Below are 57,310 nucleotides of genomic sequence, written 5' to 3'. Positions count from 1 at the left end.
GACTCCTTCAGCCACGGCACCGGCGTACTGGGCGTCAACCAGAGCGCGGGCGCCAGCAACCAGCAAGCCAATGCCCTGCGGATAAGCATCGGTACACAGCCGCAAAGCATCGACGACAGCGTCCTCAGGCAACAGAACGTGACGCTGATCACCAACTCCGATCCAACTGACTCTGCACCAGGCTATCGCCAGGTCGCTACCAGCGATCAGGCCTTCACCGGTAGCCGTGGGGTGATCCAGTTGAATCAGAGCGCCGGGGTGGGAAACCGAACGGCCAATACCCTGAGCGTACGGGTCACGGATTGACCCAAACAGGTAGGTACAACACTTAACCTAAAATAAGTACGGAGAACCACCATGAAACCTTCGATGGCAATAAAACCTCTGGTTTTTGCAATCGCTGCGGTCTTGGCTGTTGCTGCACAAGCTGGACAGAACGATCGGCGTGATCACCATGGTCATCACAACAATCACCACACCCCTCCTCCAACAGTGATCCATACCGACGCGACCGCCACTGCGCACGATAAGCAGACCAGTACCGGCAACCGCGTCTACAACGAAGGGACTGAGAACTCCGCCGAGATGAGCAGCTCTGCCTCAGGCGCGAGCGGCAACGTCGGCGTCAACGTGGCAGCAGGCGCCGGCAACCAACAAGACAACGCGGCCGCCATCGCAAACGCGGGTTCCACCTCCAGCCTCGATAACAGCTTCGTGTTCGGCAATGCCGACGCCAGCGCTCGAGTCACGCAATACGGCAACAACAACAAGGTCTGGAACTACGGCACCCAAAACTCTGCTGTGATGAGCGGATCGGCCGATGGCAGCAGCGGCAATATGGGGGTCAACATTGCTGGTGGCGACCTCAACCAGCAGAAAAACACCATGGCAATTGCCAACTCCAATGCCCCACTGGGTAACGCATCAGCCAGCGCCTCTGCCGATCAAAGCAGTCCTGGTCTGACCGTGAATAACAACGCTGATCGGACCTACCGCGTGGATACTATTACGGTAACCAAAACGGCCAGCGGTAGTTTCTCTAAAGATAAGTCGTTCGATGTTAGCGGCAGTCAAAGCGCTTCTTCGAGCTGGGCTGCGGCCGGGGCCAGGAGCTCTGATTCCAGCGGCTCCCTTAGCATTGATGTAAGCGGTTCGAAGAGCAGCAATGCGAGCGGTTCCAACAGCAGTTCTGCGAGCGGTTCTAACAGCAGTTCTGCGAGCGGTTCCAACAGCAGTAGTGCAAGCGGTTCTTCGAGTGCATCCTTGGATGCTTCCTTGAGCGCTACTTTGGACGCTGCTGCGGCGGCTTCCCATTCCACTACCGTCAATAATGGCCGTGGCGATCGCACCCGCAGCAGCAGTTCCGACGCATCGCTTACCGCATCGCTTGACGCATCGCTTAACGTAGCGGTAAACAAATCGTTCGATAAATCGCGTGATTCCTCGTTCGACAGATCTCGTGACTCCTCGTACGACAGATCTCACGACTCCTCGTACGACAAATCGCGCGATTCCTCGTTCGAAAAATCGTTCGATAAGTCGTTCGAGAAATCGAACGCCTCCTCGTTCGAAAAATCGGGCAGCAAATCGTCTGAATCCGAGTTCGCAAAAGCGGGAAGCTTCAGTGAGAGCAGTTCATTTGATTTGAGCAACACCTACTCCTATCAAGTGCTGACTCCAACTGGCTGGGCCAACCCTGTGACCAACACTGCAACCCTGAGCGGTTCGGTGAATGGCGGCAGTGGCAACCTGGGCGTCAACGTGGCTGCCGGTGTGGGTAACCAACAAAGCAACTCGCTGTCCATTGCCAACCAGTCGTTCTAATTGTTGTCTCTTGAGGCCCCCTTATGGGGGCCTTTTTCAACACAACCAGAAGGCGTCCCACTATGCGCATTATCGCCTTGGCATTTTTGCTTTGCGTGGCCAGTGTGATCGAGGCTGCACAACTGCCGCTTTCCGTCCTGCCGGGCGGCGCGGTGGTGTATAAGCCGATCCAGAGCATACGCGAGCGTAAATTTGCCAACCTGGTGCAACAGAAAACCGACTTCAGTTGCGGCGCAGCTGCGCTGGCTACCGTATTGCGCCAGGCCTATTGGCTGGACGTGAACGAAGAACAAATCATCGAAGGCATGCTGGCAAACTCCGATCAGGATCTTGTCCGCGTCCAGGGCTTTTCCATGCTCGACATGAAGCGCTACGTGGAAAGTCTCGGCATGCGGGCCCGTGGTTACCGGGTAGCGACGGAAACGTTGAGCGAGATCAGAATTCCGGTTGTGGTACTCATGGATATCCGTGGCTACAAACATTTTGTGGTCATGCAAAGAGTCCATCAGGGCTGGGTCTATATCGGCGATCCGGTACTCGGTCATAAACGTTACAAAGTCGAAGACTTTGTAAAAGGCTGGAACGGCATCATCTTTGCCGTGATCGGCCAGGGCTACGACAAAGCCAATGTGTTGCTCGACCCACCCCTGCCACTGACCGCCAAGAACCGCATCAACACCTTCAGCCCGGTGCAAGACGCAGAGTTGATGGATTTCGGATTCATCCAAAGCGACTTCTTCTAATAACAAGGGAGCACGACGCTCCGGGAGCATTCCAATGAAGACTCCAATCTGGCTGGCCGTGGTTTGCCTGGCCGCCAGCCTGCCGACCCAGGCACAGATATTCAAACCCATTGAACTTAACGACCAGGAATTGGCAACCCTGCGAGGCCGCTATGTCATGCCGGGGCGGATCGTCAGTTTCGGCATTGTCATGACCAGCACTTGGCAAAATGCCAACGGTGAAGTGATCGGGGCAACTTCCTCGATGCAAATTCAACAATCGACCATCACGCCACAGTTCTATGTGTCGATCATCAACGAAAAAGGTAATGGCTCAGCGAGTTCGCAAGGCACCGGTACCATCACTGGTGGCAGCGGCCTCAACACCACAGAAGGCGTCACTCAAGTCGTGCGTGCTGCCGGTGACCAAAACACTGCCTACAACAACGTTGATATCAACGTCACAAAAGCTAACCAGGCGCCAACAACGCAACAGCAGGGCCAGGCACTGGCCGCAGGCTCGACGTTGGTCGGCGCCAATGACGCGGGCTCGCTGAGCATTTCCTCGGCCGGTACGGGTGTGCAACTCAACATCGTGGCCAACAACAACCAGGGCAGTACCGTACAACGCCTGGGCCAGGGTGGGCTGATGCAGAACACGACGTTGCTCGGCGGTGGCAACCAGGTCCGCAACTTCACGTCCCTCAATATCGTGCTGCGTGACAACGCAGCGACAGGCGGGTCGCTGAACGGCAACCTGGACCAGCTCAAAGGTCTTCGCACTCAAGGATTCTGATCTACGCTCAGTCTCATCAGATGAAGTCAGAAGGGACGGCTAACCCATGCACCGATCGTTAACGTTCAGAGCTATCGTTTGTTTGAGTAGCCTGGCCCCGGCGACACTGCTATACGCAGCACCGGACCCCCAGGTCGAGATACTAAAACAAGAACTCATGGAGTTGAAACAGCGTTACGAAGCACAACAGAACGCGCTGATGGTACTCGAGCAACGCGTTCGCCAAGTCGAAGAAACACCTGCGACACCGGCTCCCAAACGCCTGACCAAATCCCCCGCTGAAGCGCCCAAGGGTGGCCAGACGGTGGCCGCCGGTGCGCCGGGAACCACAGGCAGTTCATACGGCCAATCGCTCAAGGATGATTCGGAGCCTGCGCAAAGTGTTTCCAACCTGTATGACGAAGCCAGCGGCTTCTTCGGTGGCGGCAAGTTCAGCTTCGAAACCGGCGTGACCTACACGCACTACGATACCCGTGCGCTGACGCTCAATGGCTTTCTGGCACTGGACTCGATTTTTCTTGGCAACATCGATATCGACCGTATCAAGGCGGATAACTGGACACTGGACCTGACCGGCCGCTACAACGTGGCACAACGCTGGCAGTTCGACATTAACGTCCCCGTGGTTTATCGCGAATCAACGTATTCCTCCGGTGGCGCCGGTGGCGCTGGCCCGGTGACGTCGGACTCAACCGTTACCCGCGACCCGACCATCGGCGATGTGAACTTTGGCGTTGCTTACAAATTTCTGGATGAGTCGGCCAGCCTGCCCGACGCGGTCGCTACACTGCGCGTCAAGGCGCCAACCGGTAAGGATCCATACGGCATCAAGCTGATCAAGGACCCGAACAACGATAACCTCTCGGTACCCGAGGACTTGCCTACCGGCAATGGTATCTGGTCGATCACCCCGGGTATTTCGCTGGTCAAGACCTTCGACCCGGCCGTGCTGTTCGGCAGCCTGGCCTACACCTACAACATGCAAGACTCTTTCAGCGACATCAGCCCTCAGGTCAACTCCAAGGTGCGCGGGGACGTGAAACTGGGCGATTCCTGGCAGGTCGGCGCCGGCATTGCATTCGCCTTGAACGAGAAGATGAGTATGTCGTTCTCGTTCACCGATCAGTTCGCCCGCAAGAGCAAGATCAAGCCAGACGGTGGCGATTGGCAATCGATTACCAACAGCGATTACAACTCGGCCAACTTCAACATCGGCATGACCCTGGCAGCAACCAATAACCTGACGATCGTTCCCAACCTGTCCATCGGACTGACCGACGACTCGCCAGACTTTTCCTTCAGCCTGAAATTCCCGTACTACTTCTAATCCGGCACCCACAAAAAACCCGCTTTTCCGGCGGGTTTTTTGTTGTTGATAGCTCCAGGTTTTCAGAGCTTTTACTTGCAGCTCAACGTATCTGATGCTTGTGCAACAAACGGTAGAAGGTAGGCCTGGATATCCCCAGCACCTTGGCGGCGATGCTCAAATTATCGCTGTGGCGGTTAAGTACATCGCACAAGGCCTGGCGCTCTGCCCGGTGCTTGTAATTTTCCAGCGTGCCCATCGGCGCGGCAACGGCCTGCTGGCTGATCAGCCCCAGGTCTCGCGCTTCGATCTGCCGGCCTTCGGCCAGTACCAACCCGCGACGTACCCGGTTGGCCAGCTCGCGCACATTGCCCGGCCAGTCATGCTTGCCCATGGCAATCAAGGCGTCTTCACTGAAGCTGCGCGGACGGCGGCCGGTTTCATGGCTGTAGAAATGGGAAAAGTGGTTGGCCAGCATCGACAGATCGCCATTGCGCTCACGCAGGGGCGCGGTCGCGACCTGCAACACGTTCAGGCGGTAATACAGATCTTCACGAAAGCGTTTCTTCTCGATCGCGGCCTCAAGATCGACATGGGTCGCGGCCAACACCCGCACATCCACGGGAATCGGCTGACTGCCGCCCACCCGCTCGATGTGCTTTTCCTGGAGGAAACGCAACAGGTTCGCCTGCAGCTCCAGGGGCAGATCACCGATTTCGTCGAGAAACAGCGTGCCGCCGTTAGCCGCTTCGATCCGCCCGACCTTGCGTTGATGGGCGCCAGTAAAGGCCCCCTTCTCGTGGCCAAACAGTTCGGACTGGATCAAGTGTTCGGGAATTGCGCCGCAATTGATCGCGACAAAGGGTTTGCTGTGACGTTGGGATTGTCGATGGAGGGTGCGGGCGACCAGTTCTTTACCGGTACCGCTTTCACCACGGATCAATACCGGAGACTCGGTGGGCGCCAGCTTGCTCAGCAACTTGCGCAGTTCACGAATGGGTTTGCTGTCGCCAAGCAGCTCGTGCTCAGGCTGATCAATGTGAACCGTGCCCTGCCCACGCAGACGTGCCATCCCGAATGCCCGGCCCAGCGTCACCTGAACCCGGGACACATCGAATGGCAAGGTATGGAAATCAAAAAACCATTCGCAGACAAAGTCCCCGACATTCTGCAATCGCAGGACTTCCTGGTTGAGTACGGCGATCCACTCGGTACCGCTACGGCTGATCAGCTCTTTGACGGCTTCCGGGCGTTCGAGGTGAAAAGGCTGCAAACGCAACAGGCCGATATCGCAGGTTTTGTCCCCTGCGTTTTCCAGGCTGCAGCTGTCAACATCCCAACCCACAGAGCGCAAAACCGGCAGCAGACGATGACAGTCGTCGCAAGGGTCCACTACTAACAGACGTCGTAAGGCAGGCGCTTCGATCATGACTGTTCCTTGGCGCCAAAGTTATGAAATATTATTAAAAACAGTCGTTTGGCGGACCTGGCTGTAACGTTAGCAATAATTTGACGTGACCTTGTACCGTTTGACTATAGAGCGGTTGCGTTATTAGTTATAAGAAGCGACTTAGTTAGTTACCTAACGACTCCTTCCTTTCATTCAGCTTTCAAAGCCTGTCCAAATCTTGAGCCAATGAAAGAAAGTTGATATTTCTTTTAATTGTATGTGACCCGCCCCCCGGTTGCGGGCATCAGTACAAGTAACCAGCCGAACGGTAAGCCCAACCGACGGCACATCACTTGATTGGGCATACAGAGAGAAAACCCCATGAACGCCCCGCTCCGCATCAACGAAGCTCTTTTGATTGCCGACCGCGCATTCCAACCGTTCCAATGCGTGGCCTGGGCCCCACAAGACGGCAATGGCGAACTCAGCCTGACCGTTATCGATCGCACCAACACCCGCAGCATCGGCCGTAAGCAGATCCCAAGCAGTGCCTATACCGATCCTGCGCAACTTGAATGCCTGCTTGAAGCGGCACGTGCGGAATTGAGCGAGGAGGGTTACAAACTCCAATCGTGGTCGATGCCACACTAAGCGTTTTGCGGGTTACCCAACGGTAACCCGCGCCCTCCCCCGATTATTATTCGAACTTGCACGCGCCCAACTACTTGGCAGGCTTGTCAGTGGTTCGAAAAGACACTGTTCTGGCACACAACGACCCTCCGCCTGTTAGTTATGACAGTTGTGCATCCAGCCGTTCAGGGATTGAATGTTTCCTTATACAGTCGCCACCCAAACTCCCGGTTCAGGACGACTCGCAAGGAGCTGCGTGCATGTCAATCCAGACCGCGTTTGCATTACCGGCAACACTGAGTGACGCCGGGAAACTTGATACAACCTTTGCCTCGTCTGGCAAAACCCAGGTGTATTTCGCTGGCAGCCTCTCAAGCATGGCCAACGGGGTCGCGATTGATTCACGTGGCAGGTTGCTCGTGGCGGCCAAGGTCGGAACGCCAGGCGGCAGTCGCTTCGGCCTGGCTCGCTTGCTCGAGGACGGCTCGGCGGATCTGGCATTCGGCAATCAAGGCAGCGTCATCGGGCAATTTCAACACGGCTTCGAGGCCATGGCCGGCAAAGTCCACGTGCTGCCCGATGGGTACATTCTGGTAGCCGGCCTGCACTACGAAAATGCTCACCGGACACTGCCCGCCCTCGCCCTGTTCGATCAGCATGGTCGGCCGGTTCAATGTTTTGGCGACAATGGCCGCTGCGTCGTGCGTCTGCCGGGCGGTCTTTCCCAAGGCGTGCGTGACACTTGGCTCCCCCCCGGCGTATCGGGCGCAGAAGGTTGTGATATCTGCGTGCAGGAGGATGGTCGAATCCTGCTGCAGGCCAATCATCACTTCGAACTGTCCGATCATGTCGGCATGCTGATACGCCTCAACACCGACGGCTCACTGGACGACACCTTCAACGGTCGTGGCTTCGTGATTGTCAGGCACTTGCTGATGAATACCTGGCTCAGCAGCCTGATGGTGCAACGAGACGGCCGGATCCTGGTGGGCGGGTCGATCAACTTCCCTGAAGAAGGTCTGCTGGCCCGCTATCACACCGACGGCAGGCTCGACGATTGTTTTGCCGTGGATGGTTTCATGACCTTCAAGGCACGTGGGTATAGCGCTCAGGTCAGCCGGATCGTCCAACAGGAAAATGGCGATGTGCAGTGTTTTGGCAGCAGCCGCGACCCGATGCATTGCCTGGCACTGAAAGTACACAGCAACGGCCGCCCGGACATTCATTGCAATGGAGGCCAGGCCCAACTGCTGGAAATCGGTCACAGTGGCTGCCAGTGGACCGACGCACAGGCGCTGCCGGACGGCTGCGTGGTGACGGTCGGGGCCACGATCGGCGGCGTCGAGGCGGATTTCATTCTGGCGCGGCATCTGCCCGACGGGCAACTCGATCGCAGCTTCGGCAATGGCTCCGGCTGGGTTCGCACCCGCCTGGGCCGCAGCCTGGATACCGCGACTTCCGTGGTCATGCAGGCCGATGGAAACATTGTCGTCGGAGGCTATTCACTGGACGGCAACTATCGGGCGATCGTCGCACGCTATCTGCGGTAGGCCTGCACAGCTTTCCTGCACTTGATCTTCCCTTCCGCTTACGGCAAGTTGCGCGCTTCTTAATACAAGGAGTAGCCGATGCCCGGTTCAATGGCTCAGGCGTTCGCGCACAATTTTCTCGGGCATTCACCCCGCTGGTACAAGGCAAGCATTGTCGGTTTCCTGATTCTCAACGCGCTGGCACTGTGGACCGTCGGCCCGGTGGCGGCTGGCTGGCTGCTGGTGCTGGAGTTCATCTTCACCCTGGCCATGGCGCTCAAGTGTTATCCGTTGATGCCCGGCGGCCTGCTGTTGATCGAAGCACTGTTGCTGAAGATGACCACGCCCCAGGCACTCTACGACGAGCTGGTGCACAACTTCCCGGTGATCCTGCTGCTGATGTTCATGGTGGCCGGCATCTACTTCATGAAAGACCTGCTGCTGTTTCTGTTCTCACGACTGCTGCTCGGGATTCGCTCCAAGGCGCTGCTGGCGTTGATGTTCTGCTTCCTGTCGGCGTTTCTGTCGGCGTTTCTTGATGCCTTGACCGTGACCGCCGTGATCATCAGTGCAGCCGTCGGGTTTTACTCGGTGTATCACCGCGTCGCCTCCGGCAACGATCCGCGTCAGGACAGCGAGTTTGGCGATGACCAGCACTTGCCCACACTCCATCACGCCGACCTCGAACAATTCCGCGCCTTTCTGCGCAGTCTGCTGATGCACGGCGCCGTGGGGACCGCACTGGGCGGTGTTTGCACATTGGTCGGTGAGCCGCAGAACCTGTTGATCGGCCACGAGATGGGCTGGCACTTCTCTGAGTTCTTTCTGAAAGTCGCCCCGGTTTCATTGCCGGTCCTGGTGGCAGGCCTGGTGACCTGCGTCCTGCTGGAGAAACTTCGCTGGTTCGGTTACGGCACGCTGTTGCCGGACAACGTGCGTGCGGTTCTGGCCAATTACGCCGCCGAAGACAATGCCGAACGCACCTCGCGCCAACGTGCAGCGCTCATCGTGCAGGGATTGGCAGCGCTGATTCTGATTGCGGGGCTGGCGTTCCACATTGCTGAGGTCGGCCTGATCGGCTTGATGGTGATCGTGCTGATCACCGCATTCACTGGCATCACCGACGAGCACCGTATCGGCAACGCGTTCAAGGACGCCATGCCGTTCACAGCGCTGCTGGTGGTGTTTTTCGCGGTGGTGGCGGTGATTCACGATCAGCAACTGTTCACGCCTTTGATCCAGTGGGTGCTGGCGCTGCCAGCGGATCAACAGCCGGGCATGCTGTTTATTGCCAACGGCTTGCTGTCGGCCATCAGCGATAACGTGTTCGTCGCGACCATTTACATCACCGAAGTCAAACAGGCCTTCATCTCTGGCCACATGAGCCGTGAGCATTTCGAGACGCTGGCGATTGCGATCAACACTGGAACCAACCTGCCGAGCGTGGCGACGCCCAATGGTCAGGCTGCGTTTCTGTTCCTGCTGACCTCAGCGATTGCACCGCTGATTCGCCTGTCGTACGGACGGATGGTGTGGATGGCGTTGCCGTACACCGTGGTGATGGGTGTTCTTGGCTGGTATGCAGTGAGTTTCTGGCTGTAAACCCGGAACAAAATGTGGGAGCGAGCTTGCTCGCGATGAGGTCGTGTCAGCCAACATAATTGTTGAATGACAGACCGCTATCGCGAGCAAGCTCGCTCCCACAGGGTTGTGTGTTGTTAGTGAGGGAGGATGTAGCGCTCGATTGCCTGGGCCGCGCCGTCCTCGGTGTTGGCGCCCGTCACCACGTTAGCCTGGCGCTTCACCGCCTCTTCCGACTGCCCCATGGCGATCGACAAGCCTGCGCGGTGAAACATCGCCGGGTCGTTGCCGCCATCGCCCAGCGCCGCGGTCTGCTCCAGCGGCACACCGAGAAATTCGGCCAGTGTCGCCAGCGCTGCACCCTTGTTGGCTTGCATCGCGGTCACATCCAGATAAATCGGCTGCGAACGGGAGACCTGTGCCTGGCCTTCCACTTTGGGCAGCAGGAGCGCTTCCAGCTCAATCAACAACTGCGTGTTGTTGCTGGTGGCGACGATCTTGTCGATGCGCTCCAGGTACGGCTCAAAACTCTCCACCACCACTGGCGGATAACCCAGGCCGTGCTGTTCACGAGGCACCATTGGGCCGTTCGGATCTTTCAGCAACCAGTCGCCACCACTGAACACCCAGATTTCGAGGTCCGGCCGGTCGGCAAACAGCGCCAACGCGGTCAGCGCCGCCGTTGCCGGCAAGTAATGCGCGACCAGCAAACTGCCATCCGGGTTGACGATGGTGCCGCCGTTGAACGCTGCCGTTGGCAAGTCGACGCCCAGGGCTTCAATCTGCTGCAACATGGCTTTGGGCGGACGGCCGGTGGCCAGGCTGAACAGCACGCCCGCCTCGCGCAACGAGCGGACCGCGTCGACGGTGCGTTGGCTGAGGCTGTGATCGGGCAGCAACAAGGTGCCATCCATGTCACTGAGCAGAAAACGGATGGGTTGCGACGTTGTATCACTCATCCGAGGCCGTGCCAGACGCGACCATCGCGAGTCAGCAGATCTTCTGCAGCCTGCGGGCCGTCTTCGCCAGCGGCATAGCTCTGCACGCTCGCGTCCTGCTGCCAGGCATCAAGGAAAGGCTGCACGGCGCGCCAGCCGTTCTCGATGTTGTCGGCGCGCTGGAACAGCGTCTGATCGCCAGTCAGGCAATCGTAGATCAGGGTTTCATAGCCGGTGGACGGCTGCATTTCAAAGAAATCCTTGTAGGCAAAGCCCAGTTCGATATTGGCCATTTTCAACGCCGGGCCGGGCCGTTTGGCCAGCAGGTCGAACCACATGCCTTCGTTAGGCTGAATCTGGATTCGCAGATAGGTCGGTTGCAGCTCATCGACCTCGGTATCGCGGAACTGCGCATACGGCGCCGGTTTGAAGCAGATGACAATCTCGGTGTCGCGCACGCTCATGCGCTTGCCGGTGCGCAGGTAAAACGGCACGCCGACCCAGCGCCAGTTGTCGATCATGACTTTCAGCGCGACGTAGGTTTCGGTATTGCTGTCGGGCGCCACGTTGTTTTCCTGGCGATAACCCGGCAACTCCTTGCCGTCGATTTCCCCAACGGTGTATTGGCCGCGCACCGAGTTGGCCAACGCTTCCTCGACCGACCAGGGGCGAATCGCACCGACCACCTTGGCTTTCTCGCCGCGTACCGCATCGGCGCCAAAGGCGGCCGGCGGCTCCATTGCAACCATCGCCAGCAACTGGAACAGGTGATTGGGCACCATGTCCCGCAAGGCGCCGGTGTGTTCATAAAAACTGCCACGGGTTTCCACGCCGACGGTTTCGGCGGCGGTGATTTGTACGTGGTCGATGTAGTGATTGTTCCAGAACGCTTCAAACAGGCTGTTGGAGAACCGGCTGATCAAAATGTTCTGCACAGTTTCCTTGCCCAGATAGTGATCGATCCGGTAGATCTGGTTTTCCGTCATCACCTTGAGCAAACAAGCGTTCAAGGCTTCGGCAGTATGCAGATCGGACCCGAAGGGTTTTTCGATGACCACCCTTCTAAACGCCTCTGGCGACTCTTGCAGCAAGCCGGCGGCGCCGAGACGACGCACCACCTCGCTGAAGAAACGTGGCGCGGTGGCCAGGTAGAAGACGGCGTTGCCGGTGCCGCTGGCGGCGATTTTCGCCGCCAGCGCTTGATAGGTGCTGTCGTCCAGGAAGTCGCCCTGGACGTAGCTGATGCCTTTGGCCAACTTGGCCCACAAGTCAGGGTCAAGGGCTTGATCGTCCTTGCCGACCTTGGCGGCCACTTCGGCCCGAATGAAGTCTTCGAGTTTTTTCGCAAAGGCTTCATCGGTGATGGCGTTGTGATCAACGCCGATGATCCGCAGTCCATCCCCAAGCAGACCGTCACGACTCAGGTTGTACAGCGCCGGCATCAGCAGACGCTTGACCAGATCACCATGGGCACCGAACAGAAACAGCGTGGTCGGTGGTGCGGGTTCTGCCTTGGATTTATTGCGGATCAGACGGGTCATTTTTTCGAAGTCTCCACGTGGCCGCCGAAGCCGAAGCGCTGGGCCGAGAGAATCTTGTCGCCAAAGGTGCCTTGCCCGCGCGAACGGTAGCGGGAGAACAGCGAGTTCGACAGCACCGGTACGGGCACCGATTGCTCCATGGCGGCTTCGATGGTCCAGCGACCTTCACCACTATCAGCGACCGACCCGGAGTAACCATCGAGTTTCGGATCGCTGGCCAGCGCGTCGGCGGTCAGGTCGAGCAACCAGGACGACACGACGCTGCCACGACGCCAGACTTCGGCGATGTCGCCGACGTTCAGGTCGAAACGCTGGTCTTCCGGCAGGTTGGTGCTGGCCTTGGTCTTGAGGATGTCGAAGCCTTCGGCGAAGGCCTGCATCATTCCGTATTCGATGCCGTTGTGGATCATTTTCACGAAATGCCCCGAACCGGCCGGGCCTGCGTGGATGTAACCGCGCTCGGCACGATCGTCTTCGGACTTGCGGTCCTTGGTCCGAGGGATGTCGCCCAGGCCCGGTGCAAGGCTCTCGAACAGCGGATCAAGGCGTTTAACCACCTCGGCTTCGCCGCCGATCATCATGCAATAACCACGCTCCAGCCCCCAGACGCCGCCGGAGGTGCCGACGTCGACGTAGTGCAGGCCTTTCTCCGACAGGGTTTTCGCCCGGCGGATGTCGTCCTTATAGAAGGTGTTGCCGCCGTCGATGATGGTATCGCCAGCTTCGAGCAAGGTGCTCAGGGTGTCGATGGTGTCTTCGGTCGGTGCGCCGGCCGGCAGCATGACCCACACCGCACGTGGCTTGGCCAGGCCAGCGACCAGCGCCGGCAGGTCGATGACGCCAGAGGCGCCTTCTGCGGCCAGGGTGTCGACAAAGGCGGTATTGCGGTCGTAAACAACGGTGGTATGACCGTTGAGCATCAGGCGCCGCGCAATATTGCCGCCCATGCGGCCCAGTCCAATAATCCCGAGTTGCATGTTCTGATGCTCCCTACTACAAATAATGTGTGTCAAAGGTTATAGCCCAACGCGACTAATGAGGGTTAGTCCAGAGCGTTGGCACATAGTTTCCGGGCATTGTGCCCGATCCAGATTGATAACGTCGGTAATCGCGCCGAAGACACAACGACCATGAAAAATAAAAAAGTTCCCTTCCGGGGCAAAAGAAATCAAAATCAGCGCCGATAGTAAGTCAGCACCCGATTTCGGGGCAGGTTTACAGTTGAGACAGCCATTTGCGAGGTGAGCAATGGGCACAGTACACGCAGCACTGCCAGCACAAACCCTTTACGTCACGATCCGTCGCGATGAATTGCGCCAGTTGAAAGACGAGCGCGACCAGTTGAAGCAGGAGCTCGCGCAATTGCGCTTGTTGACACAAAGCAATCAGGCCCAGCCTTTGCCCGTCACTCACCATGTGCCCCACGCCTGATCCCCTCGCTTGATTCGGAAGCAGCCCACTGCTGTTTCCGACCTGCCATCCCCCCCTTTTTGACAAGCCCGGCACTCACGAAGTTTTCACATTCGTTTCCTGATACTCCGCGCCCCCCGTCCGTCGGTGATATTGGTGTCCCGGCGGGGAAGTGATTTTTGGCTGGAGCGCTGAATGGCTTTGTTTAAACGCAGCAATACGTCTGCGAATGGTTTCGACTGGACAGGATTTCTCTGGCTGTTCCTGTTCTTCTGGTATTTTTCCGGCATTACCCAACTACTGATCCAACTGACAGGCACCTCCGGTTTTACCGGGTTCCGCCAGGCCTTTGTGATGAGTGCCATCTGGCTCGCGCCGATGCTGTTGTTCCCCAATCAAACACGAGTCATGGCCGCGCTGATCGGTGTGGTGCTGTGGGCCTGCTCAATGGCCAGCCTGGGTTATTTCTTCATCTATCAGCAGGAGTTTTCCCAAAGCGTTATCTTCATTATGTTCGAGTCGAACGTCTCTGAAGCGGGCGAGTACATGACTCAGTACTTTGCCTGGTGGATGGTGGCGGCGTTCCTCGCTCATACCGCTTTCGCTTACTTCCTCTGGACTCGCTTGCGCCCGGTGTACATGCCTCGCGGTCGGGCGCTGGTGGCCGCAACAGCCATTCTGGTCGCTGTCGTCGGTTACCCGCTGATCAAGCAAACCGCGCGTACCGGCAGCCTTGCCGGCGGTTTCGATAAATTCGAATCCCGCATCGAGCCCGCGGTGCCTTGGCAGATGGCCGTGGCCTATCACCGCTACCTCGAAACCCTGGCCGGCATGCAAGACATGCTCAATAGCGCCAGCAAGATTCCACCGCTGCACAATCTCAAGGATTCGGCGGCCAATCAGCCGGCGACCCTGGTGCTAGTGATCGGTGAGTCCACCAACCGTCAGCGCATGAGCCTCTACGGCTACCCTCGGGAAACCACCCCGGAGCTGGACAAGCTCAAGGATCAACTGGCGGTCTTCGATAACGTCATCACCCCGCGCCCCTACACCATCGAGGCGTTGCAGCAGGTTCTGACCTTCGCCGACGAAGAAAACCCGGACCTGTACCTGTCGACCCCGTCGCTGGTCAGCATGATGAAACAGGCAGGCTACAAGACCTTCTGGATCACCAACCAGCAGACCATGACCAAGCGCAACACCATGCTGACGACCTTCTCCGAGCAGGCCGACGAGCAGGTGTACCTGAACAACAACCGCAACCAGAATGCCGCCCAGTACGATGGCGACGTGATCGAGCCGTTCAACAAGGCCTTGGCCGACGCTGCGCCGCGCAAGCTGATCGTCGTGCATTTGCTCGGCACGCACATGAGCTACCAATACCGTTATCCGTCGTCCTTCGATAAGTTCAAGGACCGCAAAGGCGTTCCGGACGGTGTGCGCGACGATCAGGTGCCGACGTACAACAGCTATGACAACGCGGTGCTGTACAACGACTTCGTGGTCTCGAGCCTGATCAAGGACTACGCCAAGTCTGATCCGAACGGGTTCCTGCTGTACCTCTCCGACCACGGTGAAGACGTTTTCGATTCTCCTGGCCACAGCACCCTTGGCCGCAACGAAAGCAAACCGACGGCGCCGATGTACACCATTCCGTTCATGGCCTGGGCCTCGCCGAAATGGCGTGAAAACCATGACTGGAGCTTTGCCGGTGATCTGGGGCGGCCTTACAGCAGCTCGCACCTGATCCACACCTGGGCCGATCTGGCGGGTCTGAGCTTCGATGAACTGGATCGCAGCAAGAGCCTGGTCAGCGACAGTTTCAAGCCACGGCCATTGATGATCGGCAATCCTTATGAGCGCGAGCAAAAGGCATTGATTGACTTCAGCCTGATGAAACCCAAGGCGGTGGCAGTCATTCAGCAGTAATCCTGCTGAACCTGTGGGAGCGAGCTTGCTCGCTCCCACATGAATTGAGCTGTCCGAAACTTCGCGAAGATAATAATTATTCTCGTTTATAGCTAAATCCCGCCTCTCCCCTTCGTCTTTGAACAAACGGAATTTTTCCCTCGAAGACAAGGAGTCGGCTGCGATGTTCGCGCCTATCACCCGTTCCATGACCTTTACCCTGGGCCTGTGCAGTGCCGCCCTGTGCCCCGACTTGCTGGCTGAAACCGGCCCTGACAAAGAGCCTGGCCGCACCCTCGAACTGGGCGCCACCAATGTGACCGCCCAAGGTTTGGGCAGCACCACCGAAAACACCGAGTCGTACACCACCGGCGCCATGAGCACTGCGACGCGCTTGAACCTGTCGATCAAGGAAACGCCGCAATCGGTGTCCGTGGTCACGCGCCAGCAAATGGACGATTTCAAACTCGGCACGCTGTCTGAAGCCATGAGCCAGAGCACCGGCGTGGTCGTTCAGCACAACGATTCGGACCGGGTCAGCTATTCCTCCCGGGGTTACTCGATCACCAATTTCCAGATCGACGGCATGCTGAACACCTTCAGCTACATGAAGTCCGATTCAGACACCATCATCTACGACCGCATCGAAGTGGTTCGCGGTGCGACCGGCCTGACCACGGGCGCGGGCGACCCGTCGGCCACCATCAACATGGTGCGTAAACGGCCGACGGCGCAGTGGCAAGTCCAGACCGGGGTCAGCGGCGGCAGTTATGACGACTACTACAGTTATCTGGATGTCGGCGGTCCGCTGGCTTTCGACGGCCGCCTGCGCGGACGCAGCGTGCTGGCCTATCGCGACAGCGATTCGTTCCGCGACAAGTACCAGCAACAACGTGAAGTCGGCTACGGGATACTTGAAGCCGATTTGACCGATGACACCGTGCTGGCCGTGGGTTACGACTATCAGAACAAACACGTCCAGGGTACATCCTGGGGCACGGTGCCGTACTGGAACGCTGACGGTGGCAAGGCCAACCTCGGACGCTCCACCAACATGGCCACGTCGTGGAGTTCCTGGCCGCTCAAGGACAAAACCGCGTTCGCCACGCTGGAACACCAATTGGGTGCTGGCTGGCATGCCAAGGCCGCCTACACCCATCGCGAGAGCGACACCGACGGCAAGATCTACTACGGCGGCGGGGGTTTCCCCGAGGCAGATCGCAGTGGCATGAGCGCCAACGTCAGCCACATGCTCAGTACGCAAAAAATGAAGGCTTATGACTTCAACGTGGCTGGCCCTTACTCGCTGTTCGGTCGGGAACACGAAATGATGATCGGCTATGGCGAAGCCGAGCGCCGGGAAGATTCCCCGTACATGGTGGACGGCCCCAGGGCATCGGATTACGAAAACATCCGCGACTGGAAATACATGGGCGACATCGCCAAGTTTCCCGACACCGTCACCAGCCTTTCAGGTTCAAAAGACAGTACCCGCCAGAAGGCCGGTTACCTGGCCACTCGCCTGAGCCTGACGGATGACCTGCACGCCGTACTCGGCAGTCGTTATGGCAGCTGGAAAGTGTCGAGCAAGACCAACAAGTACGACAACAACCTGCAACTGAGCAGCGTCGATGCCAGCAGCCAGGAACACAACGACATGTGGACGCCCTACGCCGGGCTGCTCTACGACCTCACCCCCGAATACACGGCGTACGTCAGCTACACCGACATCTTCAACCCGCAAGACAATCGCGACCGCCATCGCAAATACCTCGAGCCGGTGGTGGGCAGCAACTATGAACTGGGGCTCAAGGGCAGCCTGCTTGAAGAACGTCTGAACCTCGCCACCGCGCTGTTCTGGAGCAAACAGGACAACGTTGCCGAACTCGACGATTCGGTGCCACCGGACCCGGTGACCGGTGAGGAGTTCTTCAAGTCAGGCGGCAAAGGCAACAAGGTTCAGGGCTTCGAAGCCGAGCTCTCGGGCGAGGTCATGGCCGGCTGGAACATGACGGCCGGCTACACCTACACCCACTCGGCCAATGGCGAAAAGAAACGCGCCAATACCAACCAGCCGCTGAATATGTTCCGACTCTCCACGGCCTATCGTCTGCCCGGCGACTGGCAGGCACTGACCGTCGGTGGCGCGGTGAACTGGCAGAGCGATGTGTTCCGCGCCGCCAGTCGCCCGGTGGGACGTAGTGCCGACGGTGCGGTGATCACCGAAAGGACCAAGATCCGGCAGGAGGCCTACACCGTGGTCAAACTGATGTCGCGTTATGAGTTCGACAAGCACCTGTCCGCCTCGCTGAACGTCGATAACCTGTTCGACAAGAAGTATTACGATAACGTCGGGTTCTACAACGGTGTGTTTTGGGGTGACCCGCGCACGGTGACCCTGAGCCTGGACTGGAAGCTCTAGGCGCAGGTAATTCCCATTTGACGGAATCGGCGGATAATGTCCCTTCGACATTGCTTCATGGACGAAAGGACCCGACAACTCGTAGGGGTACACCATGAAACGTACAGCCATGATCCTCGCTGGCCTGATGATCTTCAGTTCAACCGCTGCATTCGCCGAAGGTGGCGCTGAACGCATGCGGTACTACTTTGAGAGCCTGCGGTTCAGCCAGGAGGCTAATCAAAGTAACGCCAGCAACACCACTGAAATAAGAGTTCCGGATGATCAAACCGCGCAAGTGACAGAGCACTACAAACCGTAACGACAAAGGGCGTCCTGATGGACGCCCTTTTTTATGCCCGTAACGCCTTAAAGCGCCTTGGTCCAGAACAGCATCCGACCGTGCGCCGGGTCGAACATGCCTGCGGCAAAACCGAACTTGCCATAGGAAGCCTGGGCGACTGCATTACCTTCCAGCACCTCCAGTGTGATTTTGCAGCAACCGCGCTGGCGGGCGATGTCTTCGACCTTTTGCAGCATCTTCTGGCTCAACCCCAAGCCACGAAATTTCGACACCACACACACATCGTGCACGTTGACCAACGGGCGACAGGCGAAGGTCGAGAAACCTTCAAAGCAATTGACCAGCCCGGCCGGCTCGCCACCGACAAAGGCCAGAACGCTGAACGCGTGAGGACGTTTGGCCAGTTCCGCCGGCAGTTGCTTCAACAAGTCGGCGGGCAACGAGTGGCCGCCACCCATCGGGTCTTCGGCGTAAGCATTTAGCACCAGTCCAATAGCCTCGGCATGCACCGGATTGGTATAGCTGGCCTGAAGTACAAGAATTTCTGCGGATTCCATTTCCACCCTCGTTCACACATTAAGTCGCCCCAGTGCATCTCGCACTGAAGGGCCGATCGACAATATCGCGGGCACAGCCGTGTCGACAACCGGATCCTGCTGTAATTTTTCGCTCAAGCGCCCCAGATCAGCGCCTCGGTCCACCCCAGCTCGGCAAAATCCTCAGCCCTCAGGCCTGACTCACCGGCACAGAAAAACTCGTCCAGTTGCGGCGGTTTGACCGAGGTGCCGCTGAGCATGGCGTGAACCTGCCCGCGATGATGAATCTGGTGCTCGAACAAATGGGACAGCAGGCGCAAGCGGCTGTCATGTTGCGGCGTGTCCCGGGCGATGGTCACGATCTTCCCGAGGTCTGCATCGCGCATTTGCTCGCAGTAGGCGATCAGTCGAAGGTCCACCAGCGCTTGTTCGCGCTTGAGGTCTACGGCGTGCGTAGACGGTTCGTCCTGGTTGAAAAACACATAGCATTCGGGATGCGGGTCATCGCCGCGCAACTCCCGCTCCAGCGCATCCAGGTAAAACCAGTCGCAGGTCAGGATGTGATTGAGGGTGGCGCGCAGGCTGGGAAAGAAGCTGACCCGCGGCGCCGCCAGATCGGCCGGGCTCAACTGGCTCCAGGCCTTGGCAAGACGATGATTGGCCCAGGCGTTCTGATAGGCCATGGTCAGCAAATGGTGCGACAGAGGCTGATTCATGTTCGCGGCTCCTTGTTCAAGCTTCGGCGAAACGTTGCAGCTGCATTTCCTGTAAACGGCTGAGGGTGCGGCGGAACGGAAACTCCAGATAACCCTCGGTGTACAACGATTCCATGGGCACCTGCGCTTCGAGGCACAGCGGCACCTTGCGGTCGTAGCACTCGTCCACCAGGGCGATGAAACGCCGTACACCGTCGTCATGCACCGACAATTGCGGCAGCTCGCGATCGCCCGCCACCACCCTTTCGACGCCGTCTTCAGTGCCTCGGGCGATGCGCCCTTCGCGCTTTTGCGCGCTGAGGTTGGGCACGTCACTCAACAGAATAGCGCTGAAGGTGTCGCACAGGGCGATGAAATCCATGGCGGCAAACGGCTGTTCACAGAGGTCGGCGTAACGAGTCCAAAGTACGGTTGGACTGGCCTGCACGACATTGAGTGAGCGGTAGCCGACCTTGATCGGATCACTGGACACCGACTGGCCGACGGTCAATGCCTTGAACACTTCACCCAGAGCGCTGGGTTGCCCCGGTGCCGCCACCCAGTAGCGTTGCAAACCTTTGCCTGGGTGCAGGCGATGATCTTCGCCGCCATCCACCGCAATCACCTGCATATGTTTCTTGATGGCTTCGATGGCGGGCACGAACCGGTCGCGGTTGAAGCCATCGGCGTACAGCTGATCCGGTGGTTGATTAGAGGTGCAAACCACCACCACGCCCTGCTCGAACATCACCTGAAACAAACGCCCGAGAATGATGGCATCGCCAATGTCGTTGACGAACAATTCGTCAAAGCACAGGACCCGCACTTCCTCGCTCAGTTCGCGAGCCAGCGCCTTTAACGGGTCGACGGTGCCGGTCAGCTGAAACGAACGCTGATGCACCCAGCCCATAAAGTGGTGAAAGTGTTGGCGGCGGGCCGGGACCTTCAGGCTTTGGTAAAACTGGTCCATCAACCAGGTCTTGCCGCGCCCGACCGGGCCCCAGAGGTACACGCCAGTGATCGGCGTGCGCCCTTCATGCAGCGCCTCGTAGCATTTCTGCAGCGCCCAGACGGCATGTTCCTGGGCTTCGTCCTGGACGAAGCCCTTCTGTTCGATGGCGTGTTGCCAGGCGCTTAAGGGGGAGTCGACATTCATGCGCGGCAGTATACGTCCATGTAGCAGCTGGCGAAGCCTGCGTTCGGCCGCGAAGCGGTCGTAAAACCTGAGAACGCGGTAAATCAGCAAGATCCGGGATTCCAATGGCGACCGCTCCGCGGCCGAACGCAGGCTTCGCCAGCTGCTACAGAGAGATGTCTAGCCGGGCAATCTTGCCCTGTTCATTCAGGCGAAACATGTAGCGCAATTCCAGCGGGCTGCCGGGAAACGTTCCGGAGATCAGGTTATGCACCAACACTTTGCCGGTGCGCAGTTGCACGTCGAGCACTTCAACCCGTGGCTGGTAACGCTGGGCAGTGTCTTGCATCCATTGCGCGATGGCGTGTGTGCCGACCTGATGCTGGCCTTCATCGAACACGTTGGCATCCTCAGCGAAAAAACTGGCGACTCGCGAGGTGTCGCGGGCATTGGCCGCAGCGATGTAGGCGGCGATGGCGGGTGCCAGTGAAGAGGCGGGATTGGACATGGTTACGGCTCCTTGTTTGTTGATTCTGGAGCCATGCTAAAACAAGCCTGTGTCAGTTCTTGTCAGGAGTGAAGCGCCCTGCTTCGTCCAGTTGCATCTGCTTGCGCCAGGTGCGCAACAGGTCGCTGCGCCGCCCCGGATAACGCTCGCCCTGCTCGTTCGCTGCCGAAATCCGGTCGGTGCGAAAGGTGCGGTAGGCGCTGCGCAATTCACACCAGGCGACGATGATTCGCACCTCGTTCAGAAACCCCAGGGCCAGCGGCCAGATCAGCCGTTGACTCGGCACCTGATGGGCGTCCGCGTAATCGATGTGCAGCTTGATCTGATCGCGGATGGCCTGACGAAACACATTCAGTGGCACCGCGTTGGGCGCGAAGCCATAGCCGGGCGGCCCCGGCAACACCGTCGGGTTGCGTAACGCGTCCAGCGCTTCAGGCGCCAATACCGCAGCAATCTTGGCCAGCGCATCCGCCGCAGCCTTACTCAACACCTCATCGCCGCGCTGATCCACATAGCGCAACCCCAGCACGATGGCTTCGGTTTCATCGGCGTTGAGCATCAACGGCGGCAGAAACAAACCGCTGCGCAACACATAGCCGATCCCCGCTTCGCCGTAGATTGGCGCGCCAAGGGCTGTGAGTTCGGCGATGTCGCGGTACAGCGTGCGCTCGGAAATCTCCAATTCGCCGGCAAGCGTCGCCGCGGTCACCGGACGACTTTTGCCGCGCAGCACTTGCAACAAGGTCAGTAAACGAGTGGTCCGCGACACGATCGGCAGGCTCTGTCCGTAAAAGTTGTCGGAGCTTAGCAGAGGACCCTGTCAGAAAGTGGCAGTAGCGTTGTGGCCGGTGGTCGGCCCTTTTCTTGCGAATGCAAAAGCACCTTGACGTCCAATATTACCGGCATCATATTAAATACATGTCGCTAGACATTTATATTCGACCCCAACGTCTTTTCCTTCAGGAGTCATCCCATGCATTACAAAGTCTTCGGCCGCAAAACCGGCTTGCGGGTCTCGGAACTGGCGTTGGGCGCTGGTAACTTCGGCACCGGTTGGGGCCATGGCGCCGAGCGCGACGAAGCCAAACGCATTTTTGATGGCTACCTGGAGGCCGGCGGCAATTTCATCGACACCGCCAACGGTTATCAGGCGGGCCAGTCGGAAGCCATGCTCGGCGAGTTCATCGCAGCGGAACGGGATCGCCTGGTCATCGCCACCAAATACACCTTGGGGACCACGCCGGCTGCGGGCATTTCCCACACCGGCAACAACCGCAAGAACATGGTTCGCGCCGTGGAAGAAAGCCTGAAACGACTCAACACCGACCACATCGACCTGTTCTGGGCCCACATGAGCGATGGCGTGACGCCGATGGAAGAGATCCTGCGTGGTTTCGACGATCTGGTGCGCGCCGGCAAGATTCATTACGCCGGGCTGTCGAACTTCCCGGCGTGGCGCATTGCGCGGGCTGATTTGTTGGCCGAGGTTCGTGGTTTCTCACCGATTGCTGCGATTCAGGTGGAATACAGCCTCGCCGAACGCACCGCCGAACGTGAACAACTGCCGATGGCCGAAGCCTTGGGTCTGGCCGCTACGTTATGGTCACCGTTGGGTGGCGGCTTCCTCACCGGCAAGTACCGCACCAACGATGGCGACAACCGCGCCGCCAAACTTGGCATGCTGATCCACGCCGAGAAAAGTGCCCGTGAAACCGCCCTGCTCGACACTTTGCTGGCCGTTGCCGCAGAACTGGGCGCCAGCCCGACGCACGTGGCCATTGCCTGGCTGCGGGAAAAAGCCAAGCGTTCGACCACGGCACTGATACCGATTCTCGGCTCGCGCACCCGTGAGCAACTGGATGCGACCTTGGGTGCGCTGAATGTGCAGTTGAGTGCTGAACAGGTGTCGCGACTTGAGGGTGTCAGTGCTGTGGCGATGGGCGTGCCCCATGAATCCATTGCCGGGTCGATGGCGCGATTTACCGGGGCTGAAACCCTGGATCTGCCAATCATTCCAGTGGCCTGACACAGATCGAATGTGGGAGCGAGCTTGCTCGCGATGGGGCCGGTACATGCAACAAATGTGTTGAATGTAAGGCCGCTATCGCGAGCAAGCTCGCTCCCACAGTTTTGACCGTGTGTTACCGGTCGACCTTATGCTTCGCCGCATAGAGGCACAGCATTTCCATCGCCAACGTCGCCGCCGCCAGCGAGGTAATGTCCGCACTGTCGTAGGCCGGCGCCACTTCCACGACGTCCATCCCCACCAGATTAATCCCGCGCAAGCCACCGAGGATTTCCAGCGCCTGCACCGTGCTCAAGCCACCGCACACTGGCGTTCCAGTACCTGGAGCGAAGGCCGGATCGAGGCAGTCGATGTCGAACGTCAGGTACACCGGGTGATCACCGACCCGCGCCCGAATGGCCTCGACAATCTCATCAACACCGCGTCGATGCACTTGTCGCGCATCCAGCACTTGAAAGCCCTGATGATCGTCATTGGTGGTGCGCAAGCCGATCTGCACCGAACGCGACGGATCCACCAAACCTTCCTTGGCCGCGTGCCAGAACATCGTACCGTGATCGACGCGCTTGCCGTCTTCGTCCGGCCAGGTGTCGCTGTGGGCGTCGAAGTGGATCAACGACAGCGGACCATGTTTGCGCGCATGAGCCTTGAGCAGCGGATACGTGATGAAGTGATCCCCGCCGAACGTCAGCATCGCGCTACCGGCGTTGAGAATGTGTTCGGCGTGGGCTTCGATGCTTTCCGGCACCGACTGCGGCGTGCCGTAATCGAAGTCGCAATCGCCGAAGTCGATCACCGCCAGATGGTCGAACGGGTCGAAGGTCCATGGCCAATGGCGTTCCCAGGCAATCCCGGTGGACGCGGCACGAATGCCGCGTGGTCCGAAACGCGCACCGGGACGGTTGCTGGTGGCGGTGTCGAACGGGACACCGCTGACCGCTACGTCAACGCCGCGCAAGTCGCGACTGTAGCGACGACGCATGAAACTGGTGATACCGGCGTAAGTACTTTCGGCGGCAGTGCCGTAGAGGCTGTCGCGGGTCATGGCCTGATCGTTTTGCATCGGGACGTCCATCTCAGGTTCCTTACTATTGGCGGCTACGGAAAGTGGTCCACAAGCGAGTGCGTTGACGCAGGTCCTTGAGGCTCATGCTGCGATCGGCGTACAACCGGCCACGCACGTCAGCCAGCGGGTAGATGTCCGGGTCGGTGCGCACCGCCTCATCCACCAGCGGAGTTGCGGCCTGGTTGGCCGTCGCGAAGAACAGCTCATTGGTCAGTGCCGCGACGGATTCCGGTCGCAGCATGAACTCGATAAAGGCGCGGGCGGCTTCGGGGTGAGGCGCGTCCTTGGGGATCGCCAGGTTGTCCTGCCAGACCAGCGTGCCCTCTTGCGGAATCCGGTACGCCACTTCGAACGGTTTATTGGCCTTGCGCGCCTGATCGGCCGCCATGCTGGCGTCACCGTTGTAGGTCAGCGCCAGGCAAACGCTGCCGTTGGCCAGATCGCTGATCTGCCGACCGGTCGCGACGTACAGCACATTGGGTTGCAGCTGATGCAACAACGCCTCGGCGGCTGACAGATCAGCCTTGTCAGTGCTGTAAGGATTTTTACCCAGGTAATGCAGCGCCAGGCCGATCACTTCCTGAGGCGAATCGAGAATGGCAATGCCGCAGTCTTTCAGTTTGCTGGCGTACTCAGGCTTGAACAGCAGGTCCAGGCTGTTGAGCGGCACGTCCGGCAAACGCTGCTTCACAGCTTCGACATTCATCCCCAATCCCAGAGTGCCCCAGGTGTAGGGCACGCCATAACGGTTGCCGGGGTCGACGGCGGCGAGTTTTTCCAGCAAATCCGGATCGAGGTTGGCGTAACCCTTGAGGCCTTCGTGGGGAATCTCTTTCAACGCACCGGCTGCCAATCCGCGGGCCAGCACACTGGAAGACGGCACGACCACGTCATAACCGCTGCCCCCGGTGAGCAACTTGGTTTCGAGCACCTCCGAAGAATCGAAGGTGTCGTAGCGCACGTGAATACCGGTTTCCTGCTCGAAACGCTGCAAGGTTTCAGGCGCTACGTAATCGGACCAACTGTAGAGATTCAGGACTTTTTCCTCGGCCTGGGCCGATACGGCCATGGCGAGAAACAGCGTGGGTAAACACAGCTTGAACATGGGAGCCATGACGAAACACCTGACCAGATGAAGTGGATGCAGAATGCGTCGTCGGATACATTGGTGAAATATCAAGTTTGTTATCCTGACTTTATCCCGGAGTAATGTTTGATGCTCGGCCAACTCCACGATCTCGATCTGCAACTGCTGCGCCTGTTCGTCAACGTGGTGGAGTGCGGCGGTTTCAGCGCGGCTCAGGGTGAGTTGGGCTTGAGCCAGTCGAGCATCAGCCAGCAAATGGCCAAACTGGAAACCCGACTCGGCTATCGCCTGTGCAGTCGTGGCAAGGGTGGTTTCAAGATCACGCCCAAGGGCGAGCAACTGCTGAGTGCGACTCGCAACCTGTTCGAATCCATCGAAGCCTTCCGCCATCAATCCAACGGCGTGGCCGGGCGCTTGATCGGCGAAGTTCGTCTGGGGCTGTCCGAAGCGCTCGATCAATCCGTGCTGCAACGGGTGGCCGATGCGATCCGGCGCTTTCGTGAACGGGACGAATCGGTCCGCATCGAATTGATCAGCGCCATGCCCGGCGAAATGGAACGGTTGCTGCTGCAACAACGACTGGACCTGGCGATCGGCTATTTCTCACAAGTGCAAAGCGCTTTTGACTACCGCGAACTGTTTACCGAAACCCAGCACCTGTATTGCGCCGCCGGCCATCCGTTGTTCACCGATGATGCACCTGACGAACAAGCGCTACAGGCTTGCGATCGGGTCGATCACCCTTACCGCTTCCTGCGCAGCGACGAACCCTTCCAGGGGAAAATGTGCTCGGCGCGCTCGGAACAAGTCGAAGGCACCCTCGCCTTCATTCTCTCGGGCAAACATGTCGGTTACTTACCCGAACACTTTGCCCGGAGCTGGGAAGACAAGGAATTGCTGCGCGCCGTGCGCCGTGCCGATATGAGTTTCGACGTGGCGTTTCATCTGGCCCGCCATCGCGCCCAAGTGCCAGGGGATGCGCAAAAAGCTTTTGAAGAGGATCTACTCGCGGCGTTCGCCTGATTACCCACGATCCCTGTGGGAGCGAGCTTGCTCGCGATAGCGGCGCACCAGACAGCATCAATGTCGCCTGACACTCCCTCTTCGCGAGCAAGCTCGCTCCCACAGGGATTGTGCAGGTATCGGGCTCATCGCTCGCCACAAAATAGTCTTTCTGGCATCCTGCGCCTCCATTTTTTGACCCGGCCCGCCTTCTGGCACGCACACCACCATGACCGCCTCTGAAAAAGCCCCTGCCCCGCGCAATAACGACCTGATTTACGGCCTCGACGATCGTCCGCATCTGACCGCCACCGTCTTCGCCGCCCTGCAACACGTACTCGCGAGTTTCGTCGGCATTATCACCCCGACGCTGATCATGGGGGGCGCTCTCGGCCTGCAAAGCGAAGTGCCGTACCTGATCAGCATGGCACTGTTCGTCTCGGGGTTGGGCACGTTTGTTCAGGCGCGACGTTTCGGCCCGATCGGTTCCGGCCTGCTGTGTCTGCAAGGCACCAGCTTCTCATTCATCAGCGTGATTCTCAGTGCCGGCTTCATGGTCAAGGCCCGGGGCGGCGGCACCGATGAGGTCCTGTCGACGATCTTCGGTGTGTGCTTTTTCGCTGCCTTCATCGAAATGGTGTTGAGCCAGTTCATCGGCAAATTGCGGATGCTGATCACCCCGGTGGTGACCGGCACGATCATCACGTTGATGGGCCTGTCGCTGATCAAAGTTGCCATGACCGACATCGCCGGCGGCTTCGGTGCGGCGGACCTCGGCGCGGCCAGTCACCTGGCCCTGGCGGCCCTGGTGCTCGGAACGATTGTGCTGTTGAACCGGGTCGATGTGCCGTTCCTGCGCCTCGGTGCGATCGTCATCGGCCTGACCCTCGGCTATGTCGTGGCCTGGCTGATGGGTGACGTCAATTTCGCCAGCCTGCCCGACGTACCGCTCATGAGCGTACCGGTGCCGTTCAAGTACGGCTTTAGCTTCGATTGGGTGGCGTTTGTGCCAGTGGCGGTGATTTTCCTGGTGTCGCCGCTGGAAGCCGCCGGTGACTTGACCGCCAACTCGATGATTTCCCGGCAGCCGGTCAAAGGGCCGATCTACCTCCGCCGGATCAAGTCCGGCCTCCTCGCCGACGGCCTGAACTCAGCCATGGCCGCCGTGTTCAACAGCATGCCGATGGTGACCTTCGCCCAGAACAACGGCGTGATCCAGCTCACCGGCGTGGCCAGCCGCTACGTGGCGTTCTTCATTGCCGGTTTGTTGGTGCTGCTAGGGTTGTTCCCGATGATCGGCGCGGTGCTGCAGTTGATGCCCAAACCGGTACTCGGTGGCGCTGAACTGGTGATGTTCGGCACCGTCGCCGTCGCCGGGATCAAGATCCTCGCCGAAGCCGGCCTGCACCGGCGCAACATGCTGATCGTGTCGATTTCCCTCGGCATGGGTCTCGGTGTCGCGGCAGTTCCGGAAGTGCTGCGCGAGTTGCCGAAGGCGCTGCACAACATCTTCGAATCGCCGATCACCGTCGGCGCGTTGTGCGCCATCGTGCTGAATATCTTCCTGCCCGAAGAGTTCATTGAGCTGGAAGAGGACGATTTCGATCCGGAAGCCTCGATCCTGCAAGTCATGGAAAATCCGCCGGCCACTGAAACCGCCGCCAGCCTGAACCGCTGAAGGGACCGTGCTACATTCGTTGCGACTCCGCTTGGTAGAAGGTTGACCGCACGTTGAACAAGAAAACCGGCATCCGGGCCGCTCAGGCCCATCAAACCCGAACCCGGATTCTCGAAGCGGCCGTGAAGGTGTTCACCCGCGACGGCTACTCCGGGGGGCGGGTGGAGAGCATTTCCCGCGAGGCCGATTCCAACGACCGCATGCTTTATTACTACTTCGGCAGCAAAGAGCAGCTGTTCATCTGCGTGCTGGAACACACCTATGAGCAATTCAATAAAGCCGAAAGCCAGCTCAAGCTGGACCTGAGCACACCGCTGGTGGCTCTGCAGGATCTGGTGGCGTTCGTCTGGAACTACTACGTCGAACACCCGGAATTCGTCGCCATCCTCAGCAACGAAAACCTGCATAACGGCAAGCACGCCCAACAGTCCAGCGAGTTGCGCCGGTTGTCGGGCGAAGCGGTCGGTGTGTTGCGGCCAATCATTGCGGCGGGTCAGGTTCAGGGATTGTTTCGTCAGGATCTGGACATCAAGCATGTGTATTTGATGATCGCCTCGCTTTGCTACTTCTATAACTCCAACCGGCACACCCTCAGTTCCTTCCTGGGGGAGGATTTGGCGGACAAGGGGCAGCGGGAGGATTGGTTGGGGTTTATCAAGGATCTGGTGGTGCGGGGGGTGATGAAGTTGCCCGCCGAGCATCAGGGGTGACTGGGCCGGCCTCATCGCGAGCAAGCTCGCTCCCACATAGGTTGCGCTGAACCTGGGGCGCGGCTTGCCCGCGATACTTTTAATGGCTGCCGGGATTAGCCCGCAGATGTGCAACCTTCTGTTCCAACCCTTCCCAACCCGGCGCATTTGAAGCAAACCGATTACGCAAATACGCCGCCAGTTCCGCCACCTGCGTATTGGACAGGCTGTCCTTGAAACCTGGCATGTAGCCCAGGTCCTTGGTGGCCGGTGCATCGATGCCTTGCAGGATGACCTTGATCAGGTTGTCCGGTTGATCGCTGTGCACATTGGTATTGCTCGCCAGAGACGGACTCACACCAAACAGTTTCGGCCCCAGGCCATCCGCGTGACAGGCCTTGCACGAACCTTCGAACACCCGCTGACCGTTGCTCAATGACAGGCTCGCGACCGGCGACGGCCGGGTGGCTTTCTCCACCCCTTGCGCTTCAGCCTGCGCACCATTGAGTGACGCCAAATACACCGCCATCGCCCGAACATCCGTCTTGGGCAATTTCGCCAGTTCACTGACCACCGGCCCCATGGGCCCGGCCGCCACGCCATGGGCGTCGGAATAACCGGTGCTGAGATAGTCGAACAGCTGATTCTCCGTCCACGGCGTTGGCGCTTTCGACAAACCGTTCAGCGCCGGCGCTTCCCAGCCATCGACCATGCCGCCAGCCAGGAACGACGCACCGCCCTTCTCCGCCCCCATCAAATTGCGTGGCGAATGGCAGGCGGCGCAGTGCCCCAGACCGTTGACCAGATAGGCGCCGCGATTCCATTGCTCGCTACGTTCTGGCTGCACACTGATCTCGCCCCGGCGCAGAAACAGCGAATTCCACCCGGCCATCAACGGCCGCAGATTGAACGGGAAACGCATGTCGTTGGCAGTCGCCGGTTGGCTGACCGGCGCTTGCGACATCAGGTACGCATACAGCGCCTGCATGTCGGCATCGTTGATGTTGCGAAACGCGGTGTAGGGAAACGCCGGGTACAGATTGCGCCCGTCGCGGCCGATGCCATCGCGCATCGCCCGTTCGAACGCCGGGTACGACCAACTGCCGATGCCGGTCTTCACATCCGGCGTGATGTTGCTGCTGTAGAGCGTGCCAAACGGCGTCTGCATCGCCAGACCTCCGGCATTGGTCGCGCCGCCGGGCGCAGTGTGGCAAACCGCGCAATCGCCGACCGCCGCCAGCAAACGCCCGCGTTCAAGGGTTGCCGCCGACCAGGTGCCAGCACTTGGTGGCGCAATCGGCGCGATTTCACCGTGAAACGGCCACGCGGTGGTGGCCATACCGAGCACCGCGCCGAACGCCGCAAATAGAGAACCGAACAACCATTTCGAGCGTTTGGCCGGCGACTTCGGTGGCTCGTCACAGGTGCCGGCGTTCAACGCCGCCAGCACCCGCTCGGGGGTAATCGGCAGTTCGCGAAAACGAATCCCGGTGGCGTCATAAATGGCGTTGGCAATCGCCGCCGCACTCGGCACCGAGGCGGACTCACCGGCGCCCATGGGCGGCTGGTCCTGACGCGGCATCATCAAGACGTCGATCTGCGGCACTTCAGGGAAGGTCAGGATCGGATAACCGCCCCACTCCTTGCTGGCTACTGTGGACTCCTCAAAGGTCACCCGCTCCTTGAGCACCCGGCTGGTGGATTGAATGACGTTGCCGTGGATCTGATGCTGCACGCCCGCCGGGTTGATCATCATCCCCGAGTCATGACCGATCACCACCCGCGTGACGGACACATCACCGGTCTGACGATCCACCGCCACGTCCGCCACCCACGCGGCCCACGCCGCACCGAACCCGGGGAACTTGCTGTGGATGTAGCGCGCGTAGGCAAAGCCGCGACCGCGCAGGAACTGATCGTCGTTCGGGGTTTGCATCGGCGCGGTGCGCGGGGTCCAGGCGGCGCGCTCGGCAGTGGATTTCACCAGGTCAATGGCGCGCTCATCGCGCAGATAACGCAGTCGATATTCCACCGGATCGACGCCTGCCGCGGACGCCAGTTCATCGATGTACGACTCGTGGGCGAAGGTGTTGGGCAGCGCCGACACCCCGCGCATCCATGAAGCCCGGACGATCGGCGCCATGTCATTGATGGTCACGCGCATGTGTTCGAAGTCATAAGGCGGGATCGACGTGCGATCGCCCATCTCGAACATCGCCGCCACCGGCTCGACCCGTCCGGTCAACAGCAAGGCCAGCGTCGGCGCACCGTTGGACGGGTAGCTGGTCTGGAAATCGTAAGCAGCCACACTGCCATCGGCGTTCAAGCCGCCGTCGACGTCCATCAATTGCGCGGTGCCCTTGGGTTCCCACAGGTGCTCCTGCTCCCGGGTCAATTGCACCCGGACCGGTTTGCCCACGGCGCGGGACAACAGCAAGGCATCGGCGCAGACATCGTCGGCACAGTTACGTCCATAACAGCCCGACGCTTCCATGCGAATAATCTCGATCGATTCTTCTGCGCACTCCAGCAACCAGGCGAGGTCCGCTCGCAGCAAATGCGGATTCTGGCTACCGGACCACACGCGAGTGCCCGACGGCTGATAGTCCGCCAACCCACAGGAAGGGCCGATGGAGCCGTGCATCTGATACGGCCACAGATACGTGCGCGGCATGCGCTGATGGGCCCCGGCCAAGGCGTCGTCGACGTTGCCCTGGTCGAGAACGACGCGCTGCACTCGCGGGTTATCGCGGATGGCTTGTTCGACATTGTTCATGTCCGGCAACGACTGGTTCCAGGCTTTCCAGCTGATTTTGAGGGCCTGGGCGGCCTTGATCGCCTGTTCTTCGCGCAGCGCCACCACCCCGACGAAATCACGGATCACCACCACCGCCACGATTCCAGGAATATGCGCGATGGAAGACTCGTCGACGTCCAGCAGACTGTTGCCGACGAAGTCACCGCAATCGAGCCCGGCATAGGGCGGGCGAATCACCCGGCCGTGGAGCATGTCCGGCACCCGCATGTCGTGGACGTAAGTCAGTTCGCCAGTGGCCTTGGCCGGAATATCCACCCGTGCGGCGCCCTTGCCGACCAGCCGATAATCTTCGGCAGACTTGAGTGGCGCGGTGCCTGAGAGGCGCAGTTCTACGTGGTCACCGCGCACCAGATCGGCGTAGGACGTGGTGCGTCCGTCCGCTGCGACAATCACCCCGGCCTCGACCTTCAGACTGCCCGCCTCCACCGACCAGCGTTCTGCCGCCAGCTCCAGCAGAAACCGCCGGGCCTCGGCAGCCGCGTTGCGCAACGGGATCGCGGAAATCTGCAGCGTGGCGCTGGCGATGGTCGCGCCTTGATTGGGCACACGCTCGGTGTCGCCCAGCACCATGCACACCTGCTCCAGTTGCAGGTCCAGTTCTTCGGCGACGATCTGCGCCAGCGAAGTGCGGATACCGGTGCCGAGGTCGACATGCCCGTTGAAGGCATACACCCGTCCGTCATCGCTGATGGCGATGAACAACCCAAGCTCCTTGGGTTTGATCAGCGGCGTACCGCCTTTGGCCACCGGGCCTGATGGCGGCAGGATGTCGTCGACGATCAGCAGAGCGCCGGTCTTGGCCAGCCATTGGTCGCGGGTGGGGATTGCGTCAGTCATGGTCATCGATCCACGTTCAAGGCGTTTGACGGGCGGCACGCAGCACCGCGCGGAGGATTTCGATATGGGTGCCGCAACGGCAAAGGTTGGCCGAGAGTTCGTTGCGGATCTGGGTTTCGCTGGGGTGCGGGATGCGGTCGAGCAAGGCCTTGGCGGTCATGATCATGCCGTTGAGGCAATAGCCGCATTGCGCCGCCTGCTCATCGATAAAGGCTTGTTGCACCGGGTGCGGATCGGCGCGGTTGCCGAGCCCTTCGAGGGTGACGATCTGCCGGTCCACGGCGCCGGCCAGCGGAAACACGCAGGAACGCGCAGCCACGCCATCGATGATCACCGTGCATGCGCCGCACTCGCCCAGGCCGCACCCGTACTTGGGGCCGTTGAGTTGCAGGTCATTGCGCAGGATCAGCAATAACGGCGTATCCGCCATCGCGGTGACGGTGCTGGTGTGGCCGTTGACCTCAAGCGCTACCGTGATTTCCTGGCTTGTCATTCGCTTCGCCCGCTTCAGTTGATGAAGTACTCACTACACCAAAAGGTCGAAGAAAAGGTCGCGGGCCAGTATCAGTCTGTGGCGTCGCGACACACTCGAGTGGTGAAGTGGTTACTACATGAAAAGAGAGCAAAAACGATGCCAAAGGCCGAACGGGCTGATCAGTCCTGTGGGTCGTCGATCATCTTGCGCAGCAAGAACAGCACGGCAACCTGCTCTGCGGGGTTGAGGTTGCTCATGGTCAGCTCGGTGATTTTTCCGGCACAAGGCACGGTTTGTTGTACCAGACGATCGCCGGCTTCGGACAGGCCGACAATGACTTTGCGCCGGTCCTGCGGGTCGGGTTCAAGGGTGATCAGTTCCCGGGCCTTGAGCCGCTCGACGATGCCGCGAATGGTTGCCTGGTCCACGGCGGTGGCTTTGACCAGTTCAGTCAACGAACTGGGACCGTGATCACGCACGGCGCACAGGGTGACGAACTGCACCGCGGTGAGCTGGGAGTCGCCGACGTTCGCCTGAAAAATCGCCATGTGCCGTTGATAGGCCTTGCGTAGCAAATGCCCGACTTGTTCGGAGAAAACGTAGGAGGAATCAGGAGTTTCAGGCACGGCAGACTCGAAAGACGATGTGTAGTGGGAAGGCATGATGGACAGGTTGGCGGGTGGACTCAAGAGAGTCCTTGGCCTCAGGGATAGCACAACCCCCCTGTGGGAGCGAGCTTGCTCGCGATGGCGGCATTACATTCAACATCAATGCTGACTGATCTACCGCCATCGCGAGCAAGCTCGCTCCCACAGGTTTTGTGCCTGGTAGTTGTTTCAACGAACCCGGGAAGCCTCTGGCGCCACCACATCCCCACCGATCACCACGGCCAAATCATCCAGATACACATCGCAATGGCGCAGTGGAATATCCAGGTGACACGGGGTTTTGCGGGTGCCACCAACTTCGGTATTCGGTCCGGTGGAGAACAGGAAGTTGCCGTAGAACGCCCGGGCATCCATGCACATGCCATCGTTTTTATCGTGCAGCCCCATGGCAGTCCACTGCGCCCGTGGCTGCAAGCCCCAGCCGATGTGGGAAATACCGTAGACCTCTGGATCGTTGAAGTACTTCATGTAGTCACGCAGGTATTCGGCCTCAAAACCGCCGTGGATCGAGGTGATGAAGCCCTTCTCGATTTCCAGGGTGATTTTCTCCCGGGTGTAGTTCTTGAACGGCAGCACAATGTCGCCGACATCCAGCACCAGCACACCCTCGGCGGTTTCTTCGTTGGGCCAGGAGAACAGAAAGCCGCTGGGCCAGTGATCCCAACGCCCCGGCTCATCGGCGAAACCGTATTCGGTCACCGAAGGATATTGCCCCAGCGCGGCGCGGAAATCGCTGCCGGCGCGGGAGGTGACGTGGATTGATTTGGCCTGTTTGAGCAATTGCTCCGCCGCCATCACCCGCACCTTGTCAGCCTCGGTCGGCAGCATTCGCGCCAGGACTTCCGGCGGTTCAACGGCCAACAGAATTCGCGTGCCGGTCTTGAGGATCTGCTCCTGCTCCGGTGAGTGCAGTAGCATCATCGTGTCGACGATCAAGTCCGCCGCTTCCAGCGCCCGCTGCGCCGCGATATTGCCGGTCAGCGCGGTGTCGCCGCAGTAGGCCGTCATGTCATTGCCCATGGCTGTCGGATGGTTGAACGAAGGCAACTCCACCGCGTAGACCTTGGCCCCCAGTCGCTGAGCCGCCTCCATCGCCGCACGCACGGTGCGCGGGTTCGAATAGTGGCTCTTGAGTACGGCGACGCTCTGGGTCGGGTCGACCTTCGACAGCTTCAACACGTGTTCGAACATCTGGGTCAATTCGCAATCGCTTACCGGCATTTTCCTGTCTCCTCGATCGTTTGTTGCGCACCAAGTCGAGGCGCCTCGCCTCACTCCAGTGCATTTTTATAGCGTATACACCATTTGTTAACGATAAGACCCTAAAAGCAGGCTGACTGCAAGCACCAAGCCACAACGTTACCAACCCACACAAATCCAATATTTACTGGTTACATTTGGTGACCACAGACAAATAAGCCTGAAAATTATTTTTTCCAAACGGCTCTTTCTTTTTAAATTTTATAGCGTATACACTTTAAAAACCTTGCGACGACATCGCCAGTGACCATTCGAAAAAGAGGAACAATCCCTATGGCAAGAACACAAAAAATCGCCATCGTCGGTGCGGGTCTGGGCGGTGCCGCCGCTGCGACGCTGCTGCAACAAGCCGGGTTTGAGGTGGAGATCTACGAACAGGCACCGGAGTTTTCCCGCCTCGGTGCCGGGATTCACATGGGTCCCAACATCATGAAAATCTTCCGGCGCATGGGCATCGAGCAACAGCTCGACCTGATGGGTTCGCACCCGGATCACTGGTTCAGTCGTGACGGTTTGAGTGGCGATTACCTGTCACGCATCCCATTGGGAGATTTCGCTCGCAAGGAATACGGCGCGTCCTACATCACCGTGCACCGCGGCGACCTGCACGCCCTGCAGATGTCGACGATCAAACCCGGCACCGTGCACTTCAACAAACGCCTGGAAACCCTGGAAGAAACCGACAGCCAGGTGCGCCTGACCTTCAGCGATGGCGAAGTGACCTACGCCGACATCGTCATCGGCGCCGACGGCATCAATTCGAAGATTCGTGAAGAGTTGCTCGGCGCGGAAAAACCGCTGTACAGCGGCTGGGTGGCGCACCGCGCGCTGATCCGTGGCGATCAACTGGCCAAATACGACTTGAAGTTCGAAGACTGCATCAAGTGGTGGACCGAGGATCGGCACATGATGGTCTACTACACCACCGGCAAGCGCGACGAGTACTACTACGTGACCGGCGTGCCACACCCGGAGTGGGATTTCCAGGGTGCGTTCGTCGACAGCAGCCGCGAAGAAATGTTTGAGGCGTTCCAGGGGTATCACCCGACGGTCCAGGCGCTGATCGAATCCACCGAAAGCGTCACCAAATGGCCGTTGCGCAACCGCAACCCGTTGCCACTCTGGAGCCGTGGGCGACTGGTGCTGCTGGGCGACGCTTGCCACCCGATGAAGCCGCACATGGCCCAAGGCGCCGGCATGGCCATCGAAGACGCCGCGATGCTCACCCGCTGCCTGCAGGAAACCGGGCTCGGCGATTACCGCACCGCGTTCGAACTCTATGAAGCCAACCGCAAGGAACGCGCCTCCCGCGTGCAGTCCGTGTCCAACGCCAACACCTGGCTGCGCACCCAGGAAGATCCGGCCTGGGTTTACGGCTATGACCTGTACGCCCAGCCGTTGAAATCGGGGGTAGCCGCGTGAGTACGTTCATCCATGGCGGTAACATCCAGGCCAACGGCATTCGCCAGCACTACCTGCGCTATGGCGGTAATGGCCCGGCGCTGATTCTGATTCCCGGCATCACCAGCCCGGCGATCACCTGGGGGTTTGTCGCGGAACGACTCGGCGAGCATTTCGACACTTATGTGCTGGACGTTCGCGGTCGTGGCCTCTCCTCCACCGGGCCCGAGCTGGACTACAGCGCTGACGCCTGCGCCAACGACATCGGCGCTTTCGCACAGGCAATGAATCTGGATAGCTACCACTTGGTCGGTCATTCCATGGGCGCCCGATTTGCCGTGCGCAGCGCGGTGCGGCATCCGGTCGGGGTGAACCGTCTGGTATTGATCGATCCACCGGTGTCCGGCCCTGGTCGGCGCGAATACCCGAGCAAACTGCCGTGGTACGTCGATTCGATCCGCCAGTCCTTGATCGGGATGGATGCCGAGGCGATGCGCGCCTTCTGCGCCACCTGGACCGACGAGCAACTGCAACTGCGCGCCGAATGGCTGCACACCTGCTACGAGCCGGCGATCGTGCGGGCCTTCAACGATTTCCACGACGTGGATTTCCATCAGGACCTGCCGAAACTCCAGGTCCCGACGTTACTGATGATCGCCGGCCGTGGTGGTGTTATTCAGCTCGAGGACGAAGCGGAAATACTTGACCTGCAACCGAACATTCGCAGTGTCCACGTCGAAAACGCTGGGCACATGATTCCCTGGGATGACCTCGACGGCTTCTTCAGCGCCTTCGGTGATTTCCTTGGCCCACGCCTGAACTAATCGAATCCGGAGACTTATATGCTCACGCCTTACCGCATCGGCCAGATCGTGCCGAGCTCCAACACCACCATGGAAACCGAGATCCCGGCGATGCTCACCGCGCGTCAGTTGATCCGCCCGGAACGCTTCACCTTTCACTCCAGCCGCATGCGCATGAAGCAAGTGCGCAAGGAAGAGCTGGCGGCGATGGACGGCGAATCCGACCGCTGCGCCGTGGAATTGTCCGACGCCAAGGTCGACGTCTTGGGTTACGCGTGCCTGGTGGCGATCATGGCCATGGGTCTGGGTTATCACCGCAAATCCGAGCAACGGCTGCGCAAGGCCACCGCCGATAACGACGGCAACGCGCCGGTCATTACCAGCGCCGGCGCCTTGATCGAAGGCCTGAAAGTGCTGGGCGCCAAACGCATCGCTATCGTCGCGCCGTACATGAAACCCCTCACCGAACTGGTGGTGGATTACATCCGCGCAGAAGGTTTCGAAGTCGTGGACTGGCGCGCACTGGAAATTCCCGACAACCTCGCCGTGGCGCGTCACGATCCGGCGAATCTACCGGGCATCGTGGCCGGCATGAACCTGGAAGGCGTCGACGTGATCGTGCTCTCGGCCTGCGTGCAGATGCAGTCACTGCCCGTGGTGGCGCAAGTCGAAGCGCAAACCGGAAAACCGGTGCTCACCGCCGCCATTGCCACCACCTACGCCATGCTCAAGGCCCTGGACCTGGAACCGATTGTTCCCGGTGCGGGCGCCCTGCTCTCCGGCGCCTATTAGGAGGTGAGCGACATGAGTGAACAAACCGCCAACGACAACTATCAGGGCGTGTGGGGCCAGCGCATCGGTTTCGGCCAGAAAGCCGCATTGCTGATGATCGATTTCATGCGTGGCTACACCACTGAAGGGGCGCCGCTGTTCGCGCCCGGCGTGGTCAGTGCCGTGGCCGAAAGCGTTGAACTGTTGGCCAGCGCCCGTCGTCAGGGCATCCCGGTGGTGCACACCAATATCCGCTATCACCCCGGCCATTTCGCCGACGGTGGCATCTGGGTTAAAAAAGCCCCGGTGATGAAAGATATGGTCGAGGGCAATCCCTTGGCGGCGTTTTGCGAAGAGGTACTGCCCCAGGAAGATGAAGTGGTGATCAGCAAGCAATACGCCAGTGCCTTTTTCGGCAGCAGCCTGGCCTCGATGCTGCACGCCCAAGGCATCGACACCGTGGTGTTGGCCGGTTGCTCCACCAGCGGCTGCATTCGGGCGACAGCGGTGGACGCCGTACAACACGGTTTTCGCACCATCGTCGTGCGCGAGTGCGTCGGCGACCGGCATCCGGCGCCCCATGAAGCCAACTTGTTCGATATCGACAGCAAGTACGGCGATGTCGTCAGCAAGCAGGAGGCCATCGCACACTTCAAAAAAATGTAAGGCGTACCACAAGAACCGCGCCATTTAGAGCGCTGGTCTTCGATAAAAACTGAGGGTACGCCCTCAGTCTTCTGACACTGCCTTTGGACGTCGCTTGCTACAGCGCGCCAGAGCGCTGGAAAAAAGCGGCTGTATAAAAACCATAAGTCACCGCCAGGAGACACCCAATGCCCATTGCGAATGCAGCACCTGCGACCACGGTCGCCGACCCGATTCAAGCGCTTTACCACAAGATCACCTGGAAGCTGATCCCTTTCCTGTGCTTCTGCTACCTGGCCGCGTACCTCGACCGGATCAATATCGGCTTCGCCAAACTGCAGATGCTCGATCAACTGCACTTCAGCGAAACCGCCTTCGGCCTCGGTGCCGGACTGTTTTTTGTCGGCTACATCCTGTTCGAGGTGCCGAGCAACCTGGTGCTGGAGAAAGTCGGCGCCAAGATCTGGATCGCTCGCATCATGATCACCTGGGGCCTGCTGTCGGCCTGCACCATGCTCGTGACGTCCACCACTCAGTTCTACATCCTGCGCTTCTTGCTCGGCGCCGCCGAAGCAGGCTTTCTGCCAGGCGTTCTGTATTACCTGACGACCTGGTTTCCGACCTATCGACGGGGCCGCATCATCGCCTTGTTCATGATCGGCCTGCCGCTGTCCAGCGTCATTGGTGGCCCGCTGTCCGGCTGGGTCATGGGTTATTTCGATAACTTTGGCGGCCTGCATGGCTGGCAATGGCTGTTCCTCATCGAAGCGGTACCGAGTGTCATGCTGGGTGTGCTGACCTTCTGGGCCCTGCCCAACAACTATCGTCAGGCCAAATGGCTCAACGACGATGAAAAAAACCTGCTGGAGCAAGAACTGCGCGCCGATGAGGCCAGTGGCGGGGACAGCAAACACAGTTTTCGCGACGGCTTCTTCAACTTGAAGGTCTGGATGCTCGGCGGGATCGACTTCTCGATCCTGCTCAGTGCCTATGCCATGGGTTTCTGGATGCCGACCTTCATCCGCAATGCAGGCATCAGCGACACGTTCCACATCGGTGTACTCACGGCGCTGCCGAGCATCGCCGCGTTGTTGGGCATGCTGTTGATCGGCGCCAGCTCCGACAAACACCGCGAACGTCGCTGGCACATCATCGTGCCGTTTCTGGTGGGCGCAGCCGCCATGGCCAGTGCGCCGTTCTTCGTCCACAACGTGGTGGCGACCGTGGCACTGTTCGCCATCGCGTCGGCGGCGATCATCGGCGCAGTGCCGGTGTTCTTTAGTCTGCCGGCGACCTTCCTCAAAGGCACCGCGGCGGCCACTGGCTTCGCCCTCGCCTGCTCGTTGGCGAACATCGCCGGGCTGGTCAGCAATTCGCTGATGGGGGTCGCCATCGACGTCACTGGCAGCAGTGCCGGTGCGCTGTGGTTCTTTGCCGGCTGCCTGATTCTCAGCAGCTTTCTGGTGATCGCCTTGCCGGCCAAACTGGTCAACCGCTGACACGCCACTGTCCCTGTGGGAGCGAGCTTGCTCGCGATGGCGGACTAACATTCAGCAACGATGTTGAATGTGATGGCCCCATCGCGAGCAAGCTCGCTCCCACAGGGGGGTTGTGTTGATCCTTCAGCAGTCGAACAATTCAATGATCAGGTGAGTCCCCATGCAAGGTTTGATCAAACGCTGTGCCCTGCTTGTCGCTGCCGGCCTCTGCGCCGGCTCCCTGCAAGCGGCGGAAAAAGTCATCTTCGACACCGACTTCAACGTGCTCAACGATGATGGCCAGGCCTTCATCATGCTCGCCCAACTCCACGCCCAGAAACGCATCGACCTGCTCGGCATGACCCTGGTCAGCGGCAACGCCTGGGTCGACCAGGAACAGGTGGATGCCCTCAAGGCGGTAGAGCGCATGGGTGTGGAAAAGGACGTCGGCGTCTATTCCGGCGCGGCCTACCCGTTGCTTCATGACTTCGCCACCTACCCGCAGGAAAAAGCCCTGTTCGGGGCTGGTTGGCCGGGTGCTTTCAAGGCGCCGCGTCCGACTTCCGCCGCGCAACTGATCGCCCCGCCGGATGGCCTGGCGACCCACACCTCGTTGCGCAAGGAAACCGCCGCCCAGTTCATCGTCGACAGCGTGCGCGCCAATCCCCATGAGGTGACGTTGCTGGCGGTCGGGCCGCTGACCAACATCGCCCTGGCCATTCGCTCCGCCCCCGACATCGTGCCGTTGATCAAACGCATCGTGTACATGGGCGGGGCCATCGAGATTCCGGGCAACACCACACCGGCCGCCGAATTCAACTGGTGGTTCGACCCCGAGGCGGCGAAGATCGTCCTGCGCTCACCCATCGAACACGTCATTTTTCCCAACGATGTGTGCGAAAAGGTCACCTTCGACGCCTCGATCTACCAGCGCGTCATCGCCCGGCCGGGACCGATTGCCGATCTGTACAAACACGAATTCGCGCCGTTGTTCAGCAAAGACCCTGGCTATCACAGTTTTACCTGGGACAGCCTGCCGGCCCTGTTTCTGGTTGAGCCGGGCATCGTCACCGAATCCCGCGAGCTGTGGGTCGATGTCAATGCCCAGTTCGGTGCCGACTACGGTCGCGCCCTGGGTTACAAGAAAAGTCCCCCCGTGGGCACGCAAAAAGCCAAGGTGGTGTTTGCCATCGACCAGAAGCAGTTCTGGGATGATTATGTGAATCTTGTGACCTTGCCGACGCCGGTCAAAGGCAGCTGATGCCGCACCGCTCATGAAGAAGTGACAGCGTGCGGCGAACCCCTCACAGTGAGCGTGGTCGCACAGGTGAACCGCCGAACGTTGCTCAAGGGCCGAGCCGTCAGCGGTTCGGTCCCTTTTCTGTCGAGAACCCTTCATGCGCAGACTCCTCGCTTTATCCCTCTTGTTGCTGTTGCTCTCCCTGAACGCCTGCGCCCTGCTGCCCAATCGCGACCCGCTGAACATCAACGTGGTCGGCTTCGAGCCGTTGCAAAGCCAGGACATGGAAGTACGCTTTGCCGTGAAAATACGCGTGCAAAACCCCAACGAGACCACCATCAATTACAACGGCGTGGCCCTGGACCTGGAAGTCAACGGCCAACCACTTGCCTCCGGTGTCAGCGATCAATCGGGTTCGATTGCACGCTTTTCCGAAACCGTGCTGACCGTTCCGGTGAGTGTTTCGGCGTTCTCCGTGTTGCGCCAGACTCTGGGCCTGAGCAAAACCCAAACCTTCGATAACCTGCCCTACGTCCTGCATGGCAAACTCGCGGGCGGCTTGTTTGGCACGATGCGCTTCGTGGACAGTGGCAAACTCAGCCTGCCAACGTCGACGACCGGCACCTGGTGAGGGCAAGCCCGCTCCTACAAGGAACCCGACACCCATCAACTGTGGGAGCGAGCCTGCTCGCGATGACGGCGGCACATTCAACGCATTAGTTGCCTGGCCCACCGCTATCGCGAGCAGGCTCGCTCCCACAGTAGTTATGTGTTGAAACGGACGCCAGGTTTCGCCCGCTCATCCACCGTCAACTCAAACACGTCCGGGCGCGCGTAGTGCCCGACCACGTCGAAGTCGTAACGGGCGCGGACCAAGTCATCGGTGTCGATTTCGGCGGTGAGCAAACCGGCGCTGTCACGCAGCGGCCCCGCCAGAATGTCGCCCATCGGCCCGACGATCACGCTGCCACCGGCAATCAATGGCCGGTCCGCCGGCCAGTTGGCAATCTCCACGCCCAAGGCGTGCGGCGAATCCTGAACCTGACAGGCGCTGACCACAAAGCAGCGTCCTTCATGGGCGATATGGCGCATGCTCACCTGCCACATTTCCCGCTCGTCCACCGTTGGCGCGCACCAGACCTCCACGCCTTTGGCGTACATCGCGGTGCGCAGCAGCGGCATCATGTTTTCCCAACACACCACCGCACCGATCCGCCCAACCTGACTGTCGATCACCGGCAGCGTCGAGCCATCGCCTTTGCCCCAGATCAACCGCTCGGTGCCGGTGGGCATCAGTTTGCGGTGCTTGGCGACCAACCCGGCTTGCGGATCGAAATACAACGCGGTGCAGTACAAGGTGCTGCCGGCGCGTTCGATAACACCAATCACCAGGTTGGCGCCGGTGCGCGCAGACAGCCCGGCCAACGCTTCGGTTTCCGCGCCGGGCACGTCGATCGCATTGGCGAAATACCGGGCAAAGGCCTCACGCCCTTCCGGCAGTCGATAACCCAGCTGAGTACCGAACGCCTCGCCTTTTGGGTAACCGCCGAGCAACGCTTCCGGCATGACCACCAGCGCAGCGCCGGATTCGATAATCGCGTTTTCCCAGGCAAGGATCTGTTCCAGGGTCTCGGCTTTGCCGCCGGGCAAAGAGCCGATTTGCAGTGCAGCAACGATTGACTTGGGCATCGCAGTAACTCCGAAAGCAATGAGGTGTTGCTCATTCTCAGGCGCCACGGGATCATCAATAAAGCCCCATTCACTGCTGAATGATATGAACCAAATGAATATCGCCACCGTCGATCTCAACCTGCTGAAAGTCTTCGAAGCGCTGCATGAAGAGTCCAGCGCCAGCCGGGCCGCGTTGCGTCTGGGCGTGACGCAATCAGCCGTCAGCGCCGCACTGCGAAGGCTTCGCGAGGTGTATGGCGATCAGTTGTTCGTGCGCACCGGCCGCGGACTCGCGCCCACGCTCAAGGCCAACCAGTTGAAACCGGTGGTCAGCGATGCCCTGAACAAATGCCGGCAGAGCCTGGCGATGGTCGATCCGGCCGCCCACCATTACGACGGGCGCTCGGTGACCGTGGGTATGTCCGATGATTTCGAAATCGCTTATGGGCGCCGGCTGATCGAGGAGATCGCCCGCGTTGCGCCGAAGCTGCGGCTGATCTTTCGTCAGACCCACAGTCAGATCGTCGCGCAAGCGTTGATGGAGCGCAGCATCGATCTGGCGATCACCGCCGGTGGGTTTGCCGAGCGCTTGCTCAGCCGTCAGGTGTTGGGTGAAGGCGGTTATCTGTGCCTGGTGGACCCGCTCAGCCTGGCCGAGGGGCAGCAGACCCTCAGCCTTGATGAGTTCGTTGCCCGCGAACACATTCTGGTGTCGTCGGGCGGCTTTATCGGGATCACCGATGAGGGGCTGGCGGCGCTGGGGTTGAGTCGGCGGGTATGCGCTTCGACCACACACTTTGCCGCGTTGCCGCACTTGCTCAAGGGCAGTCAGGCCGTGGCGACCATTCCGGCCCATGCGGCGCAAAGCATTGCCTCACTCAGCGGACTGGCGCTGCTGCCCTGCCCTTTGGCGTTGCCGCGATACCCGATCGAACTGGGCTGGCGCACCAGTACACAGCTTGATCCGGTGGTGCTGAAAGTGCGGGAAGCGATTGTCGCGAGCTTCGCGAGCGCTACTTGGCAGCCATCAGGCGATTGACTTCACTGCGCACCATGTTCGCGAATTCCGGGGGCGACATGCCGTCAAGTTCGGCACGGACCCACTCGGCCCATTTGCCTTTGCGCTTGGCGCGTTCACCGAACAACCGTGCGGCCTCGCCCTTGGACTTGCCCAGGTTGCTTTGCCAGAGATCGAACAGACGGGATTTCTCATCTTCCAGCGCAGCGCGCTCGGCAAGGGGTTTGTCGGCCAGATTGAAGCTCATGGGGGATTACCTGCTGCGTAAAATAGGTGACATCTTACACTGTAGGAAGAAATGTCCGACTCAGGATTTTTCGTCAGGGTTGGGTCAACGCTAAAATCCACTGCAACTTTTTCGCTGACGGCAGACTCCACTGTTCACTGTCCATTTAACTGCAAGGAGTACCTCAATGGCCCGGAAAACCGCCGCACAAGTCGCCGAAGACCAGATCAAGGATCAAGCCTTCAGCGAACTTCAGGCTCTGATCGAAGAGTCGGAAAAGCTGCTCAAAAGCAGTGCCTCGCTCGTCGGAGAGGAAGCGGACACACTTCGTGGGCAGATCGCCCAGAAACTTCAACAGGCGCGGGACTCCGTCACCCGCGTTCGTGACCGGACCAAACCTGCGGTCGAAGCCACTGAAACCTACATCGGTGGTCATCCGTGGCAAACCGTGGCGATCTCTGCCGGTTTTGGCCTGGTAGTCGGGTTGTTGCTGGGTCGGCGTTAAGCGGTTTCGATAAAAAAGGCGAGCACTGAGCTCAATGCCAGTAAGTTAAGGCGCAGAACCTGTGGGAGCGAGCTTGCTCGCGATAGCGGACTCGCAGGCAACGTATGTGTTGAATGTAAGATCGCTATCGCGAGCAAGCTCGCTCCCACAAGGATAGCGGTGTTCAAATCCTTATCTGATCAGCATTAAGCAATGAACTCGCCTTTTTCATGCCCGGCTTTTATGCAGACTGAGAGTATGCAGGACTCAGAGCCCGGCCAATTCCCGCAAGCTCGCCAACGTCTGAGCATCGAGTTGGATGCCTTCGGTGCTGGACTTGGCGCGCTGTTGGTGACGTCGATCACCAGGCAAACGCTTGAGCCCTACCCCGTGCATCTGCCGGACCAGTTCCTGGCTGCGCTCGGCAAAGTTCTGCCCGGCCGCCTTGCTCGGGTCGATCACGATCAACAGTTGGCCAGTCCACGGCGTCTTGGCCCCCGGATGGTTCGACCAATCGAACTCGAAGGAAAAATTGCCGCCGGTCAATGCCGCTGCCAACAGCTCCACCATCATCGACAGCGCCGAACCTTTATGCCCGCCAAACGGCAGCAACGCGCCGCCCTCAAGAATCGCTTTCGGGTCCTGGGTCGGCTGGCCGAGACCGTCCACCCCCATGCCTGGCGGCAAACGCTCGCCCTTGCGTGCGGCGATCTGCACATCACCATGGGCAATGGCGCTGGTCGCCAGGTCGAAGACAATCGGATCGCCGTCAGCCCGAGGGGCGGCGAACGCAATCGGGTTGGTCCCGAACAGCGGACGATCGGCGCCGTGCGGCACCACGCAGGTCATGCTGTTGACCACGCTCAGCGCCACCAGGCCTTCATAGGCGAAGGGCTCGACATCCGGCCACAAGGCGGCGAAATGGTGGGAGTTACGAATCGCCAGCACCGCAATGCCAGCACTGCGGGCCTTCTCCACCAACAGTGCGCGCGCTGCCGCGAGGGCCGGCTGGGCGAAACCATTACCGGCGTCGACCCGGACAAAGCCCGAAGCCACGTCCTCGACCACCGGCACGGCCTGGCCATTGACCCAGCCGCTCTGGAGCGTCGACACGTAACCGGGAATGCGGAACACGCCATGACTATGGGCACCATCGCGTTCGGCGCCGGCGCAGTTGAGGGCCAGTGTCCTGGCGACATCGGCGGAGGTGCCATGGCGCTGAAAAATCTGCTCAAGCAAAAGAACGAGCGCGTCGAAATCGAGCGTTTGAGTGTTCGAACTGACGGCCACTTCGGGCGTTGCGGTCATCTGAAGCTCCAGTTTTATTATTGAGTACGGGCAACAGGGTGAAGCGAGGTTGCAGGGCAACCCAAAACAGTTGTCGATTAAGCGCTGTTCTACCGGCTTCCTGTCAAGTCTCGGCAGCCTGTTCGGCTCAAGCAATATGTACCGCACCTGAGCCTTCCACTGACCGTACTGTTTTTCCTCAATCCAACGACCGGCGATTACTCGCCGATAGCTGCACATCGAGGAAAAACCATGATTGCTCCCCCACTGCCGTATTTTTTCGACGAGGCAGAACTTGCATCCAATGCCAAACAGCCCGGCGATCGCGAGAAAGCGCTGTACTTCACACCTGATGACCTGAAGTGGTTGAAGGTTGTTTATCTGGCGACGCATGAAGTCCGTATCGCCAATAACAAGCCCATGCACGTCGATCAGCTGCTTTTAAGCGTGCCTGATGCACCCGGTATCCCCCTGGCCGGCGCATTTGCCATGAGCCGGCCCGACGATGGAGAAGTCACGCTCTACACACCGTGGAAAGGCCTGATCAAATTCGCGGACATGGACGACCTCAAAAGTAAGCTCAAGGAGTGGTTGGCACAGTCCACTGGGAAGCGTGAGTTATTGCGCTTTCTCTCCATCGAACAACGCAGCGCTTTACCCGCCGCCACTGCGCCAGACATTGCCACGCAAATAATCGCAGGTGCGGTGTTCCAGGACCAAGGGCTCACCCTCGAGCGCAATCAGGCTCAGAACATCCAGACCATGATGGGTGAGCTGGTCAAGCTGCCAACGCTGCAATCGATGCTGGACGAGACCCTCAAGAACGCGTTGTACAAACCGTTCCCCAAACTGGACCAGCGCCTTACCCGACTGAAGAGCTTTGTCAGGACGACTTCAGCCTTCGGCAAAGATTACCCACACACGCTTTCCTCGCATTTACTGAGCGATGCCCTGCTGCATTTCTACCTGACCAACGACTGGCCAACTGGCGATTCCAGAGTCTTTTCCAATCCCCAACACAGTGTGAGCAGCGACGCCGATAACCAGGCCTGGGAAAGCGCAGTCAAAGAGATCGCGCAAAGCTTTACCCCTCACTTGCAAAGCCTGCTCATGACGTTCTGGAACACACCGATGAGCAACGGACAGTCACGCTCGGCGTTTTTTGCCGAGGGTTTGCGCGATACCTTTCACGTGAAGCTTTTGCTTCAGCGTCAGCAAGGTGTTCTAACGACGCAGGAATACCTGCGACTGATGAATGTCAGCCTCGAACCTGAAACCGTCGATCCTCTTCGCATCGAAAAAGTGCGTGTCACCGCGCCCTTCAAGCGTTACGCGCAGCTGGCCTCGACCTTGATGATCGGCAGTCGCGAAACCCTGGGCTTTCTGTACACCCAGTCCAGAGGCATCGAGGCGACGAGCGATCTGCCCGCTGTCAGGAAAATCGTCCTGGAGATGATGAAAAGCGAAGGCCACGAAGACACGCTGTTCAACTTCATGTCTTTTGACGAACGCGGCACGTTTCTTTCATTGGAGCCGGATAAGCGCGTCATTGTCGGTGAACCGATCATCAGCCCGGTGTTTGAACAATTGATGGACGACATCCTTGGCAAACAACGGGAGAACCTGTCCCACGCGCTGCGTCGTTACCGTGAAAGCGAAGGTACACAGGATCCCCATGCCTTGATCGACAAGGCACTGGATGTCCGGGGACTGATCGACGATCGACTGCTGGCGGCCGATGCCGCAGGACGCTGGAGCACACATGCAGACCAGCGCTGGAGCGCGCAACCGGCCACCGTTCGTGCCGAGTCGGCCAAAGAGCAACTGGCCCGACTCGCCTCCGTTAAGGTGGCGCTCGACCAACTCCTCGAAAACCACCCGATCATTCCCGCAACCACCCGCACGATTGCCGAAGCGCAGCGTATCGTCAATTCGTCACTCGGGAGCCTGCAATCGAGTTTCACTCATGCCCTGTCAACGGCATTGCGCAGTGAATTGAAGCTGCACACCGTCATGCGCACCCTGGATTCGACGGAACAGGCGATCATCAAAACCGTGCTTGATACGCCGGTACGCTTGCAGCGAGCGGCATTGAACGGCTTTTTGCCGGACGTATTTTCCTTGGCGCTGAAGGCAGGCGACTCTGCTGACCCGTTGAAACTGGCCAGTTGTTTTGTGCTGACCGAACGAGGTGGCCTGGACCCGTTGCATTCGGGCAAGGCGATTCTGTGGACGCCTGCGTCGGGATTTGAAGCCTACAAGGCGTTGGCACCGCTGCTGACCGAGCTGGGGCGACGCCTCAAAGACGACGATGATCGCACCTCACTTCTGGAGAACCTTGGACGCAGCGAGCGATTGCCTGGCAAGCACTACACCCTCGCCCCACTACAGCGAATAGATCAGCATTTTCTCGATCAGGTGCAAAAGCCCTATGTCCAGCTGGACCAGGCGTGCGTCACCCGTGCGCTGGCCACAAAGCTCCCCGCGACGACCCTGGCCAGACTTCTGAAGCGGGTGGCTTTACGCCAACCGATGACCGGGTTAGACCGCGCGACGGACATTGCCCAATCCCTGACCACTCAGCAAAAACTGCCGGCATGGCTGGCCAAAGCGTCCATCAAAGATCAGATATTGCATGGGGAGTTGCTTCAGCAATACCTCAACAACGTCACCGACGACCAGGACTACCTCACCGGCATACGCTCCCTGGCGCGCACGGCTCACCATGCACTTGAACAACAACTCAAGGCCGATAAGTTCGACATCGATCCGGACAAGGTCCAGATCCTGATCAGCGCACGGCCGAGGTCTGCGGCCAGCATCCAAACCTTGACCGACTTTGCATTGACCCACTTCAAGAATCTGGACATAACCCATTTCAGTCGGGTGTCGCTGGATAGCACCGTGATTCCCGAGGAGATGGACCAAAGCTACATCAGAGACCTGATACGAAACTTGAAGCTGGGCGAACATCAACAGAAAACATTGAACGAAGCCTTTGCAGACACCCAGGCAAACGCAGCGGACCGCAGGAAGCGGTTTTACACGCAATTACCCTGGCAGCTGATGCATTACGCCCACACGGAAAAACTGCAGGAGCGCCTGAGCGAGACGGGGTTTGATCTGATACGCCAAGTCATGGACATGCCTGACGCTATCGCCCGCGCGGCAGTCGATGGTGCCCACGCGATCATCCGCCCACTTGAATTCCTGGGCATCAAGAGTGAACAGGCGATCAAAGTGCCAGGCATCTATCTGATTGGCTCATCGGTCGATAGCACCGCACCACAGGTCCTTGTCGCGCCTCACAGCCCTCGGCACGGGGTGAAAGAATACAAGAATGAAACACAACTGCTGGCTGAACTGAAGACCCGCGGCGGTCTGTTCGACTGGGTACTGATGAACCTCCCGCAGCCTGATCGGATACTGCTTGAGTACAGGATGGCGACCTCCAGTAACCGCCTCCCCGAAGTGACGCTGGCGTCCAGTCCGATCAAGGGGAATCTGTTCAAACACTTGTTCAACGACAACGTCGAGTTATTAGTCCGATTGCTCGGTTGTCAGACCGATGACAACAAGCAGGCTGAATGGGCAACCATCAAGCATGTGCTGGGTGAGGATTTGCAGGAGGCATTTACGTTCTTGACGGGCAAGCTTGCCTACCCGATCACGGTGTGGCGCAGTTACCAAGACTTCAAGCAGTCCGCCGAAGACCTTCAAACGCACAAATGGGGGACGGCGATAAAGGAGTTCATCAGCGGCATTGCACAACTGGCCACGTTGCGACAATCGCTGGAAGCGCAAGCGAAGCCATCTTCTACGCCAAGTGCACCTGCGCCAGAAACGCCCGATACCCGGTTCAAATGGCAGAACGTTGCCATTACAGCCCCCGAACGTACGCAGTTGAAGCGTCATGAAAGCATCGACGTCGATCTGAGTTCGCTCACATTAAACTCAAGTCTTGGGCTCTATACCCATCCGACGACAAAAAAAACCTACGCACCGGTTGAAGGAAAGGTATATCCGGTCGCAAAGCTCGGCACACGCTGGCGCATCGCCGACACACACATTCGCGGTCCTCGGCTGATTCAGAACGCCTCGAAACAATGGGTTCTGGATAGGGAAACGCCAGCGCCCCGTTTCAGCATCGGCAATCGGTTGCGCACCGCCTATTCGGTTTGGGAGGGCATGAACATCGATGCCAATGGAATGCCCGAAATCCGTCGACTGTTTCCGCAAAAGGCCCGTCAGATTGTCGAAGCGTTGGACCTGGCAACCACCTATGCCTGGAACTGCTTTCAAAACCTGCAATTGCTGAAGTCTTCCGACAACACGGTTACCCCCGTGCATCAACTCATCATGGATTTTATTGACGTACCGCAAGTGCAGTCCGCGCATGTGGAGCAGCTTGAAAAAGTCTTGGGCGACATGTTTGCGGCCTTGTTGGACCCCTCACTCAGAAAGCCGAAGACCAATCGTTTTGCAATCGGCAGGCTGCTCAGTGGCGCGGCAACTACATTCGGCTTCACCGTTCCAACGGATGCAAAGCGGAAAATTTATCTGGCAGAAAAGTTCTTCGACACCGGTTTCGACTTCTACCGCAAACATCTTTCCGACTCTGCCTTCCCTATCAACACCCATGCTCGAGCTGCAACCCTTATTCATGAGCTTTCCCATCTCGTCTGCAAAACCGAAGACATTGCTTACCTCGATTCCAGCAGACCATTTTCCCATCTGATTAAAACGACCAGCGCAACCGCCAGTAACCTCAAGAACACATTGACCACGCTTCAGGACACCGCACTTTCGATCAAGACCCCCCTTACTCAATTGTTCATGACCGAGGATCCTGATACCGGTGTGTGGGAGGATCCGGGCAGCACTTCATATGAAAATACTGATCGGGTAAAAAAACATATATTGACCTTGACCGGCGGAGAAAACCTGAGCGGTGCCCGCAACATTTTCAAGAGAGATCCACTGGTCAGACTCAAGGTGCAACTCGGCAACGCCGACAGCGTTGCATGGCTGATCACTCATCTGGGGCGCCAATTGCACACCAGCACCCCGTGAATCAAAAAATAAGTGCCCGTTTGATGGGTAATTGCCATGACGGTTGTTCTCGCAGACTTCCTCACAAGGTTAGAATGCAGGAAATCAGGATGAGTCAATGACCGACAACCCTCTCTCACAAGCCGAATATGACGCTGTCACCGATGCCGCTGCGCATTGGTGCATGCGTCTGCACGCCAACGATTGCACTGCTGAAGAGCGGCTGGCGTTCGAGCAATGGCATGACGCTCATCCGCTTCACGCGTTCGAGTACGAGGCCATGCTGGAGATCTGGGATGTCGCGGGTGACCTGCCGCGTCCAGAAACCGTGGTCCCGATGGTCCGCGCCAAACCTGCTACGCCTTGGCGCACCTTCGGTATCGCCGCCGCGGTTTGCGCCATGGCATTGCCGTTGGCGGCCTATAGCGGCTGGAACCTGGGTTGGCTACCCAATTCCTACCAACATTTCGAGGCGAACGACAATGTCCGCCAGGTCACCCTGAGCGATGGCAGTCAGGTGGAACTGAACCTGGGCAGTGAGTTGACGTTCAGCAACTACAAGGATCAGCGTCGGATCACGCTGGAAAAAGGCGAAGCCTTCTTCAGCGTCAGTCACGACACTCGACACCCCTTCATTGTCAAAGCAGCCGAAGGCAGGATTCGGGTCACCGGAACCAAATTCAACGTCTGGATGTATGAAGATCAGGTACGCGTGAACCTGATCGAAGGTTCGGTGCTGGTCAGCAGCAATGATGCCCTGACGGGAGACGGCTTGCGGCTTGCGCCCGCGATGCAGGCGAGCTTCAGACGCGGCGACTTCACTCCCCGGATCAGTCAGACCTACGACAATGACAACTCACTGGCGTGGCGCAGCGGAAAACTGGTGCTCGATGATCTGGCGCTGACCGACGCACTGCCATTGATCAATCGTTACTTGAGCAAACCGGTGATGGTGGCCGACAACAGTACCGGCTCGATTCGTATCGGCGGCATCTACAACATCAAAGAGCTCAACAACCTGGTGGCGTCCCTGCCCAAGGTATTGCCGGTCTACCTGACCCGCAACAAAGATGGCAATCCGGTCCTTAATTCCATTCCGCAACAAGCCCCAAAAAGCTGAAGGCCGCGACCCTTGCGGGTGCGGCCTTCATTCCTGGTTCAAGCATCTTCAGCGTTACTGTGCGGCCACCTTCCCGGCTTTTTCATCCTGCTCGCGAATTGTCTGAACCTGGTACTGCGGATCGGACGTGATCTGCTGTTCGGTGAACGGCAACACACTCAACTGCTTCCTGGAAAATTCCAGGGTCTGGTCTCTGGAGTACCGGGAGGCCGGGTCACTGGATAGCGAGAACGCCAACAGGCCCCGGGCCTGCGGTCCCTTGTCATCGAAAGTCACCACCTGCAAATAGCTCGTACCGCTGACAACTTCGAGTTTACCGTCGGTTCTCGGCACGCTCTGAATGGCGTTATAAACGCCAAGAGTGCCAGGTCCACCGTGAATCGGTGTCTGCTGGCCACCGCTGCTGACCACTTGAATATCGCCCCAGCGGCTATCAGCCTTGAGCCCCATTTTGTTGACCTGCGCTACCGACGCCAGCATCGCTTCGCGAACCGCCTTTGCGACGTCCAGACGATCGACTGCCAGGCCACGGGGGGTGTGTTGCGGGTCTTTCGGATCGAACGCCACACGCCACAGATCAGGCGTTTGCTGCAGCGACACCATGACATTCTGGAAATGCACAAACCCCAGGCCACTGTCCAGATTCGCACTGCGATCCCAAACCTTGAGACTGGCACACAGCGGCGCGAGCGCTGGCGCATCGGAACCCAGGGCCGCCGCACAGAACTGCAGCAGGTCCGGCATCACTTGAGCTGCCTGATACACCTGGTCGTCCATCACCATGTGTTGCAGATCCGCCGCTGCTATTGGGCCGGCCTTGTTCAACGTATTCAGGCGATCCAGTGCAAAGCGTGAGCGCAGCCCCAATGGCTGGTCGTCCTGGCTGATCAGTGGCGAAAAACCGGTGAGCGGTTGCGCCGGGTTGGCCATCCAGGCCGAATCGTTGGAGTGCTGCACAAAATCCTTGCGCAACAGCTGCGGCAACTTGTCTGCCGCATAAATACCTTTTTGCGCAGCCTGCGGGTCGATGTCCCAGGCACAAGCACTATTGGAACCGTCGAGGACGATCATCTGCAACCCGGCCCGCGGATCACTGCATTTGGCCAGTTTGTCGGCACTGACGTTCGGCACGACCGAGAGGTTCATGTACAGCGTCTGCCCCTGATCATCCGTCGCCAGGGTGTTGACCCACGGGATCCCCTGGATCTTGTGCACCGAGGCCTGCAACTCTTTGAGGCTGACCGCGCGGTTCATTGCATACCACTGCTGCAAGACCCGGTCGTTGTCCAGATTGGCGTCGCGCAGGCTGTAGGCGAACTGGTTGTCCCAGTCGAGTTTTCCGGGCCATTGCACGATCGGGCCGAACTGCGAGCTGTAGACCACATGAGAAACCGGTCTGGTCTGGCCATCCGGTTGTTTCACGTTCACTGTCAGGGTCTGTTTCTTCATCGGCAATGACGTGCCGTCGAGCAGATAACGGGTTGAATCCTTGGGATCGAGTTGCAGGCGATACAAGGTGAAATGCTTGGACGAGTCCACGGTGTGGGTCCACGCCAGGTGCTGGTTGAAACCGATGTTGATCATCGGCAGCCCTGGCAGCGCCGCGCCCATGACGTCCAGTTTGCCGGGAATGGTCAGGTGCATTTGATAGAAACGCATCCCGCCTACCCAAGGGAAATGCGGATTGGCCAGCAACATTCCCCGGCCGTTGAAAGAACGTTCACTGCCGACTGCCACGGCATTGCTGCCGCGATCCAGGGCAAAACGCTGCATGCGCGAGGCAGCCACCTGGAACGACACGGGGTCGCCTGCCACATGAGTAACGGCCTTGGGGGGCGCCGCGCCGGCCAAGGCTTCGGCAAACTGCCCTACTCCGCCTTCGACCAACAGACGTCGCGTTAACTTGACCAGATCCTGGGCGGTAATCTCGCGCACCCAGTCGCCCTGACACTGCGGCGGCAAAACCTGCGCCCGACGCTCTGTCAGCGAACGGTTGTAGCCCGCCACATACCCTTCGATGAGATCGCGCACCGGTGGGGTTTGCGCCTGCCAGAAACCCTCGACGGCCTGTGGCGTGTTCAGCCAATTGAAAAACAGATCGCTGACCCGGTTTTCGCGTTCTTCGACGGTGAACTGATCCGGGCCGAAATAGCGTGAACGTTCGCCGTTCACGGTGGTGATCTCATTGGCCAGCAGGCACAGGTTGTCCTGAGCGTAGGCGTAACCAATGCCATAACCGAGCCCGCGCTCGTTGTCGGCACGGATATGCGGCACACCGAAACTGGTCCGGCGAATGTCGGCACTCGCCTGCTCCGGCTGACTGCGGGCGTTTGCCGCAAGACTCAAGCCCACCAACACGCCTGCAAGGCTCAACCGGGTTAACTGCCTGGAAATAATCACGCTCGCTCCTGATCGAAAAGACAAACACCCTGCGTCATACACGCACTGCGCCTTCCCCTAGGAACGAAACAAATGACAAAAATTTAGCCCCTGAAACGCGCTTTTCACGGGAATCTCACAGGCCGCTGACGTGATGGCGACAAAATTTCTACATTCGGGGCTTCATTATTTGCCCTGCTCGTACGTCTTATTGAATGAGAGCACCCATCACATTTCCTGGCCGGCTCGGAAAAGGAGTTTTTGCATGTACAACACGCAACTGCCAACGGACGGTAGCGATGCGCCAAAGGGCTCTGCCATGGGCTCCAGTGTTTTTAGTCAACGCAGTGAGCGCAATGGCAACGAGCGGATCAGGTTGCTCCTCAAGAGCTTTGGTCTGCGAACCAGTCTGATCCGCCTCAAAGTCATCGACGCCTTGCTGACCGCCGCCGAAAGCGACCGTAGCCTTGGCGTGCGCGGCCTGCACAGCCACTTGCTGGACCTGGATATCCCCCTGTCCTTCCTCAGTGTGCGGGAAGTGTTGAAACGCTTGTGCAGCGAGGGCGTTATCACGCTCAATCCGGACAAAAGCTACAGCCTGCATCCGCACGCTGCAGCCATGCTCCAACGCGAGTGATCCGCGTAAGGTGCGTCGTTCAGGGTTTGACCTTGCGACGCATCACGCCATTGATCACCACCACGATCACCGCCACGCCGATGGCGATGTACTGAAACAGCTTCTCGCTGATGACGCCTGTGTTTTGCAGATACGAAAGGCCGAACATGATCCCCAATACCACGAGGGAGATCAGAATCGAGTATTTCAAACGTTGCGACTGAGTCATTGCGAGTTCCTGAACCTGAAAATGTATCCGATTTGTATCAGAACGCATGCCAAGCCCCTACCTTTCTCCGGGGATGGGACGCTACAAACGGGGTCTCATGTTACAGCCGATGAAGAGATTTGGCTTCATAGCGGCGATAACCATGAGGATTTTGAAATGTTCCGTCGAATCACACTGCTGATTCCCCTGCTCGCTCTCCTGACCCTGAGCGGCTGCATCGTTTTCCCCCACGGCGGCTGGCACGGCGGCCACCATTACGACCGTGGCGGACCGGGTTATTACCAACATCGATAACGGTTGGTTGTGGCATAAAGCGTGAATAAATGAACATTCATTCGTAAGGCAAATACCCCACCCAATAACGACTGAACAAATGCCCGCCCTGTCGCGGGCATTTTTCGTACATGGGTATTCACTTCTTGTTTCCATCCCTGTGCACATCGAAACATAGCGATAACCATTGAAGCTTTCGGTCTTAATCGTCCATTTGAGCTATTCATATTCGATGATTACTCTCGGTGCATCGCAATAAACCCGCTATTAAACTTCGAGCAAGAACAGGGATGCCATGCACAAGCCTTTAATCAATATCAGCCCCCACCATTTGTTTGGCTTTTGCCTTGCAATCACTTTATTCGAACTGCTGACTTATATGGCCAGCGACATGATCATGCCTGCCATGTTGACCGTCACCCATCAACTAGATGCCAGTCCTGATCACGTCCCTTACGCCTTCAATCTTTATCTGGCCGGCGGCATGCTTCTGCAATGGCTGATTGGCCCGCTGTCTGATCACTTCGGCCGCCGCCGGATGTTGCTCATCGGTTGTGCGGTATTCGCCCTGGCCTGTGCCGCCGCGTTCAACGTGCAAAGCATTTATGCGTTCAACGGCTTGCGACTGATTCAGGGTATGGGGTTGGGGTTTGTCATCGCGGTCAGCTACCCGGCCCTGCAAGAAGTTTTCTGCGAAGCCGACGCGGTCAAAATCATGGCATTGCTGGGGAACGTTGCGCTGCTCTCCCCGCTTCTGGGGCCGTTGCTCGGCAGTCTGCTGCTGGAGTGGTTGTCCTGGCGGGAATTGTTTTTACTGCTGGGTCTCGGCGGCGTGATGGTCTGGCTCGGGCTTTACCTGTTCATGCCGGAAACCGTGGGCACCCTGCGCCACGACGGTCAGCGACTGGAAGCCGTGCGCTTTGAATGGCACGGCACCCTGCGCCGCTATACCGCGTTGCTGACTAACCCGCGATTCCTTTGCGCCGCTGTCGCGCTGGGCGTGATGAGCCTGCCCTTGATTGCCTGGATCGGGTTGGCGCCGCTCTTGCTGATCCACAACCAAGGCCTTTCAACGCTGCAGTACGGCCTGTGGCAAATCCCGGTATTTGCGGCGGTCATTCTCGGCAACCTGATCCTCAACCGACTGATTGCCAACACTGAATTGCCACAATTGATTCGATACGCGCTTTGGCCGTTTTGCGGCGGGCTCATCGCGCTAGTCGCCGCCAGCTTCTACGGTGCTTCGACAGTCGTGCTGATCAGCTGCCTGGCGCTATACGCCGTTGGCCTTGGCATGAGCAATGCCGCGTTGTACCGGCTTGCACTGTTCGCCAGCGACGACAGCAAAGGTCTGGTCTCGGCCATGATCGGCATGATCTCGATCGCCGTCATGGGCGGTGGTGGCTCACTTATTGCGGCCGCCGGTGCCGGTGACAGCCACGAGTCCTTTGCTTTGATGGCGGGTATCGCGGGGCTTCTTTGTCTGCTTCCTCTGCGGCTGTTTCTGCGGCGCTCTCACATCGCGCTTGCCGTCTGACACCACAACGTAGGTCTTTTGATGATCCATTTACCCCACACCGATGCGCTCTGTGCGTTAACGCAACCCTATTGCCTGGATTCAGTGCCCGACGGCCTGTTCGACCAGGCGATGGGGGAAATCAGCCTGTTTCATTGTCATCACACGCCTGGCTACGAACGCTGGCTAAACGCCAACGGGCTCGATGCAAAGGACCTGGAGACACTGGATGACTGGTCCAGGTTGCCACCGATTTTCGCCAACTATTTCAAACGTCACTTGTTGTTCGGCCCCACCGGCGAAGGCGCGCTGGAGCTGACCTCATCCGGCACCAGCGGCCA

At 58.9% G+C, this 57,310-nt stretch carries 51 protein-coding genes (2 of these 51 cut by a window edge); 31 read left to right on the top strand and 20 right to left on the bottom strand.

Going from position 1 to position 57,310, the window contains the following annotated elements:
• The 5 genes from fapB to fapF all read left to right on the top strand — a co-directional run.
• On the top strand, positions 1–306 hold the 3' portion of the coding sequence (fapB, locus tag AC3IUE_RS15615; protein ID WP_461998359.1) for a fibril amyloid subunit FapB. Its footprint begins 267 nt before the window's first position; only the last 306 of its 573 coding nucleotides appear in the window; the start codon falls outside the window, past its left edge; its stop codon occupies positions 304–306.
• Positions 307–357: 51 nt separating this feature from the next.
• Positions 358–1,824: a heme utilization protein gene (locus AC3IUE_RS15610; protein ID WP_489268594.1), complete on the top strand. Its 1,467-nt coding sequence runs from the start codon at positions 358–360 to the stop codon at positions 1,822–1,824.
• A gap of 62 nt (positions 1,825–1,886) precedes the next feature.
• Positions 1,887–2,567 (top strand): C39 family peptidase, encoded by a 681-nt coding sequence (locus AC3IUE_RS15605; RefSeq protein WP_489268592.1) that lies wholly within the window; start codon positions 1,887–1,889, stop codon positions 2,565–2,567.
• Positions 2,568–2,601: 34 nt separating this feature from the next.
• Complete coding sequence (fapE, locus tag AC3IUE_RS15600; protein ID WP_489268590.1) at positions 2,602–3,342, top strand: fibril amyloid subunit FapE; 741 nt, start codon at positions 2,602–2,604, stop codon at positions 3,340–3,342.
• 46 nt (positions 3,343–3,388) lie between these two features.
• Positions 3,389–4,669, top strand: coding sequence for a fibril amyloid transporter FapF (fapF, locus tag AC3IUE_RS15595; protein ID WP_489268588.1), 1,281 nt, complete (start codon positions 3,389–3,391; stop codon positions 4,667–4,669).
• Positions 4,670–4,751: 82 nt separating this feature from the next.
• Here the strand turns inward: fapF and AC3IUE_RS15590 are convergent, their stop codons facing one another.
• Positions 4,752–6,077, bottom strand: coding sequence for a sigma-54 dependent transcriptional regulator (locus tag AC3IUE_RS15590; RefSeq protein ID WP_056740000.1), 1,326 nt, complete (start codon positions 6,075–6,077; stop codon positions 4,752–4,754).
• 342 nt (positions 6,078–6,419) lie between these two features.
• Here AC3IUE_RS15590 and AC3IUE_RS15585 point away from each other — a divergent pair, with 342 nt between their 5' ends.
• From AC3IUE_RS15585 to nhaB, 3 genes are all read left to right on the top strand, one after another.
• Complete coding sequence (locus AC3IUE_RS15585) at positions 6,420–6,689, top strand: hypothetical protein (protein WP_008149930.1); 270 nt, start codon at positions 6,420–6,422, stop codon at positions 6,687–6,689.
• A gap of 239 nt (positions 6,690–6,928) precedes the next feature.
• Positions 6,929–8,218, top strand: coding sequence for an NHL repeat-containing protein (locus AC3IUE_RS15580; protein WP_489268586.1), 1,290 nt, complete (start codon positions 6,929–6,931; stop codon positions 8,216–8,218).
• Positions 8,219–8,296: 78 nt separating this feature from the next.
• Complete coding sequence (nhaB, locus tag AC3IUE_RS15575) at positions 8,297–9,799, top strand: sodium/proton antiporter NhaB (protein ID WP_489268584.1); 1,503 nt, start codon at positions 8,297–8,299, stop codon at positions 9,797–9,799.
• A gap of 116 nt (positions 9,800–9,915) precedes the next feature.
• Here the strand turns inward: nhaB and AC3IUE_RS15570 are convergent, their stop codons facing one another.
• Genes AC3IUE_RS15570 through gnd form a run of 3 tightly spaced genes read right to left on the bottom strand, consistent with a single transcriptional unit; the run spans position 9,916 to position 13,234 of the window.
• Positions 9,916–10,737, bottom strand: a complete 822-nt coding sequence (locus AC3IUE_RS15570) for an HAD family hydrolase (RefSeq protein ID WP_489268582.1) — start codon at positions 10,735–10,737, stop codon at positions 9,916–9,918.
• Positions 10,734–12,257 (bottom strand): glucose-6-phosphate dehydrogenase, encoded by a 1,524-nt coding sequence (gene zwf, locus AC3IUE_RS15565; protein WP_489268581.1) that lies wholly within the window; start codon positions 12,255–12,257, stop codon positions 10,734–10,736. The genes AC3IUE_RS15570 and zwf overlap by 4 nt, the downstream gene beginning before the upstream one ends.
• A complete protein-coding gene (gene gnd, locus AC3IUE_RS15560) occupies positions 12,254–13,234 on the bottom strand; it encodes a phosphogluconate dehydrogenase (NAD(+)-dependent, decarboxylating) (protein ID WP_056739989.1) in 981 nt (326 codons plus the stop codon). Before gnd ends, zwf begins: the two co-directional genes overlap by 4 nt.
• A 271-nt stretch (positions 13,235–13,505) precedes the next feature.
• Between gnd and AC3IUE_RS15555 the strand changes: the two genes are divergently transcribed.
• The 4 genes from AC3IUE_RS15555 (at position 13,506) to AC3IUE_RS15540 (ending at position 18,298) form a co-directional block, all read left to right on the top strand.
• A complete protein-coding gene (locus tag AC3IUE_RS15555; RefSeq protein WP_134420035.1) occupies positions 13,506–13,688 on the top strand; it encodes a DUF6026 family protein in 183 nt (60 codons plus the stop codon).
• Positions 13,689–13,862: 174 nt separating this feature from the next.
• A complete protein-coding gene (locus tag AC3IUE_RS15550; RefSeq protein WP_489268578.1) occupies positions 13,863–15,596 on the top strand; it encodes a phosphoethanolamine transferase CptA in 1,734 nt (577 codons plus the stop codon).
• A gap of 163 nt (positions 15,597–15,759) precedes the next feature.
• Positions 15,760–17,997, top strand: a complete 2,238-nt coding sequence (locus AC3IUE_RS15545; protein ID WP_489268576.1) for a TonB-dependent siderophore receptor — start codon at positions 15,760–15,762, stop codon at positions 17,995–17,997.
• A 94-nt stretch (positions 17,998–18,091) separates the two neighbouring features.
• Positions 18,092–18,298: a hypothetical protein gene (locus AC3IUE_RS15540; RefSeq protein ID WP_489268574.1), complete on the top strand. Its 207-nt coding sequence runs from the start codon at positions 18,092–18,094 to the stop codon at positions 18,296–18,298.
• A gap of 47 nt (positions 18,299–18,345) precedes the next feature.
• Here AC3IUE_RS15540 and AC3IUE_RS15535 read toward each other — a convergent pair whose 3' ends face one another.
• From AC3IUE_RS15535 to AC3IUE_RS15515, 5 genes are all read right to left on the bottom strand, one after another.
• On the bottom strand, positions 18,346–18,837 hold the full coding sequence (locus tag AC3IUE_RS15535) for a GNAT family N-acetyltransferase (protein WP_008149916.1): 492 nt from the start codon (positions 18,835–18,837) through the stop codon (positions 18,346–18,348).
• 113 nt (positions 18,838–18,950) lie between these two features.
• Complete coding sequence (locus tag AC3IUE_RS15530; RefSeq protein ID WP_489268572.1) at positions 18,951–19,532, bottom strand: DinB family protein; 582 nt, start codon at positions 19,530–19,532, stop codon at positions 18,951–18,953.
• 16 nt (positions 19,533–19,548) lie between these two features.
• A complete protein-coding gene (gene zapE, locus AC3IUE_RS15525; protein ID WP_489268570.1) occupies positions 19,549–20,667 on the bottom strand; it encodes a cell division protein ZapE in 1,119 nt (372 codons plus the stop codon).
• Positions 20,668–20,812: 145 nt separating this feature from the next.
• Entirely contained in the window at positions 20,813–21,154 is a 342-nt protein-coding gene (locus AC3IUE_RS15520) for a nuclear transport factor 2 family protein (protein WP_008069241.1), read from the bottom strand.
• Between the two features lie 52 nt (positions 21,155–21,206).
• The gene (locus tag AC3IUE_RS15515; RefSeq protein ID WP_033055086.1) at positions 21,207–21,923 is read right to left on the bottom strand and encodes a helix-turn-helix transcriptional regulator; all 717 of its coding nucleotides are present in this window, start codon (positions 21,921–21,923) and stop codon (positions 21,207–21,209) included.
• 204 nt (positions 21,924–22,127) lie between these two features.
• On the opposite strand from AC3IUE_RS15515, the gene AC3IUE_RS15510 reads away from it, so the two are divergent.
• Positions 22,128–23,180 carry an aldo/keto reductase gene (locus AC3IUE_RS15510; RefSeq protein WP_489268567.1) on the top strand — a complete coding sequence of 351 codons (1,053 nt, stop codon included), beginning with the start codon at positions 22,128–22,130 and terminating at the stop codon, positions 23,178–23,180.
• 115 nt (positions 23,181–23,295) lie between these two features.
• Here the strand turns inward: AC3IUE_RS15510 and speB are convergent, their stop codons facing one another.
• Positions 23,296–24,255 carry an agmatinase gene (speB, locus tag AC3IUE_RS15505; RefSeq protein WP_489268565.1) on the bottom strand — a complete coding sequence of 320 codons (960 nt, stop codon included), beginning with the start codon at positions 24,253–24,255 and terminating at the stop codon, positions 23,296–23,298.
• Between the two features lie 13 nt (positions 24,256–24,268).
• The gene (locus AC3IUE_RS15500) at positions 24,269–25,360 is read right to left on the bottom strand and encodes a polyamine ABC transporter substrate-binding protein (RefSeq protein WP_489268563.1); all 1,092 of its coding nucleotides are present in this window, start codon (positions 25,358–25,360) and stop codon (positions 24,269–24,271) included.
• A gap of 102 nt (positions 25,361–25,462) precedes the next feature.
• Between AC3IUE_RS15500 and AC3IUE_RS15495 the strand changes: the two genes are divergently transcribed.
• The 3 genes from AC3IUE_RS15495 (at position 25,463) to AC3IUE_RS15485 (ending at position 28,723) form a co-directional block, all read left to right on the top strand.
• Entirely contained in the window at positions 25,463–26,356 is an 894-nt protein-coding gene (locus tag AC3IUE_RS15495) for a LysR family transcriptional regulator (RefSeq protein WP_489268561.1), read from the top strand.
• A gap of 208 nt (positions 26,357–26,564) precedes the next feature.
• Positions 26,565–28,013 carry a nucleobase:cation symporter-2 family protein gene (locus AC3IUE_RS15490; RefSeq protein ID WP_489268559.1) on the top strand — a complete coding sequence of 483 codons (1,449 nt, stop codon included), beginning with the start codon at positions 26,565–26,567 and terminating at the stop codon, positions 28,011–28,013.
• 53 nt (positions 28,014–28,066) lie between these two features.
• Complete coding sequence (locus tag AC3IUE_RS15485; RefSeq protein ID WP_056739968.1) at positions 28,067–28,723, top strand: TetR/AcrR family transcriptional regulator; 657 nt, start codon at positions 28,067–28,069, stop codon at positions 28,721–28,723.
• A 79-nt stretch (positions 28,724–28,802) separates the two neighbouring features.
• On the opposite strand, the gene AC3IUE_RS15480 is transcribed toward AC3IUE_RS15485, so the two are convergent.
• The 4 genes from AC3IUE_RS15480 to AC3IUE_RS15465 form a co-directional block, all read right to left on the bottom strand.
• A complete protein-coding gene (locus tag AC3IUE_RS15480) occupies positions 28,803–32,357 on the bottom strand; it encodes a molybdopterin cofactor-binding domain-containing protein (protein WP_489268557.1) in 3,555 nt (1,184 codons plus the stop codon).
• A gap of 16 nt (positions 32,358–32,373) precedes the next feature.
• Positions 32,374–32,850 (bottom strand): (2Fe-2S)-binding protein, encoded by a 477-nt coding sequence (locus AC3IUE_RS15475; protein WP_056739967.1) that lies wholly within the window; start codon positions 32,848–32,850, stop codon positions 32,374–32,376.
• Between the two features lie 161 nt (positions 32,851–33,011).
• On the bottom strand, positions 33,012–33,494 hold the full coding sequence (locus AC3IUE_RS15470) for a MarR family winged helix-turn-helix transcriptional regulator (protein ID WP_489268857.1): 483 nt from the start codon (positions 33,492–33,494) through the stop codon (positions 33,012–33,014).
• Positions 33,495–33,668: 174 nt separating this feature from the next.
• A complete protein-coding gene (locus tag AC3IUE_RS15465; protein ID WP_489268555.1) occupies positions 33,669–34,721 on the bottom strand; it encodes a 2,5-dihydroxypyridine 5,6-dioxygenase in 1,053 nt (350 codons plus the stop codon).
• A 312-nt stretch (positions 34,722–35,033) separates the two neighbouring features.
• Between AC3IUE_RS15465 and AC3IUE_RS15460 the strand changes: the two genes are divergently transcribed.
• The 7 genes from AC3IUE_RS15460 (at position 35,034) to AC3IUE_RS15430 (ending at position 41,729) form a co-directional block, all read left to right on the top strand.
• Positions 35,034–36,182 (top strand): FAD-dependent monooxygenase, encoded by a 1,149-nt coding sequence (locus AC3IUE_RS15460; RefSeq protein ID WP_489268553.1) that lies wholly within the window; start codon positions 35,034–35,036, stop codon positions 36,180–36,182.
• Positions 36,179–36,985, top strand: a complete 807-nt coding sequence (locus tag AC3IUE_RS15455) for an alpha/beta fold hydrolase (RefSeq protein WP_489268551.1) — start codon at positions 36,179–36,181, stop codon at positions 36,983–36,985. Before AC3IUE_RS15460 ends, AC3IUE_RS15455 begins: the two co-directional genes overlap by 4 nt.
• An 18-nt stretch (positions 36,986–37,003) precedes the next feature.
• Positions 37,004–37,756, top strand: coding sequence for a maleate cis-trans isomerase family protein (locus AC3IUE_RS15450; protein ID WP_008149891.1), 753 nt, complete (start codon positions 37,004–37,006; stop codon positions 37,754–37,756).
• 12 nt (positions 37,757–37,768) lie between these two features.
• Positions 37,769–38,401, top strand: a complete 633-nt coding sequence (locus AC3IUE_RS15445; protein ID WP_489268549.1) for an N-carbamoylsarcosine amidohydrolase — start codon at positions 37,769–37,771, stop codon at positions 38,399–38,401.
• 167 nt (positions 38,402–38,568) lie between these two features.
• On the top strand, positions 38,569–39,879 hold the full coding sequence (locus AC3IUE_RS15440; RefSeq protein WP_056739956.1) for an MFS transporter: 1,311 nt from the start codon (positions 38,569–38,571) through the stop codon (positions 39,877–39,879).
• A 160-nt stretch (positions 39,880–40,039) separates the two neighbouring features.
• A complete protein-coding gene (locus tag AC3IUE_RS15435) occupies positions 40,040–41,119 on the top strand; it encodes a nucleoside hydrolase (RefSeq protein WP_489268547.1) in 1,080 nt (359 codons plus the stop codon).
• A 136-nt stretch (positions 41,120–41,255) separates the two neighbouring features.
• Positions 41,256–41,729, top strand: a complete 474-nt coding sequence (locus tag AC3IUE_RS15430; RefSeq protein WP_489268545.1) for an LEA/WHy family protein — start codon at positions 41,256–41,258, stop codon at positions 41,727–41,729.
• A 134-nt stretch (positions 41,730–41,863) separates the two neighbouring features.
• Here AC3IUE_RS15430 and AC3IUE_RS15425 read toward each other — a convergent pair whose 3' ends face one another.
• Positions 41,864–42,787, bottom strand: coding sequence for a carbon-nitrogen hydrolase family protein (locus AC3IUE_RS15425; RefSeq protein ID WP_489268543.1), 924 nt, complete (start codon positions 42,785–42,787; stop codon positions 41,864–41,866).
• 85 nt (positions 42,788–42,872) lie between these two features.
• Between AC3IUE_RS15425 and AC3IUE_RS15420 the strand changes: the two genes are divergently transcribed.
• A complete protein-coding gene (locus tag AC3IUE_RS15420; RefSeq protein ID WP_489268541.1) occupies positions 42,873–43,808 on the top strand; it encodes a LysR family transcriptional regulator in 936 nt (311 codons plus the stop codon).
• Here the strand turns inward: AC3IUE_RS15420 and AC3IUE_RS15415 are convergent.
• Entirely contained in the window at positions 43,783–44,034 is a 252-nt protein-coding gene (locus AC3IUE_RS15415; protein ID WP_008155229.1) for a hypothetical protein, read from the bottom strand. The genes AC3IUE_RS15420 and AC3IUE_RS15415 overlap by 26 nt on opposite strands.
• A gap of 166 nt (positions 44,035–44,200) precedes the next feature.
• On the opposite strand from AC3IUE_RS15415, the gene AC3IUE_RS15410 reads away from it, so the two are divergent.
• On the top strand, positions 44,201–44,518 hold the full coding sequence (locus tag AC3IUE_RS15410) for an ElaB/YgaM/YqjD family protein (protein ID WP_056739945.1): 318 nt from the start codon (positions 44,201–44,203) through the stop codon (positions 44,516–44,518).
• Between the two features lie 246 nt (positions 44,519–44,764).
• On the opposite strand, the gene AC3IUE_RS15405 is transcribed toward AC3IUE_RS15410, so the two are convergent.
• Positions 44,765–45,805: an Ldh family oxidoreductase gene (locus AC3IUE_RS15405; protein ID WP_489268538.1), complete on the bottom strand. Its 1,041-nt coding sequence runs from the start codon at positions 45,803–45,805 to the stop codon at positions 44,765–44,767.
• Positions 45,806–46,036: 231 nt separating this feature from the next.
• On the opposite strand from AC3IUE_RS15405, the gene AC3IUE_RS15400 reads away from it, so the two are divergent.
• Both AC3IUE_RS15400 and AC3IUE_RS15395 read left to right on the top strand, forming a co-directional pair.
• On the top strand, positions 46,037–50,857 hold the full coding sequence (locus AC3IUE_RS15400) for a dermonecrotic toxin domain-containing protein (RefSeq protein WP_489268536.1): 4,821 nt from the start codon (positions 46,037–46,039) through the stop codon (positions 50,855–50,857).
• 97 nt (positions 50,858–50,954) lie between these two features.
• On the top strand, positions 50,955–51,956 hold the full coding sequence (locus AC3IUE_RS15395) for a FecR family protein (RefSeq protein ID WP_489268534.1): 1,002 nt from the start codon (positions 50,955–50,957) through the stop codon (positions 51,954–51,956).
• A gap of 54 nt (positions 51,957–52,010) precedes the next feature.
• Here AC3IUE_RS15395 and pvdQ read toward each other — a convergent pair whose 3' ends face one another.
• Positions 52,011–54,356, bottom strand: a complete 2,346-nt coding sequence (pvdQ, locus tag AC3IUE_RS15390) for a bifunctional acylase PvdQ (protein ID WP_489268532.1) — start codon at positions 54,354–54,356, stop codon at positions 52,011–52,013.
• Positions 54,357–54,600: 244 nt separating this feature from the next.
• Between pvdQ and AC3IUE_RS15385 the strand changes: the two genes are divergently transcribed.
• On the top strand, positions 54,601–54,972 hold the full coding sequence (locus AC3IUE_RS15385; protein ID WP_056739935.1) for a hypothetical protein: 372 nt from the start codon (positions 54,601–54,603) through the stop codon (positions 54,970–54,972).
• A 19-nt stretch (positions 54,973–54,991) separates the two neighbouring features.
• Here AC3IUE_RS15385 and AC3IUE_RS15380 read toward each other — a convergent pair whose 3' ends face one another.
• Positions 54,992–55,180: a hypothetical protein gene (locus AC3IUE_RS15380; protein ID WP_028620074.1), complete on the bottom strand. Its 189-nt coding sequence runs from the start codon at positions 55,178–55,180 to the stop codon at positions 54,992–54,994.
• A gap of 156 nt (positions 55,181–55,336) precedes the next feature.
• Between AC3IUE_RS15380 and AC3IUE_RS15375 the strand changes: the two genes are divergently transcribed.
• From AC3IUE_RS15375 to AC3IUE_RS15365, 3 genes are all read left to right on the top strand, one after another.
• Positions 55,337–55,474: a hypothetical protein gene (locus AC3IUE_RS15375; RefSeq protein ID WP_008155215.1), complete on the top strand. Its 138-nt coding sequence runs from the start codon at positions 55,337–55,339 to the stop codon at positions 55,472–55,474.
• A 274-nt stretch (positions 55,475–55,748) separates the two neighbouring features.
• Positions 55,749–56,990 carry an MFS transporter gene (locus tag AC3IUE_RS15370; RefSeq protein WP_489268529.1) on the top strand — a complete coding sequence of 414 codons (1,242 nt, stop codon included), beginning with the start codon at positions 55,749–55,751 and terminating at the stop codon, positions 56,988–56,990.
• Between the two features lie 21 nt (positions 56,991–57,011).
• Positions 57,012–57,310: the start of a LuxE/PaaK family acyltransferase gene (locus tag AC3IUE_RS15365; RefSeq protein ID WP_489268527.1), read on the top strand. 832 nt of this gene lie beyond the right edge of the window; 299 of the gene's 1,131 nt are visible here — the first part of the coding sequence; the start codon lies at positions 57,012–57,014; the stop codon falls past the right edge of the window.

Source organism: Pseudomonas sp. GL_093, assembly GCF_057837605.1.
The sequence above is the reverse complement of the archived record's forward strand: the minus strand, read 5'-3'. Positions and strand labels throughout refer to the sequence as shown.

What these genes read in the sequence shown, in the direction of transcription:
- AC3IUE_RS15410 (WP_056739945.1), top strand. Translation starts at nt 44,201, where the DNA reads ATGGCCCGGAAAACCGCCGCACAAGTCGCCGAAGACCAGATCAAGGAT.
- AC3IUE_RS15375 (WP_008155215.1), top strand. Translation starts at nt 55,337, where the DNA reads ATGTTCCGTCGAATCACACTGCTGATTCCCCTGCTCGCTCTCCTGACC.
- fapE (WP_489268590.1), top strand. Translation starts at nt 2,602, where the DNA reads ATGAAGACTCCAATCTGGCTGGCCGTGGTTTGCCTGGCCGCCAGCCTG.
- AC3IUE_RS15540 (WP_489268574.1), top strand. Translation starts at nt 18,092, where the DNA reads ATGAAACGTACAGCCATGATCCTCGCTGGCCTGATGATCTTCAGTTCA.
- AC3IUE_RS15380 (WP_028620074.1), bottom strand. Translation starts at nt 55,180, where the DNA reads ATGACTCAGTCGCAACGTTTGAAATACTCGATTCTGATCTCCCTCGTG.
- AC3IUE_RS15585 (WP_008149930.1), top strand. Translation starts at nt 6,420, where the DNA reads ATGAACGCCCCGCTCCGCATCAACGAAGCTCTTTTGATTGCCGACCGC.
- AC3IUE_RS15465 (WP_489268555.1), bottom strand. Translation starts at nt 34,721, where the DNA reads ATGCCGGTAAGCGATTGCGAATTGACCCAGATGTTCGAACACGTGTTG.
- AC3IUE_RS15405 (WP_489268538.1), bottom strand. Translation starts at nt 45,805, where the DNA reads ATGACCGCAACGCCCGAAGTGGCCGTCAGTTCGAACACTCAAACGCTC.
- AC3IUE_RS15535 (WP_008149916.1), bottom strand. Translation starts at nt 18,837, where the DNA reads ATGGAATCCGCAGAAATTCTTGTACTTCAGGCCAGCTATACCAATCCG.
- AC3IUE_RS15480 (WP_489268557.1), bottom strand. Translation starts at nt 32,357, where the DNA reads ATGACTGACGCAATCCCCACCCGCGACCAATGGCTGGCCAAGACCGGC.
- AC3IUE_RS15435 (WP_489268547.1), top strand. Translation starts at nt 40,040, where the DNA reads ATGCAAGGTTTGATCAAACGCTGTGCCCTGCTTGTCGCTGCCGGCCTC.
- gnd (WP_056739989.1), bottom strand. Translation starts at nt 13,234, where the DNA reads ATGCAACTCGGGATTATTGGACTGGGCCGCATGGGCGGCAATATTGCG.
- AC3IUE_RS15370 (WP_489268529.1), top strand. Translation starts at nt 55,749, where the DNA reads ATGCACAAGCCTTTAATCAATATCAGCCCCCACCATTTGTTTGGCTTT.
- AC3IUE_RS15590 (WP_056740000.1), bottom strand. Translation starts at nt 6,077, where the DNA reads ATGATCGAAGCGCCTGCCTTACGACGTCTGTTAGTAGTGGACCCTTGC.
- AC3IUE_RS15610 (WP_489268594.1), top strand. Translation starts at nt 358, where the DNA reads ATGAAACCTTCGATGGCAATAAAACCTCTGGTTTTTGCAATCGCTGCG.
- AC3IUE_RS15605 (WP_489268592.1), top strand. Translation starts at nt 1,887, where the DNA reads ATGCGCATTATCGCCTTGGCATTTTTGCTTTGCGTGGCCAGTGTGATC.
- AC3IUE_RS15475 (WP_056739967.1), bottom strand. Translation starts at nt 32,850, where the DNA reads ATGACAAGCCAGGAAATCACGGTAGCGCTTGAGGTCAACGGCCACACC.
- AC3IUE_RS15425 (WP_489268543.1), bottom strand. Translation starts at nt 42,787, where the DNA reads ATGCCCAAGTCAATCGTTGCTGCACTGCAAATCGGCTCTTTGCCCGGC.
- AC3IUE_RS15395 (WP_489268534.1), top strand. Translation starts at nt 50,955, where the DNA reads ATGACCGACAACCCTCTCTCACAAGCCGAATATGACGCTGTCACCGAT.
- AC3IUE_RS15580 (WP_489268586.1), top strand. Translation starts at nt 6,929, where the DNA reads ATGTCAATCCAGACCGCGTTTGCATTACCGGCAACACTGAGTGACGCC.
- AC3IUE_RS15555 (WP_134420035.1), top strand. Translation starts at nt 13,506, where the DNA reads ATGGGCACAGTACACGCAGCACTGCCAGCACAAACCCTTTACGTCACG.
- AC3IUE_RS15490 (WP_489268559.1), top strand. Translation starts at nt 26,565, where the DNA reads ATGACCGCCTCTGAAAAAGCCCCTGCCCCGCGCAATAACGACCTGATT.
- AC3IUE_RS15530 (WP_489268572.1), bottom strand. Translation starts at nt 19,532, where the DNA reads ATGAATCAGCCTCTGTCGCACCATTTGCTGACCATGGCCTATCAGAAC.
- AC3IUE_RS15470 (WP_489268857.1), bottom strand. Translation starts at nt 33,494, where the DNA reads ATGCCTTCCCACTACACATCGTCTTTCGAGTCTGCCGTGCCTGAAACT.
- AC3IUE_RS15400 (WP_489268536.1), top strand. Translation starts at nt 46,037, where the DNA reads ATGATTGCTCCCCCACTGCCGTATTTTTTCGACGAGGCAGAACTTGCA.
- AC3IUE_RS15495 (WP_489268561.1), top strand. Translation starts at nt 25,463, where the DNA reads ATGCTCGGCCAACTCCACGATCTCGATCTGCAACTGCTGCGCCTGTTC.
- AC3IUE_RS15570 (WP_489268582.1), bottom strand. Translation starts at nt 10,737, where the DNA reads ATGAGTGATACAACGTCGCAACCCATCCGTTTTCTGCTCAGTGACATG.
- AC3IUE_RS15545 (WP_489268576.1), top strand. Translation starts at nt 15,760, where the DNA reads ATGTTCGCGCCTATCACCCGTTCCATGACCTTTACCCTGGGCCTGTGC.
- AC3IUE_RS15450 (WP_008149891.1), top strand. Translation starts at nt 37,004, where the DNA reads ATGCTCACGCCTTACCGCATCGGCCAGATCGTGCCGAGCTCCAACACC.
- AC3IUE_RS15500 (WP_489268563.1), bottom strand. Translation starts at nt 25,360, where the DNA reads ATGGCTCCCATGTTCAAGCTGTGTTTACCCACGCTGTTTCTCGCCATG.
- AC3IUE_RS15445 (WP_489268549.1), top strand. Translation starts at nt 37,769, where the DNA reads ATGAGTGAACAAACCGCCAACGACAACTATCAGGGCGTGTGGGGCCAG.
- speB (WP_489268565.1), bottom strand. Translation starts at nt 24,255, where the DNA reads ATGGACGTCCCGATGCAAAACGATCAGGCCATGACCCGCGACAGCCTC.
- AC3IUE_RS15460 (WP_489268553.1), top strand. Translation starts at nt 35,034, where the DNA reads ATGGCAAGAACACAAAAAATCGCCATCGTCGGTGCGGGTCTGGGCGGT.
- AC3IUE_RS15420 (WP_489268541.1), top strand. Translation starts at nt 42,873, where the DNA reads ATGAACCAAATGAATATCGCCACCGTCGATCTCAACCTGCTGAAAGTC.
- zapE (WP_489268570.1), bottom strand. Translation starts at nt 20,667, where the DNA reads ATGAATGTCGACTCCCCCTTAAGCGCCTGGCAACACGCCATCGAACAG.
- zwf (WP_489268581.1), bottom strand. Translation starts at nt 12,257, where the DNA reads ATGACCCGTCTGATCCGCAATAAATCCAAGGCAGAACCCGCACCACCG.
- AC3IUE_RS15385 (WP_056739935.1), top strand. Translation starts at nt 54,601, where the DNA reads ATGTACAACACGCAACTGCCAACGGACGGTAGCGATGCGCCAAAGGGC.
- AC3IUE_RS15415 (WP_008155229.1), bottom strand. Translation starts at nt 44,034, where the DNA reads ATGAGCTTCAATCTGGCCGACAAACCCCTTGCCGAGCGCGCTGCGCTG.
- nhaB (WP_489268584.1), top strand. Translation starts at nt 8,297, where the DNA reads ATGCCCGGTTCAATGGCTCAGGCGTTCGCGCACAATTTTCTCGGGCAT.
- AC3IUE_RS15430 (WP_489268545.1), top strand. Translation starts at nt 41,256, where the DNA reads ATGCGCAGACTCCTCGCTTTATCCCTCTTGTTGCTGTTGCTCTCCCTG.
- AC3IUE_RS15520 (WP_008069241.1), bottom strand. Translation starts at nt 21,154, where the DNA reads ATGTCCAATCCCGCCTCTTCACTGGCACCCGCCATCGCCGCCTACATC.
- fapF (WP_489268588.1), top strand. Translation starts at nt 3,389, where the DNA reads ATGCACCGATCGTTAACGTTCAGAGCTATCGTTTGTTTGAGTAGCCTG.
- AC3IUE_RS15510 (WP_489268567.1), top strand. Translation starts at nt 22,128, where the DNA reads ATGCATTACAAAGTCTTCGGCCGCAAAACCGGCTTGCGGGTCTCGGAA.
- AC3IUE_RS15440 (WP_056739956.1), top strand. Translation starts at nt 38,569, where the DNA reads ATGCCCATTGCGAATGCAGCACCTGCGACCACGGTCGCCGACCCGATT.
- AC3IUE_RS15550 (WP_489268578.1), top strand. Translation starts at nt 13,863, where the DNA reads ATGGCTTTGTTTAAACGCAGCAATACGTCTGCGAATGGTTTCGACTGG.